At 36.3% G+C, this 57671-nt stretch carries 59 protein-coding genes (2 of these 59 only partly in view); 2 read left to right on the top strand and 57 right to left on the bottom strand.

Features of this window, described 5'->3' with window-relative positions; translation table 11 throughout:
• A protein-coding gene (locus KI338_RS04375) for an ATP-binding protein (protein ID WP_212919736.1) crosses the window boundary here: on the bottom strand, positions 1-305 show its start. It extends 796 nt beyond the left edge of the window; only the first 305 of its 1101 coding nucleotides appear in the window; the start codon lies at positions 303-305; the stop codon falls past the left edge of the window.
• A 254-nt stretch (positions 306-559) separates the two neighbouring features.
• On the opposite strand from KI338_RS04375, the gene KI338_RS04370 reads away from it, so the two are divergent.
• Positions 560-1039, top strand: a complete 480-nt coding sequence (locus KI338_RS04370; RefSeq protein ID WP_212919735.1) for a DUF2621 family protein — start codon at positions 560-562, stop codon at positions 1037-1039.
• Positions 1040-1050: 11 nt separating this feature from the next.
• Here the strand turns inward: KI338_RS04370 and KI338_RS04365 are convergent, their stop codons facing one another.
• From KI338_RS04365 to KI338_RS04320, 10 genes are all read right to left on the bottom strand, one after another.
• Complete coding sequence (locus KI338_RS04365) at positions 1051-1527, bottom strand: CcdC family protein (RefSeq protein ID WP_212919734.1); 477 nt, start codon at positions 1525-1527, stop codon at positions 1051-1053.
• A gap of 29 nt (positions 1528-1556) precedes the next feature.
• A complete protein-coding gene (locus tag KI338_RS04360) occupies positions 1557-1928 on the bottom strand; it encodes a response regulator (RefSeq protein WP_212920045.1) in 372 nt (123 codons plus the stop codon).
• Positions 1929-1963: 35 nt separating this feature from the next.
• Entirely contained in the window at positions 1964-2398 is a 435-nt protein-coding gene (locus KI338_RS04355) for a Na(+)/H(+) antiporter subunit B (protein WP_212919733.1), read from the bottom strand.
• Between the two features lie 53 nt (positions 2399-2451).
• Complete coding sequence (locus KI338_RS04350) at positions 2452-3156, bottom strand: cytochrome c biogenesis CcdA family protein (protein ID WP_212919732.1); 705 nt, start codon at positions 3154-3156, stop codon at positions 2452-2454.
• Positions 3157-3345: 189 nt separating this feature from the next.
• On the bottom strand, positions 3346-3567 hold the full coding sequence (locus tag KI338_RS04345) for a YneF family protein (protein WP_212919731.1): 222 nt from the start codon (positions 3565-3567) through the stop codon (positions 3346-3348).
• 52 nt (positions 3568-3619) lie between these two features.
• A complete protein-coding gene (gene sirA / locus KI338_RS04340; RefSeq protein ID WP_212919730.1) occupies positions 3620-4072 on the bottom strand; it encodes a sporulation inhibitor of replication protein SirA in 453 nt (150 codons plus the stop codon).
• Complete coding sequence (locus KI338_RS04335) at positions 4069-4218, bottom strand: hypothetical protein (RefSeq protein WP_212919729.1); 150 nt, start codon at positions 4216-4218, stop codon at positions 4069-4071. The genes sirA and KI338_RS04335 overlap by 4 nt, the downstream gene beginning before the upstream one ends.
• A gap of 152 nt (positions 4219-4370) precedes the next feature.
• Complete coding sequence (gene tkt / locus KI338_RS04330) at positions 4371-6371, bottom strand: transketolase (RefSeq protein WP_212919728.1); 2001 nt, start codon at positions 6369-6371, stop codon at positions 4371-4373.
• A 109-nt stretch (positions 6372-6480) separates the two neighbouring features.
• Positions 6481-6717 carry a DUF896 domain-containing protein gene (locus KI338_RS04325; protein ID WP_212919727.1) on the bottom strand — a complete coding sequence of 79 codons (237 nt, stop codon included), beginning with the start codon at positions 6715-6717 and terminating at the stop codon, positions 6481-6483.
• Between the two features lie 101 nt (positions 6718-6818).
• Positions 6819-7478 carry a YneB family resolvase-like protein gene (locus tag KI338_RS04320; protein WP_212919726.1) on the bottom strand — a complete coding sequence of 220 codons (660 nt, stop codon included), beginning with the start codon at positions 7476-7478 and terminating at the stop codon, positions 6819-6821.
• A gap of 270 nt (positions 7479-7748) precedes the next feature.
• On the opposite strand from KI338_RS04320, the gene lexA reads away from it, so the two are divergent.
• Positions 7749-8372, top strand: coding sequence for a transcriptional repressor LexA (gene lexA, locus KI338_RS04315; protein WP_212919725.1), 624 nt, complete (start codon positions 7749-7751; stop codon positions 8370-8372).
• Positions 8373-8612: 240 nt separating this feature from the next.
• Here the strand turns inward: lexA and KI338_RS04310 are convergent, their stop codons facing one another.
• The 46 genes from KI338_RS04310 to truB form a co-directional block, all read right to left on the bottom strand.
• Positions 8613-8987 carry a PH domain-containing protein gene (locus KI338_RS04310; RefSeq protein WP_212919724.1) on the bottom strand — a complete coding sequence of 125 codons (375 nt, stop codon included), beginning with the start codon at positions 8985-8987 and terminating at the stop codon, positions 8613-8615.
• 339 nt (positions 8988-9326) lie between these two features.
• Complete coding sequence (glnA, locus tag KI338_RS04305) at positions 9327-10658, bottom strand: type I glutamate--ammonia ligase (protein ID WP_212919723.1); 1332 nt, start codon at positions 10656-10658, stop codon at positions 9327-9329.
• 45 nt (positions 10659-10703) lie between these two features.
• Complete coding sequence (locus KI338_RS04300) at positions 10704-11102, bottom strand: MerR family transcriptional regulator (RefSeq protein ID WP_212919722.1); 399 nt, start codon at positions 11100-11102, stop codon at positions 10704-10706.
• A 145-nt stretch (positions 11103-11247) separates the two neighbouring features.
• Complete coding sequence (locus tag KI338_RS04295; RefSeq protein WP_212919721.1) at positions 11248-12483, bottom strand: methionine gamma-lyase family protein; 1236 nt, start codon at positions 12481-12483, stop codon at positions 11248-11250.
• Between the two features lie 3 nt (positions 12484-12486).
• Positions 12487-13728: a GTPase HflX gene (hflX, locus tag KI338_RS04290; RefSeq protein ID WP_212919720.1), complete on the bottom strand. Its 1242-nt coding sequence runs from the start codon at positions 13726-13728 to the stop codon at positions 12487-12489.
• Between the two features lie 52 nt (positions 13729-13780).
• Positions 13781-14716, bottom strand: coding sequence for a stage V sporulation protein K (spoVK, locus tag KI338_RS04285; RefSeq protein ID WP_212919719.1), 936 nt, complete (start codon positions 14714-14716; stop codon positions 13781-13783).
• Between the two features lie 167 nt (positions 14717-14883).
• Positions 14884-15108 carry an RNA chaperone Hfq gene (gene hfq, locus KI338_RS04280; RefSeq protein WP_212919718.1) on the bottom strand — a complete coding sequence of 75 codons (225 nt, stop codon included), beginning with the start codon at positions 15106-15108 and terminating at the stop codon, positions 14884-14886.
• Positions 15109-15149: 41 nt separating this feature from the next.
• Positions 15150-16082, bottom strand: a complete 933-nt coding sequence (gene miaA / locus KI338_RS04275) for a tRNA (adenosine(37)-N6)-dimethylallyltransferase MiaA (protein ID WP_212919717.1) — start codon at positions 16080-16082, stop codon at positions 15150-15152.
• Positions 16083-16103: 21 nt separating this feature from the next.
• On the bottom strand, positions 16104-16553 hold the full coding sequence (locus KI338_RS04270) for a Dps family protein (RefSeq protein WP_212919716.1): 450 nt from the start codon (positions 16551-16553) through the stop codon (positions 16104-16106).
• A 149-nt stretch (positions 16554-16702) separates the two neighbouring features.
• Positions 16703-18562 carry a DNA mismatch repair endonuclease MutL gene (mutL, locus tag KI338_RS04265; RefSeq protein ID WP_212919715.1) on the bottom strand — a complete coding sequence of 620 codons (1860 nt, stop codon included), beginning with the start codon at positions 18560-18562 and terminating at the stop codon, positions 16703-16705.
• Between the two features lie 15 nt (positions 18563-18577).
• On the bottom strand, positions 18578-21181 hold the full coding sequence (gene mutS / locus KI338_RS04260) for a DNA mismatch repair protein MutS (protein WP_212919714.1): 2604 nt from the start codon (positions 21179-21181) through the stop codon (positions 18578-18580).
• A 136-nt stretch (positions 21182-21317) separates the two neighbouring features.
• A complete protein-coding gene (gene cotE / locus KI338_RS04255; protein WP_212919713.1) occupies positions 21318-21896 on the bottom strand; it encodes an outer spore coat protein CotE in 579 nt (192 codons plus the stop codon).
• 289 nt (positions 21897-22185) lie between these two features.
• Positions 22186-22614, bottom strand: coding sequence for a YlbF/YmcA family competence regulator (locus tag KI338_RS04250; RefSeq protein WP_212919712.1), 429 nt, complete (start codon positions 22612-22614; stop codon positions 22186-22188).
• On the bottom strand, positions 22615-24183 hold the full coding sequence (miaB, locus tag KI338_RS04245) for a tRNA (N6-isopentenyl adenosine(37)-C2)-methylthiotransferase MiaB (RefSeq protein WP_212919711.1): 1569 nt from the start codon (positions 24181-24183) through the stop codon (positions 22615-22617). It abuts the gene before it with no gap.
• 217 nt (positions 24184-24400) lie between these two features.
• Positions 24401-24661 (bottom strand): stage V sporulation protein SpoVS, encoded by a 261-nt coding sequence (spoVS, locus tag KI338_RS04240; RefSeq protein ID WP_010093295.1) that lies wholly within the window; start codon positions 24659-24661, stop codon positions 24401-24403.
• Positions 24662-24782: 121 nt separating this feature from the next.
• A complete protein-coding gene (ymdB, locus tag KI338_RS04235; RefSeq protein ID WP_212919710.1) occupies positions 24783-25580 on the bottom strand; it encodes a 2',3'-cyclic-nucleotide 2'-phosphodiesterase in 798 nt (265 codons plus the stop codon).
• A gap of 152 nt (positions 25581-25732) precedes the next feature.
• Positions 25733-27301: a ribonuclease Y gene (gene rny, locus KI338_RS04230; RefSeq protein WP_373306325.1), complete on the bottom strand. Its 1569-nt coding sequence runs from the start codon at positions 27299-27301 to the stop codon at positions 25733-25735.
• A gap of 251 nt (positions 27302-27552) precedes the next feature.
• Entirely contained in the window at positions 27553-28599 is a 1047-nt protein-coding gene (gene recA / locus KI338_RS04225; RefSeq protein WP_212919708.1) for a recombinase RecA, read from the bottom strand.
• A gap of 177 nt (positions 28600-28776) precedes the next feature.
• Entirely contained in the window at positions 28777-30021 is a 1245-nt protein-coding gene (locus tag KI338_RS04220; RefSeq protein WP_280530721.1) for a competence/damage-inducible protein A, read from the bottom strand.
• Positions 30021-30599: a CDP-diacylglycerol--glycerol-3-phosphate 3-phosphatidyltransferase gene (gene pgsA / locus KI338_RS04215; RefSeq protein ID WP_212919707.1), complete on the bottom strand. Its 579-nt coding sequence runs from the start codon at positions 30597-30599 to the stop codon at positions 30021-30023. The genes KI338_RS04220 and pgsA overlap by 1 nt, the downstream gene beginning before the upstream one ends.
• Positions 30600-30682: 83 nt before the next feature.
• Positions 30683-31624, bottom strand: coding sequence for a helix-turn-helix domain-containing protein (locus KI338_RS04210; protein WP_212919706.1), 942 nt, complete (start codon positions 31622-31624; stop codon positions 30683-30685).
• A 17-nt stretch (positions 31625-31641) separates the two neighbouring features.
• Positions 31642-32433: a DUF3388 domain-containing protein gene (locus tag KI338_RS04205; protein WP_212919705.1), complete on the bottom strand. Its 792-nt coding sequence runs from the start codon at positions 32431-32433 to the stop codon at positions 31642-31644.
• 171 nt (positions 32434-32604) lie between these two features.
• Positions 32605-32865, bottom strand: coding sequence for a DUF3243 domain-containing protein (locus tag KI338_RS04200; protein WP_212919704.1), 261 nt, complete (start codon positions 32863-32865; stop codon positions 32605-32607).
• Positions 32866-32962: 97 nt separating this feature from the next.
• Positions 32963-33679, bottom strand: coding sequence for an elongation factor P 5-aminopentanone reductase (ymfI, locus tag KI338_RS04195; RefSeq protein WP_212919703.1), 717 nt, complete (start codon positions 33677-33679; stop codon positions 32963-32965).
• Positions 33680-33690: 11 nt separating this feature from the next.
• Entirely contained in the window at positions 33691-34974 is a 1284-nt protein-coding gene (gene yfmH, locus KI338_RS04190; RefSeq protein WP_212919702.1) for an EF-P 5-aminopentanol modification-associated protein YfmH, read from the bottom strand.
• On the bottom strand, positions 34967-36262 hold the full coding sequence (gene yfmF / locus KI338_RS04185; RefSeq protein WP_212919701.1) for an EF-P 5-aminopentanol modification-associated protein YfmF: 1296 nt from the start codon (positions 36260-36262) through the stop codon (positions 34967-34969). Before yfmF ends, yfmH begins: the two co-directional genes overlap by 8 nt.
• 183 nt (positions 36263-36445) lie before the next feature.
• A complete protein-coding gene (locus tag KI338_RS04180) occupies positions 36446-37399 on the bottom strand; it encodes an ABC transporter permease (RefSeq protein WP_212919700.1) in 954 nt (317 codons plus the stop codon).
• A complete protein-coding gene (locus KI338_RS04175; RefSeq protein ID WP_212919699.1) occupies positions 37400-38446 on the bottom strand; it encodes an ABC transporter permease in 1047 nt (348 codons plus the stop codon).
• Positions 38433-39974, bottom strand: coding sequence for an ABC transporter ATP-binding protein (nupO, locus tag KI338_RS04170; RefSeq protein WP_212919698.1), 1542 nt, complete (start codon positions 39972-39974; stop codon positions 38433-38435). The genes KI338_RS04175 and nupO overlap by 14 nt, the downstream gene beginning before the upstream one ends.
• A 185-nt stretch (positions 39975-40159) precedes the next feature.
• Entirely contained in the window at positions 40160-41263 is a 1104-nt protein-coding gene (locus KI338_RS04165; RefSeq protein ID WP_280530720.1) for a BMP family lipoprotein, read from the bottom strand.
• Between the two features lie 111 nt (positions 41264-41374).
• On the bottom strand, positions 41375-42100 hold the full coding sequence (locus tag KI338_RS04160; protein ID WP_212919696.1) for a GntR family transcriptional regulator: 726 nt from the start codon (positions 42098-42100) through the stop codon (positions 41375-41377).
• Positions 42101-42398: 298 nt separating this feature from the next.
• Positions 42399-44678 carry an FtsK/SpoIIIE family DNA translocase gene (locus KI338_RS04155; protein ID WP_212919695.1) on the bottom strand — a complete coding sequence of 760 codons (2280 nt, stop codon included), beginning with the start codon at positions 44676-44678 and terminating at the stop codon, positions 42399-42401.
• A gap of 119 nt (positions 44679-44797) precedes the next feature.
• Positions 44798-45004 carry a YlzJ-like family protein gene (locus KI338_RS04150; protein ID WP_212919694.1) on the bottom strand — a complete coding sequence of 69 codons (207 nt, stop codon included), beginning with the start codon at positions 45002-45004 and terminating at the stop codon, positions 44798-44800.
• Positions 45001-45747 carry a ClpP family protease gene (locus tag KI338_RS04145; RefSeq protein WP_212919693.1) on the bottom strand — a complete coding sequence of 249 codons (747 nt, stop codon included), beginning with the start codon at positions 45745-45747 and terminating at the stop codon, positions 45001-45003. Before KI338_RS04145 ends, KI338_RS04150 begins: the two co-directional genes overlap by 4 nt.
• Before the next feature lie 246 nt (positions 45748-45993).
• Positions 45994-46869 carry a 4-hydroxy-tetrahydrodipicolinate synthase gene (dapA, locus tag KI338_RS04140; RefSeq protein ID WP_212919692.1) on the bottom strand — a complete coding sequence of 292 codons (876 nt, stop codon included), beginning with the start codon at positions 46867-46869 and terminating at the stop codon, positions 45994-45996.
• Between the two features lie 6 nt (positions 46870-46875).
• Positions 46876-48129: an aspartate kinase gene (dapG, locus tag KI338_RS04135; protein ID WP_212919691.1), complete on the bottom strand. Its 1254-nt coding sequence runs from the start codon at positions 48127-48129 to the stop codon at positions 46876-46878.
• A 59-nt stretch (positions 48130-48188) separates the two neighbouring features.
• Positions 48189-49232, bottom strand: coding sequence for an aspartate-semialdehyde dehydrogenase (gene asd, locus KI338_RS04130; protein WP_212919690.1), 1044 nt, complete (start codon positions 49230-49232; stop codon positions 48189-48191).
• 74 nt (positions 49233-49306) lie between these two features.
• A complete protein-coding gene (gene dpaB / locus KI338_RS04125) occupies positions 49307-49897 on the bottom strand; it encodes a dipicolinate synthase subunit B (protein WP_212919689.1) in 591 nt (196 codons plus the stop codon).
• Between the two features lie 3 nt (positions 49898-49900).
• The gene (dpaA, locus tag KI338_RS04120; RefSeq protein WP_212919688.1) at positions 49901-50782 is read right to left on the bottom strand and encodes a dipicolinic acid synthetase subunit A; all 882 of its coding nucleotides are present in this window, start codon (positions 50780-50782) and stop codon (positions 49901-49903) included.
• A 166-nt stretch (positions 50783-50948) separates the two neighbouring features.
• Positions 50949-51182 carry a YlmC/YmxH family sporulation protein gene (locus KI338_RS04115; protein WP_212919687.1) on the bottom strand — a complete coding sequence of 78 codons (234 nt, stop codon included), beginning with the start codon at positions 51180-51182 and terminating at the stop codon, positions 50949-50951.
• A 74-nt stretch (positions 51183-51256) separates the two neighbouring features.
• On the bottom strand, positions 51257-52477 hold the full coding sequence (locus KI338_RS04110) for a M16 family metallopeptidase (protein ID WP_212919686.1): 1221 nt from the start codon (positions 52475-52477) through the stop codon (positions 51257-51259).
• Positions 52478-52501: 24 nt separating this feature from the next.
• On the bottom strand, positions 52502-53455 hold the full coding sequence (locus KI338_RS04105; protein WP_212919685.1) for a polysaccharide deacetylase family protein: 954 nt from the start codon (positions 53453-53455) through the stop codon (positions 52502-52504).
• A 132-nt stretch (positions 53456-53587) separates the two neighbouring features.
• The gene (locus KI338_RS04100; RefSeq protein ID WP_212919684.1) at positions 53588-55702 is read right to left on the bottom strand and encodes a polyribonucleotide nucleotidyltransferase; all 2115 of its coding nucleotides are present in this window, start codon (positions 55700-55702) and stop codon (positions 53588-53590) included.
• Positions 55703-55831: 129 nt separating this feature from the next.
• Positions 55832-56101: a 30S ribosomal protein S15 gene (rpsO, locus tag KI338_RS04095; protein ID WP_212919683.1), complete on the bottom strand. Its 270-nt coding sequence runs from the start codon at positions 56099-56101 to the stop codon at positions 55832-55834.
• Between the two features lie 143 nt (positions 56102-56244).
• Positions 56245-57186 carry a bifunctional riboflavin kinase/FAD synthetase gene (locus KI338_RS04090; protein WP_212919682.1) on the bottom strand — a complete coding sequence of 314 codons (942 nt, stop codon included), beginning with the start codon at positions 57184-57186 and terminating at the stop codon, positions 56245-56247.
• A 17-nt stretch (positions 57187-57203) separates the two neighbouring features.
• Positions 57204-57671, bottom strand: partial view of a tRNA pseudouridine(55) synthase TruB gene (truB, locus tag KI338_RS04085; protein WP_212919681.1) — the 3' portion only. The gene runs 426 nt beyond the window's last position; the window shows 468 of its 894 coding nt (coding positions 427-894); its start codon lies beyond the right edge, outside the window; it ends in the stop codon at positions 57204-57206.

Below are 57671 nucleotides of genomic sequence, written 5' to 3'. Positions count from 1 at the left end.
GTTTGATTTGTAAAAGATTCTCGAACAAATTCCTTCCTTACATAATTAGCATCCTCATCGACAAAAAGTTCCAAATATGAGCGTCCTACTAATTCATGTGGCTTATATCCGAGCACTCGCTCAATTGCATTTGAAAAGAATATTCCAATCCCATTCTCGTCCCAAACGGTAAAGAAATCACTGCTATTATTTTCAATCCAAACAATGATAAATTCGGGTAAACGTAGTAAATTAGATTGCTCTAAAGAGGGGCCATTTTTTGCCGAAGCTTGGCGCAATATGTAATTGTTTAATTCATTCTCCATGGAATTCGCCCCTTTACTGCAAATTGTAACAAATAAAATCTTTTTATTACTATATGTATGTCCAATTACAAATATGAAAGTTTGTTTATTATGTATTTTATATTATAATTATATTAGCATACATCATTACTAATCGTAACATGTTTATCTGAATTATTACTACTCTTCATATGTAAAATTACCGCAATGTTATCATTTATTCAACTAAAAAGATAAAAAAGTCGACACGCGAAGGACTAGAAAAGGTGATATATATGTCATTATTTGATAATTTTCTTATCGTATTTTGGGGTTTCTTTATGATTGGTATAATGGCGATTGGTGGCTATTTCATGTTCCGAAAGTTTTTAAAACAACTTCCTAGGCAGGATGGGAAATCGACGATGGACTGGGAAATCCACTATCTCGAGAAGACGAAACATATGTGGGAAGATAATGAAAAGAATTTACTAGAAGAATTAGTGTCCCCTGTTCCTGAGTTATTCCGAGATGTCGCTAGACAAAAAATTGCCAGTAAAATTGGTGAAGTTGCACTCCATAAGGGTTTGAATAAAATAAATCAGGAAGTATTAATTGAAGGCTATATTCTTGCGACACCAAAGCGTGATCATAAATTTTTACGAAAAAAATTAAAGCAGAAAGAAATAGATATTGAACCCTATGAGGAATTATTTTCACTTTCAAAAGATGATTATCGTTCGAATTGGCAGGCGCAGTATAAAAAGAACAGCTAAAAAAGGTGTCTTCATGTAGAAGACACCTTTAACTTTTTTTCAAGCTGTTTATATTTATAGAGCATGGCCAGTCTCCAAGAAACTATCATACCGAATGCTAGTAAAAAGAACATTCCGCTAGTCTCACCTAGGGAAACTGCACTTCCTATTATCAGTTTTAAAATAATACGAACAAATAACAATCCAAACAATATAAATATAAATGCTTTAGATGGAATAAGATAAATATTATTTTCTCGAATTTCAAATTTAGAATATCTTATTAAGAAAATCGAGAATACAACCCCTACAACAATTGATTCTACCACCTGTGGCCATTCGAGTTGGAATTGGGGGAACAAAAACATTGCTGCCCCAGTACTCATAAACAATGGTGGTAATATAATTGATTTAACCGATGCAGGTCTTCTTGAAGCCTTTAATCTCATAAAAATCATAAATGTAGCCATAAAAAAAGCCAAAACCGTTGTTGCAATAATCCAAAACATATTGACACACTCTTTCTGGTGTAATGAAGTTAGTTAACAGTATATGAGAGAATTCGACTTACTGTTTCTAAAACACGATGCTCGTCAAATGGTTTTACGATAAAATCCTTAGCTCCAAGTTCGATGGCCTCAACAACAACTTTTTGGTGCCCCATCGCCGAACATACAACAACCTGTGCTTTCGGATCCAACTTCTTAATTTCTTTCATAGCATCTATCCCATTCATAACTGGCATAGTAATGTCCATGATAACTAAATCAGGGTTTGTATTTTTATAAAGTGATACAGCCTCTTCCCCATTTTCTGCCTCACCTACAATTTCATGCATGTCCTTCGTAAGAATTGTTTGTAAAGTAGCTCGCATGAATTTCGCATCATCAACAATTAGAATTCTTGCCATTTTCACTCCGCTCCCCCATTACAAAAATCAACTACTTACACTTCTTTTTTATCGTTTGCTATGTTTACAATAATTGTTACTGTGACACCAACAACTGTGAGATATACCCCTAAATCAAATAAAGTTGCTGTAGCAAGCTCCACTTCTCCAAAAACAGGAAATTTAAAGTAACCATAAGTATGTGATAAAAATGGAACATCAAAAAGAAATGAACCCATACTAGTCAATAATGCTACCAAAAGGCCAATCGGTATCAACATACGGAAATTTATCGGTATTATCTTTTCTACGAATTTGATCCCATATGCCATGTATAGTAATACAATAGCAGCTGAAGTTACGAGCCCTCCAACAAATCCACCACCTGGGGAATTGTGACCTGCCATAAACAAATAGATGGAAAACCCTAATAGAAGAAAAGCGATTAAAGCTGTAGCGGTTTGCAATATTAAATTATTAGGTTTATCCATGAATTCACTTCCTTTTATCTATCTATTTGATACTATCATAATATAATTTGGTATTAAAATCCATAGAAACCGAACCAGCCCGCTAGAAAAGCAGTAAGTTTAGTCATCCAATCAAAAAATAGCGCAATACCTAAAGCAATCATAATATAGCCACCAATTTTAACTAATTTTTGGCTATTTCGTTTAATCCACCCTAGCTTCCCAATAAAGAAGGATAAGACAAGGAATGGAATTGAAAAACCAAGGATATAGGCAATCATCATCACCATACCTTTACTTGGTTCTGTTGCGGTTAAAGTAAAGACCACGCCTAAGATTGGGCCAGTACATGGAGTCCAACCTAATGAAAAAGCAAGTCCAATTAAAGTAGATCCTAAGTATCCTGATGGACGATTCTTAAATGTTATTTTCTTATCCTTCATTAAAAATTTAAAATTAAATATACCAACTATTACAAGTCCAAAGAAGATGATTAATAATGCTCCAACCTGTCTTATTATATCCTGGTATGCAATTAGAAACTGTGACAAGGCTGAGGTAAAAAATCCAAAAACAATAAAGATACTAGAAAAGCCTATTAAAAAGCAGATTGTATGCAATAGACTTTTTCGATTTAACATGGTGTTTTCTTCTTTTATTTCACTAACACTCATACCGGTTATGTATGATAGGAAGGCCGGATATAGTGGTAATACACATGGTGAAATAAAAGAAAGAAATCCTGCACCAAATGCAAGAAAAATATTAATTTCTGACATAGTATGCCTCCTGATTACATTCTTTCATCTTATTATAGCAGAAAGAAAACGATTACCAATGACAGGAATATGACAATTAGAGAAACAAATCAAGATTAGATAATATTAAAAAAACACCCCATACTCCATAGTACGGGGTGTTTGTGCAATGTATTCATAAGTATAGTAATTCATGATTCCTGTACAATACTATTTATCCATTTGATTATTCATTGCACGCATCATTTGATTGATTTTCTTCTGCGAAGGCTTTTGACCCATTTGCATCATTAGCGTACGAAGCATTTGCTCATTAATAGGTGGATTCTTTTTCAAGTAACTCATCATATACTTTCTTGCAATAAAAAATCCAAGAGCAACACCGGCTATTAAAGCTGCTAAAGCAATTAGTACAACCCAAATTGTGCCCATCTTTCCATTTTCCTCCTTCGTGTTGTCTCTTATCCAGTATAGTAAAACAGTTCTAAGAATACAATACCTCATCATTATTATACACAGAACTTGTCCTTACAGGCGAGATCCAACCATAATTTTCATAATGATTATCCACGATAAAAATATATGGATAGAACCGTCGTAAGGTAGCGAATAATAATTCCTCAGCATCCTGTAATGTTTCACAACGAAATTTTATATGTTTTTCATAAATATGTAAAGCAATATAGTAATGCCTATTACCTAGTTCAACAAATTCACTTCTTTTTTCCTTATATAAAGTGTTCTTAGGTTGTCTGATTAACTGTGACGTTAACGATTCTTTTGGGAAGCCTTTAGTAATAAAATTAAATTGCATCCTTAAGTCATTTCGAGATTGTTCATCATGATATTCCTGTAAAAAACGATATAATACATCACTTTTATAGTAATAATGTATGGCAAATTCTTCTTTGATCAAATAAACCATATACTCTTTCAATTCAACAACCCCTTCCCTTTTCTACTATAATATACGTAGTCTATTAAAAATAGTGTCATATCCTGTAAGGATTTCGCACTAGTTTTGTCGAAAAGGAAATAGCTTGCCTCTTTTGCCGTACTAAATACTGAAACTTCTTTTTTCAATCTGGACTGTCCCCTAAGAAAGGCAGGTATTAACTTTAACTTGCAATGCATTGAATACAGTGCAAAAATATTTTTTCCTTATGAGTAAACATAAAAATGCCAATTAATTCGGAGAAAAATTAATTGGCATTTTTGTATCCATTACATTCTGTTTATTTAGATAATGATTTTACTTGTTTAACAACATTATCAACAGTGAATCCATATTCTTCTATCAGCTTCTCACCATTTGCTGAAGCTCCAAACGTATCAATTCCCATTACCTTCCCGTCTAGTCCAACATAGCGTTCCCATCCGAGAGGTGAACCCATCTCAATAGCAACTCTAGATTTTACAGATTTTGGAAGAACTGTTTCTTTATAGCTTTCATCCTGTGCATCAAATAAATCCCAAGATGCCATACTTACAACACGAACATCGATATTATCTTTACGAAGTTCTTTTTGTGCCTCAACAGCAAGTTGAACCTCAGAGCCAGAAGCGATTAATATTGCGTCTGGTGTATCTTTTTCAGAATCACTTAATATATAAGCACCACGCTTAACACCTTCATATGCTTTTTCCTTCGTACCCACAAGTGTAGGTAAATCCTGTCTTGTTAAAACCAAAATAGTTGGCCGATCCGTTGATTCAACCGCTAATCTCCACGCTGCTTGTGTTTCATTACCATCTGCAGGTCTAATAACAGATAGGTTTGGTAATGCACGAAGCGAAGCAAGCTGTTCTATCGGCTCGTGTGTTGGTCCATCTTCCCCTACTGCAATGGAGTCGTGAGTAAACACATACGTTACAGGCATTTTCATAATAGCTGACAAACGGATAGCCGGACGTAAATAATCACTAAATACAAAGAATGTTCCTCCGAAAACCTTCAAGCCACCATGTAACGCCATTCCATTAAGTGCAGCACCCATGGCATGCTCACGCACACCAAACCATATATTTCTTCCAGCATAATTATTTCTTGAAAGATCATCCTCATCTTTGATGGTAGTTTTATTAGAACCTGCTAAGTCAGCACTACCTCCTAAGAAATACGGTACAGCTGTAGCAATAGCATTTAGCACTTCTCCAGATGAAGAACGTGTTGCTATAGATTTCCCAGGTTCATATACAGGTAAATTGTTTAACCAACCTTCAGGTAGCTCACCTTTCATTGCTAGCTCAAATTCTCTTGCTTCTTGCGGATACTTTTCCTTATAAGCAGCAAATAATCGGTTCCATTCCTCCTCTAGCTGTTCACCCTTTACCACAATTTTTTCTTTGAAGTCTGCATATACTTCCTCTGGTACATGAAAATCATCATGTCCCCATTGATAGAATTCTTTCGTTAAAACTACTTCATCCTTTCCAAGTGGTGAACCATGGGAAGCAGCTGATGCGGATTTATTTGGTGAACCATACCCAATGACCGTTTTAATTTCAATTAATGTAGGCTGTTCTGTATTTTCTTTTGCTGCTTTAATAGCTGAGCGGATTTGCGTAATATCATTACCATCTTCCACTCGAATAACCTGCCAGCCGTAAGCCTTAAAGCGCTCCTCAGTATTGTCAGAAAATGCCCGGTTTAATTCTCCGTCTAAAGAAATATCATTCGAATCATATAATGCAATTAGCTTACCTAATTTTAAATGACCTGCAAGAGATGCAGCTTCATGGGAAATTCCTTCCATTAAATCCCCATCACTAATTAAAGCATATGTATAGTGATCTACAATGTTCAGATTGTCCCTATTATATTTTGCTGCTAAATGAGCCTCAGCTAATGCCATACCAACAGACATCGCAATACCCTGCCCAAGTGGACCGGTGGTAGCCTCTACACCATCTGTATGGTGTACCTCGGGATGACCTGGCGTTCTTGAGCCCCATTGACGAAACTCCTTAATATCCTCTATCGTAACATCATACCCCGAAAGATGAAGCATTCCATATAATAGCATAGAACCATGACCTGCTGATAATACAAATCGATCCCTATTAAACCATTTTGAATTTTTGGGATTGTGATTCATAAAGTCCGTCCAAAGTGTATAGGTCATTGGTGCAGCTCCCATTGGTAGACCTGGATGCCCCGAATTAGCTTTTTCTATGGCATCAATAGCCAATGTACGGATTGTGTTAATCGATAATTGTTCAACATGATTTACCATGATGTAGCTCCTTTCTCTTGCAATCGATTTATTTTTTAACCATGTTTATCTTATACTGAAAATGGTTGGTAAACAAGTAATACTATAATCGTTCATATATTCTCCACGCTTAGTGATTTCTATTTCTTTCTTGCATATCACGTAACTTTTGAGGTGTTACATCATTTCCAGTGGGATCAATAACTGTTAAGGTTTTTAATTGGTTTTTAAAGGAGCTACGCACATTCTTCAAATATTCTCCACGAAGCTTCTCTTGTTCCACCTTTTCTTTCTCTGTTAAACCTTCTTCACTCTTTGCCTTTTTTGCAAGTTCATTTATTCTTAAAAGTTTTTCCTTTGATAACAAAATAAATTTCCTCCTTCATCTTTCCTGCTAAAACAGAACCCCAACACGGGTCAGAATTCACATAGAAAAAGCAAGAACATTGATCTGTCCTTGCTTAAATATTACCTGTTCGTTTTGTCGGAATCAATTAATTGATACTCCTGATATCTTCTATGTACGGTTGCCTTTGAAACCTCATACCCTAACCCTCTTAATGTTGCGGCAATCTCGCTAAAGGTCAATTCCTTCTCACGGAGTCGAACTATTTCTTCAATCGGCACTTCCTTCCTTTCTCTTCCTGGTGCAAATTGGTGATTGGAAAGATTTTTAGTAGGATTATATCCATTGGCAACAGCCCTTTTCATTCCTCGTTTAATTTTAGCATTATGTATTTTTCGTTGATACTCTTCAACAATTCCAACAATTTGCAAAATCATGGAGTCTGCTTCTGCGATTTCAAGTTTTCCTTCATGTATGGCTGTATAAATAGAAATATTATGCTTTAATAATTGATGAAATAATGCAATCTTCGTGTTTCCTCTTCCAAGTCTTGTTTCATCTTGAATCAATAGACAATCCGCACGACCAGCTTCAAAATCCTGCAGCAATTCAAAAATGCCTTCCCGTTCGATTTCGAATCCACTTGCTTGTTCCTCTATACATTTGACTACTTCGAAGTGATAACGTTCCGCTAAATCATAAAGCTCTTCTTTTTGTCGTTTTAGTGAGGTTTCCTGTGATTTCTTTTCTGTACTTACTCGGCAGTATATAATAGCTCTCAAATTAAAAAACTCCCATTATGCACTAATTAGTGAAAGGTATAAGAATCCTAATGTCACAGCAAAAGCAGCAATATAAAACAAATCTGTCTTGTTAACTTTTCCAAACATCTCTTCATCACCCTTTCCTATCATATAAGAACCTTTGTTCGCTAAATTTATTATAGCAGAACATACGCTCTTGTCAACACTTTTCTCGAACGAATGTTTGCGTTTTAATTTGATAGATGATAAACTAGCATTAATAAATAATATGAGCGAGGTGTTTAATAGATGACAAAAATGTCAAAAAGGCAACAGGCGATATTAGATTACATAAAAGATCAAGTTAGATTAAAGGGATACCCGCCATCTGTTCGAGAGATAGCAGAAGCTGTGGGACTTGCCTCCAGTTCCACTGTTCATGGCCATCTATCGCGTTTAGAGAGTAAAGGATATATTCGTAGAGACCCTACAAAGCCACGGGCGATTGAAATACTAGATTTAGAAGAGGAAAGTACTATTCCAAAAGATGAAGCTCGTTATGCACCGGTTATTGGAAAAGTAACAGCGGGAATACCGATTACCGCTGTGGAAAACATAGAAGAATATGTTCCAATCCCAAGTTCAACTGCTGGACCTGATGAAAACCTATTTGTTTTAGTTATTGATGGAGAGAGTATGATTGAGGCAGGTATATTAGATGGGGACATGGTTATTGTCAAACAACAAAATACAGCGCAGAATAGCGATATTGTCGTAGCGATGACAGAGGACAATGAAGCTACTGTCAAACGCTTCTTTAAAGAAAAAGATCATGTGCGCTTACAACCTGAAAATGCAACATTGGAACCATTAATCTATAATAATGTATCCATTCTAGGCAAGGTTGTTGGATTATACCGTCATATTCATTAGAACATTGAATTGAAAAGCCGATAAGCTAAGATTTCCCTTGGCTCATCGGCTTTTTTGAATTTTTCTTTTATTGATGCTACTTAACTCTACTTTTATTTTTCATCTCTTTTAAATGCTATGAGGTAATGGATTACCTAAAACGGAAAAGCATTTAAATTATAAGTCTTAGCCTTTTACAGTAGGAAAATAGAAATTAAATAACATATAAAACGAAAAAAGGCACTCCCAAAACGGATGCCCCTATAAATCATATTTGTACGATATTCCAGCTTTTTCAGTAGCTGCTTTAGCTGCATTTCTTATTTCTTCTTTAACTTCATGCGGATTTTTGACCTTTTTCAAGGTAATCCGAGGGTTGGATTCATTAGCACTAATAACTACAATGTCACCTACGTTTCTCACTTTATCTGTCAATGTCTGATTGACAGATATATCTTTTACTTTGAATAATTCGATATCATTTAAGGTTTTAGTCATCACGCCCTGTTTCCTAATCAGTATTCGCTCGTTAGTTAAAGTGTAATGCTCTTTCGGAATTTTAAGTACTCCTTCTTTATTCCCTTTGATTCCAAAATAATCAGTCTCAAACTCTAGCAAAGTTTTTTCCTCGCTCACACTTACCACTCCTTTTAATTAATAACTCCCTTAAGCCTAGAAAAAATAACAAAATTATTACAATATTACTCATAATTATAATATCGTATTTCGACTATAAATAAAATTACTAGTTTTGACATAAACGAACTTTATCCCAACTATGGGAACGTCTGTTCAGACGTTTATTCCAGCGTACCACTAAAAACAGAACAAAAAAATACTGCCCTATTAAAGACTACAAGGACAGTATTTTAAAATAATATTTTTTTCTAATTTCGGGGGTAAAATGGGGGTAATTAGCGTACAGTCGACCCAAAATCACCTACCACCCCAGACAAAAACATTAATATATCAATCTTAATACATCGTTAAGTATTGTTCTCTTTCCCAAGGATGAACGGTTGTTCTAAACATATTCCACTCAATTTCCTTCGCTTCAATAAAATGCTCAAACAGGTGTTCACCCATAGCATCTACGATAACAGCATTCTTTTTAAGCTCTGTTAATGCATTCATTAGTGTAGATGGTAAATCTTCAATATGATTTTCCAAGCGTTCTTCTTTCGTCATTACATATATATTTCGGTCTACTGCTGGCGGAGGAGTTAGTTTGTTCTCAATTCCATCAAGTCCTGCAGCAAGCAACACAGATAGTGCAAGATATGGGTTTGCAGATGGATCGACACTACGAACCTCAACACGAGTACTTAGGCCACGGGAATTCGGAATACGTAATAATGGACTTCTATTCATCGCTGACCAAGCCACATAACTAGGTGCCTCGTAACCAGGTACTAGTCGTTTATAGGAATTAACGGTCGGATTAGTAACAGCGGTAAAGCTAGTTGCATGCTTCATGATTCCTGCTATAAATTGATAAGCTGTATCACTAAGCTGTAGTTTTCCTTTCGGATCAAAAAACGTATTCTCACCATCTTTAAATAGGGACATATTTACATGCATGCCTGAACCATTCACGCCAAATAGAGGCTTTGGCATAAATGTAGCATGAAGATTATGCTTTCTAGCGATTGTCTTAACAACTAGCTTAAATGTTTGGATATCATCTGCGTGCTTAACTGCATCGGAATATTTAAAATCGATTTCATGTTGGCCAGGAGCCACCTCATGGTGTGATGCTTCAATTTCAAAGCCCATCTCTTCTAATTCTAAAACGATGTCACGACGGCAATTTTCTCCTAAGTCTGTTGGTGCAAGATCAAAATAACCACCATGGTCATTCAGTTCTAGCGAAGGATCACCATTCTCATCCAATTTAAACAAAAAGAATTCCGGTTCTGTTCCAATATTAAACGCATCATAACCTAACTCAGCCATTTTCTTAAGGTTGCGTTTAAGGTTATATCTTGGACAACCTTCAAAAGGAGTTCCATCTGGATTGTAAATGTCACAAATAAAACGTGCAACCTTCCCTTTTTCAGATGTCCACGGAAAGATAACAAAGGTATCTAGGTCAGGATATAAATACATATCTGATTCTTCAATTCGAACAAATCCTTCAATGGATGAACCATCAAACATCATTTTGTTATCAAGTGCCTTCTGTAATTGACTAAGAGGTATTTCTACATTTTTAATCGTCCCTAACATATCAGTAAATTGGAGGCGAATAAATCTAACATTCTCGTCTTTAATTTTTTGCTCAATTTCTTTTCGTGTGTAGCTCATAAAATCTCCTCCTACGTTTTTAGAGCTGTACCTACTCACCATTCCTTAGCGTTGCGTAAAAAACCGTGCTAATTCTCCTTGGCGGAGGCTTGCTCTTCCGAATCTTCCAGCATCATTAATTTCTCTTCTCAAGATTTCTCTAAGTTCTCGTTCAGATAGTTTGGGTTGCTTATTACTCACTTCTTGCTTTTCTTCTCTCTCTTCTTCGCCTGTAAGTAAAAGCTTAATTCCTGCAAGGTTCAAACCCTTATCCAAGTAGTTTTTAATCTCAAGAAGACGATCAACATCATTAAATGAAAACAATCGTTGATTTCCAGAAGTTCTTTCTGGAGTAACTAGCCCATGCTCTTCATAATAACGAATTTGTCTAGCGGTTAATTCTGTTAGCTTCATAACAATTCCAATCGCAAATAGAGGCATGGAACGACGATCCTTATCATTCATGACTAAGACCTCCCTTTAACATTCAAAATTATATTACGTGTAAGGTATTCTGTCAATAACATGTTAGATAACTTAACACAAGGATAAATTCTGTAAAACTTATGTAATAGAATAGTCAGCAGGAACCATTCCTACTGACTATTCATTATGCTTTCATTTTCTCTAACATTACCTGTGCAGCCTCTATAATCGCAATTTTTACATGTGCATAGGTTAATCCACCTTGGACAAATGCTGTGTATGGCTCTCTAATCGGCCCATCTGCAGACAGTTCAATACTTGAGCCTTGAATAAATGTTCCAGCTGCCATAATGACATCATCCTCATAGCCAGGCATTTCACTTGGATATGGAGTCACATATGAATTAACTGGAGAGTTCTTTTGTATTTCCTGACAGAAAGCAACCATTTGCTCTGCGGTTTGGAATGTTACAGACTGTATAAGATCCGTTCTATCCGATTGATAATCAGGTTTTGTCATAAAACCTAACAGTTCAAGAAATCGTGAGGTAAAAACAGCTCCCTTTAATGCCTCTCCTACAACATGTGGAGCAAGGAAAAACCCTTGGAACATTTCCTGCAGAACATTAAATGTAGCACCAACCTCTTTCCCTAAACCAGGTGCGGTTAAACGATAAGCACATAATGTAACCAGATTTTCTTTTCCAACAATATATCCACCAGCTCGGACAATGCCACCGCCTGGGTTTTTAATTAATGAACCTGCAATTATATCTGCTCCAACATGTAATGGCTCTCTTGCTTCCACAAATTCCCCATAGCAGTTATCAACAAATATTATAATATCGTTTCGAATACTTTTAACAAATGTTACCATTTCCTTAATGTCCTCTATTGAAAAGGACGGGCGATCTGCGTATCCTTTAGAGCGCTGAATAGCTACGACCTTGGTGTGCTGATTAATCTGCTCTTTCACCTTTGGATAATCTATTCTTCCCTCACTAGTTAGGGAAACCTCTTTATAGGAAATCTGGTATTCTCTTAGAGAGCCTGTATTCTCTCCTCTTGTCCCGATAACTTCCTCTAATGTGTCATATGGTTTGCCAGTAATGTACATTAATTCGTCACCTGGTCTAAGCAAGCCATATAAAACCGTTGTGATGGCATGCGTTCCAGATACTAACTGCGGCCGAACGATAGCGGACTCCCCGCCAAATACTTCAGCATATACAGATTCTAAGGTATCTCGTCCCATATCATCATAGCCATAGCCACTAGTCGAATTAAAGTGGCTATCACTAACTCGATTGTTTTTGAATGCTTCTAGTACCCTTTTCTGATTTTTCTCTACCGTGCGATTTATATTGGCATGAATAACTGCAATGTCTTGTTCTGCTTTTAATACTACTTCTTCCAACATCTCTTATGCTTTCTCCTTTACAGTGCCTTGTAGTGGATGATCCATCCGGATATATCCACTTACTACATATGTTTCTGTCTCATTATCAAATTTTTTCTCGGTAATTATTGTCTCATGCCCTAAACGATTTAGCAATTGGCCATTATCAGCTTTCACTCTAATCTGGTAGGATTCCCATTCTTTTATTAATACCTCTTCCACTTTTTCACGTAGCCCTAATAAATCTTCGTTATTATAAGCACTAATCATAATATAAGGATGATTCATTGGGATAAAATCCTTTTCGAGCAAATCCTTTTTATTGTATACAGTTAGCATTGGAATGGTACTACTATCTAACTCTTCTAATAGTCCTATAACGGTTCTCTGATGCTGCTCATGGTCAGGATGGGAGCTATCCACGACATGTAATATGAAATCAGCTTCCTTTACCTCTTCAAGCGTAGAACGAAACGCAGCAATAAGTGTTGTAGGTAAATGTTGAATAAATCCAACCGTGTCAGTAAGTAATGATTCAAAGCCAGACGGAAAATGAATTTTTCTTGTTAATGGATCTAGTGTAGCAAATAGTTTATTTTCTTCTAATGATTCACTATTTGTTAAACGATTAAACAAGGTCGATTTTCCTGCGTTTGTATAACCAACAATGGCGATTTGGAAAACGTCATTTGTTTTTCTCCGTTTACGATATTGATCACGCTGCTTTACAACTTGCTTTAATCTCCGTTTAATATCGTCAATTCTTCTGCTAATATGACGCCTATCTGTTTCAAGCTTTGTTTCCCCTGGACCTCTTGTTCCAATCCCTCCACCGAGTCGGGATAGCGCTACTCCTTGACCTCGTAATCTCGGAAGTAAATATTCCAGCTGAGCCAATTCTACCTGGAGCTTCCCTTCCTTTGTTCTAGCTCTACCAGCAAAGATATCTAAGATCAATTGACTTCGATCGATTACCCTAGCATCAAGAAATTGGCTTAAATTTCTTGATTGGCTAGCAGATAATTCATCATTCGCTATAATTAATTCAATATCTAGCTGGTCAATTATTTCCTTAATTTCTGCCATTTTACCTTCACCAATATAAAAAGCAGAATGTATTCGTTCCCTATTTTGCGTAACCACTTCCAGAACCTCTCCACCTGCCGTATCGGCTAGAGATATCAATTCTTGAAGGGAGGACTCAAATAAATCATCCTGCTGGTTTGGCTTCTTAACGGCAATGATTAGAATTTTTTCCTTCGACATGTATTACAACCTTTCCTAAGATGATTCTACAATAATTATTCGTATATTGACATTACCATATTGCGTCCATATCTTCTAACTTTAAATCATTACCAGTCAATAGTATTAGTTCGTCTGGAGATATACTGTCCTTGTATAGTAGACGTACCGCTTGCATTCGGATGGCATGTTCAATAACATTTCGGATAAATCTAGCATTGGAAAAATTTCTTCCAGGATTATTACGTTGCTTATATAAAAAGTTCCTCAGCTTCCATTCCGCATCCTTGGATAGTTTATACTCTCGATCAGAAGCCATTTGCCTTGCGATTTCCATCAATTGATCAACCTCATAGTCTGGAAAATCTAAAATAAATGGAAATCTGGATTTAAGTCCAGGATTAAGTGTTAAAAATCGGTCCATCTCATACGGATAACCAGCTAAAATTAAGACAAAGTCTCCTCCACTATCCTCCATATGTTTAACTAGGGTATCGATGGCTTCTTTACCAAAATCTCTTTCTCCACCTCTTGCAAGAGAATATGCCTCATCGATAAATAGAATTCCCCCCATTGCCTTTTGAATTAGTGAACGAGTTTTTTGGGCAGTTTGACCAATATATTCACCAACTAAATCAGCCCTCTCCGCTTCGATAAAATGTCCTTTTGACAAAAGATTCATATCAAAATATATTTTAGCCAGCTTTCTAGCTACAGTTGTTTTTCCTGTACCAGGATTCCCTTTAAACAACATATGCAAAACCTGCTTTGTATTGGTTAGACCCATCTGACTCCGTTTTTCATTAATAATAATTGTTGCATAGATCTCTTTAATTTTTCGCTTTAAGCTCTCCATCCCTACAAAGGAGGAAAGCTCTTGATCGATGTGAGCAAAGGGGGCTTTTCCATGATAATGTTGATTGTTATGTTCTTCCGTTTTCGTTACCTTATTATCATGTAATACAATATTTATTTGACCATTTTTTTGATGAATCTTTTGAGATGCCAACTTTATCACTCCTTAGTCAACATATTATACGTCTGGAAGTAATAAGTTGTGACAAATGCCTATATTCTTAACTTAGAAAAAGGTCTGTATCCCACCGTACAATAAATTGTAATGTACTGGAGGGAGAACAGACCTTTTATGCACTACTTAATTGGTTAAGCTATTACTTATTCTTTATCAAGATTTACATTTTTAGCTGGTGCAAATGTGGATATAGCATGCTTAAAGATGAGCTGTTGCTTTCCTTCAGACTCTAACAATACCGTAAAATTATCGAATGCCTTGATGATCCCTCTTAGCTGAAATCCGTTCGTTAAAAATACAGTGACTGAGATATGTTCTTTTCGCAATTGATTTAAGTATTGATCCTGGATATTTACCGTTTGTGCCATCACATTTCCTCCTCTTTTCTATCTATACTATATAATTCTACTTATCTTTTTAGAAATCCTGCTAAAGCTGTAAAAATCTCAGCAAATTTCTCATTTAATGTTAATGGTTCAAGTTTATACCAATTAACATCCATTTTATTCTTAAACCAAGTAAATTGCCTCTTAGCATATCGTCTTGAGTTCCGCTTTAATAACTCAAGACAGTCCTCTAAGCCTTTCTCACCCTTTACATAAGGGATTAATTCCTTATAACCGATTGCTTTCATTGATTGATAGTTTTCATAACCATTATCCAGCAAAATTCGAACCTCGTCTATTAACCCATTCGAAACCATTTCATCTATTCGGTTATTAATACGGTTATACAGAATGTCACGTTCCATTTCAAGCCCGATTAACATGCTATCATATGGACTTTCATTCGATTGTCTCTGCTGATATTCAGTCATGGTTAAACCGGTTTTTTCATATATTTCAAGTGCCCTAATCACTCTTCTAAAATTGTGAGGATGAATTTTCGCTGCTTGAATTGGATCAATTACTTCTAAACGACGAAACAATGGTTCAATTCCTAGGGTATTCATTTCAGCTTCTAGTTTTTGTGTTAGAACGTCATCCCTCTTTTCATCAGAAAAATTATAACCTTGAAGTACTGCTTGTATGTACAGACCGCTCCCTCCCACAATAATTGGAAGACGGTTTCTTGATGCAATTTCCTCTATATATTGTTGAACATAATACTGGAAATCTGCCACAGAAAAGCTCTCATCGGGGTTTTTAATATTAAGCATATGATGTGGAATACCTTGCATTTCTTCTTCTGTAATTTTAGCAGTGCCAATATCCATGCCCCGATAAACTTGCATGGAATCGCCACTAATTATTTCTCCATTAAACCTCTTTGCGATCTCTATACTTAGCATTGTTTTACCAACAGCTGTTGGTCCAACAATAGCTATCACTTTTTGTTTCATTCTCTTTCCCCTAAATATTACTTATTTATATGCACGATATGCGGAAAGCATCCAAATAAATTTTTCGTAGCTTCCTAGTAGTGTAATTAATAAATCCTTTGTTGGTTCATCCTGTCGCTCATCAGCAAGCTTGAAGCCTTGTTCCCGAATTTCCGAAGCTAATTGCTTATAATCCTCATGTAGCTGATCTATCATTTCATCTTCTTTATCGTCAGCATTCGCTTCTACTAGTGTGGCTTCTTTTAGGTATTTAGACATCGTTGCTAAAGGCTTCCCATCAATCATCAAAATTCTTTCTGCAACAGCATCAAGATCTTCGGCAAATTTTGTATACATCTCTTCAAACAATGCGTGGAGCTGATAAAAATGGCGACCTTGAACAAACCAATGATAGCGATGAAGTTTTACATACATGACAAATTGATTCGAGAGTAATTGATTCAAAAAATTTATTAAGCTTTGATTTTCCATGAGCACTCCACCTTTTCTAGATATCTAGCTATAGGCGCCAATGAAGCTTCCTGAACATGCTTCATTGCTCTTTGTCTCGAATAATTGTAGCAGTAGACACCCTAAGCTGTTCTTATTATCATTTGCGAAGTGCTCTGGTTTTATACCTATTACATCACTCGTTTGAACATTTTTTCCAGTTCGTACGTAGAAAAATGGATGATGATTGGTCGTCCATGAGGACATGTGAATGGATCAGTAGTTTTACGCAAGTCCTCTAATAATCGAAACATATCATCGTTATTCAAATAATGATTTGCTTTAATGGACCGTTTACAGGACATTAAAATAGCTGCTTCCTCACGTATCGATTCAATATCAATTTTTTCACCCTCCATGATTTGCTCAATCATTTCGCGGATAACCTCTTCCTCAAAACCCTTTGGAAACCAATTTGGATGTGCGCGGATAATATACGTTTGATTCCCAAAGCTTTCAAAAAATAAGCCAACCTTTTCTAGTGAATCTTTATAGTGTTCAATAAAAATGGATTCTTGTTTCGAGAATTCGAAGGTCAACGGAATAAGAAGCTCTTGAACTTCATTAGTCGTTTGACCTAACTTTTTCTTGAAAAATTCATATTTAATACGTTCCTGAGCAGCATGCTGATCAATCATGTAAAAACCATTTTCATTCTGGGCGAGGATGTAAGTACCCTGTAGTTGGCCGATTGGATACATCATTGGTACTCTTTCGTTATCAGTAACTATAGCTTCTTCATGAACAGAAGGAATATCATTTATATTTTTTGTATAATCTTCTATTAACATACTGTCAGCGGTATTCTGTATTTCTTTGGGAGCATCTTCTAACTGAATTCCAATTGTATTGTCATTAACCTGTGAATCTATAATAGGCTGCTGGTAATATGTGTTTGGAACGGACATAGTTTCTCTAGAAAACTGTTCGGACTTCCCAAAGTCCATTGTATGTTGAATGGATTGCTTCGGCTTTTCCATCCGCTTTCCTTCAATTTCTGGTATTAAACGAGTTTGTCGAAAACTTTCTCGTATCATTTCTTCAACTAATGCAAATAACTCTTTATCCTTACTAAATCGGGCTTCTAATTTCGTTGGATGTACATTCACATCAACTAATATTGGATCCATTTGAATGCTTAGAACCACAATAGGAGAACGTCCAATAGGTAGAAGCGTGTGATAACCTCTTAATATCGCCTGATTTAATGGTATACTCTTAATGTATCTTCCATTTAATATTATCGAAATATAAGATCTAGATGCCCGCGTAATTTCCGGCTTTGCAATATAACCATAAATCTTAAAGTCTAGTGTTTCTTTTTCAACCTTTAGCATTTTTCTCGCTACACCCATCCCATAAACCTGAGCAATCACCTGAAGTATATCTCCAGTTCCAGGTGTTTTAAACAATGGTTTTCCATTATGGGTCGCCTCAAATCGAACCTCTGGGTGTGATAATGCTAATCGATTTAAAAGGTCTGTTATATGGCCTAATTCAGTATGAATGGTTTTCATATATTTTAAACGAGCAGGCGTATTATAAAATAAATCAGAGACCGTGATTTCTGTACCTTTTCTAGCATCGCTTCTACCCCTTTCGGTAACAATGCCTCCTTCTAGTGACAAAAAGGTACCAGCCCCATCTCCTTGTGAAGTCTTAATTGTTAAACGGCTAACAGAAGCAATACTTGCCAATGCTTCACCACGAAAGCCTAATGTCTGCACGTGAAATAAATCTTGTTCGTTACGAATTTTGCTTGTAGCATGGCGGAGAAAGGCATTTTCGACATCTTCCTCTGCCATCCCTTCTCCATTATCCGTTATTTTAATTTCTTGTAATCCTGCTTCCTCTATATCGATTTTGATCCAGGTACTACCTGCATCAATACTATTCTCAACTAACTCTTTGACTACGGAAGCAGGTCTTTCGACTACCTCTCCCGCTGCTATTTTGTTCGCTAAGGCATCAGGCATTTGAAAAATTTTCATTAGAAAGAACCCTTTCTATTCTTGCAAGCTAGCTTTCACCTTTTGTTTTGCAAGTTTTTGTAGTTGATGAAGCTCATTCATCGCTTCAAGTGGTGTCATATCAAATAGGTCTAGTCCTGTTAATTGACGAATTAGTAATTCATCTGTTTTATCAATCGTTTTTGATTTCTTAGGCTCCACTTCTTCCTCTACAAAGAAAGATAGCTGATTGGTTTCTTCTACTTCAGTGTAGGAAGTCTGTGAATCATTGTTCTCCAGCTGGTTTAAAATAATGCTGGCGCGTTTAATTAATTTATCCGGAAGATTAGCGAGCTTAGCTACATGAATTCCATAGCTCTTATCTGCTGCACCATCTTTTATTTGGTGGAGAAATACAACATTCCCCTCATATTCCTCTGCTCGCACATGAATATTCCGTAATCTAGGCAGATTATCCTCTAGGGCTGTTAATTCATGATAATGAGTAGAGAATAATGTCTTTGCATGAATATGATCGTGAATATACTCGACAATCGCCTGTGCAAGGGCCATACCATCATACGTACTTGTACCTCGACCAATTTCATCCAGCAAAATTAAGCTTCTTTCGGTAGCATTTTCAATTGCATGATTTGCTTCTAACATCTCCACCATAAAGGTACTTTGTCCTGAAACCAGATCATCTGCAGCACCAATTCGCGTAAATATCTGATCAAAAATAATAAGCTCTGCCTCATCACAAGGCACAAAGCAACCAATTTGTCCCATAATAGCAATTAGGGCAAGCTGCCTCATATAGGTACTTTTACCAGACATATTAGGACCAGTGATTAGTAAAATACTTTTTTCATCATCAAGTACAATATCATTTGGTACAAACGTATCATTTTCCATTACTTGTTCAATAACAGGGTGACGACCGTTTTTAATTTGTAGCTTCTTCTCTACGAATGTTGGACGTTTATAGTTATTAGCCTCACTAACCGTAGCGAATGCTTGTAAAACGTCAATCTTACTAATCACATCTGCAAGATATTGAATTAGTGGTATTTGTTCCTTAATTTTCTCGCGGATTTCAGTAAAAAGCACGTATTCTAAATCAACACTTTTTTCCTCTGCTTCTAGAATTAACTGCTCCTTTTCCTTTAGCTCAGGAGTTATAAACCGTTCTGCGTTCGTTAACGTTTGCTTCCGTTCATATTTACCCTCTGGTAACAGGTGGAGATTTGCTTTTGTTACTTCGATATAGTATCCAAAAACTCGATTATATCCGATTTTTAAGGATTTAATATTGGTCTCCTGTTTTTCTTTTTTCTCGAGTTCAGCAATCCAACGTTTACCATTTCGTGAAGCATCTCGGTATTGATCCAATTGCTCATGGTAACCATCTTTGATAATAGATCCTTCCTTGATGGACATTGGTGGATCCTCCATAATACTCGTTTCCAATAGGTTAACCAATTCCTCTGGGTATTCGATTTGAGAAGCAAGTCCATTAATCTGTTTATGATCAAACTGATTCAATAATCCCTTGATATCGGGAAGTCGTTTTAAAGACTTTTTTAATTGAATCAGGTCCTTAGCGTTCACGTTGCCAAATGCTATTCTACCTGCAAGTCGCTCCATATCATATACAGATTTTAGACTTTCTCGTAAAGAATCCCGTTCTAGGAAGGCGTGGAAAAATCCTTCAACTACAGATAATCGCTCTTCGATTACCCGCTTATCTAATAGCGGTCGCTCCAACCATTTCTTTAATAGTCTAGATCCCATTGCAGTAACTGTTCTATCTAAAACCCATAATAAACTACCATGTTTACCCTTACGGAGTATTGATTCGGTTAATTCTAAATTACGCTTCGAATACATATCAAGAGATAGGTATTGATCAAGCTCAATTATTTCTGCTTGCTTTAAATGATCTAACGAACGCTTTTGCGTATATTGTACATAATTTAGTAGTCTACTAAACGATTTTACAAGCCTTTCGTCGTTCAAATTTTCACATAAATCTCGATATTCCCCATTAAATGTAACCTCATCCTGATAAGACAATGTTACCTGTAATCTGTCCTTTAACTGTCTTTGTAAATCCTCTGGTAGATTAGAAGAAATGACTATTTCTTTAATCGGTTGATTATACAATTCGTGAATGACCCGATCAAAGCCTAATGTAATATGGGCAACCCTACTCTCTCCTGTTGAAAGATCACAATAAACTACAACAAAAGAACCGTCTTTAAAATGCGAAAGACTAGCTATAAAATTATTATTCCGTTCGTTTAACATTGTACTATCCATGACAGTTCCAGGGGTTATGAGTTGAACAACTTCTCGCTTTACTACTCCTTTAGCTGTCTTCGGATCCTCTACCTGCTCACAAATGGCAACTTTATACCCCTTCTCAACTAATGTTCTGATGTAATTTGTAGCAGAGTGATACGGAACTCCGCACATTGGAATAGGTTCATCCTGTCCACCATCTCGCTTCGTTAAGACTATTTCTAATTCCCTAGATGCCTTAATAGCATCTTCAAAAAACATTTCATAGAAATCGCCCAGCCTAAAAAATAAAAAAGCATCTTGATGATCTGCTTTAATTTTCAAATATTGCTCCATCATTGGTGTATATTTTGCCATTACAAAATCCTCCAAAAGCCTACATTTTATTCTATTATTATAGCATAAAATGGATTAGAACCAATGAAATGATTTAGCTATTGAACCGATAGGACCTATAAAAAAAACTTACGAGGAACACCCCCTCGTAAGCTAATTAGTCTTTACTTCTACTGCTACTTTCAAGAAAGTCAGGATTTACATCAGCTAACTCATCTTCTGTGACGACATAATCCCAGCTTTCATCGTCATCATCAGCCATTTTATGGCCTTTTGGTTTTACCTTCACATAAACTTTTGTCTCACCAACGACTTGAACTAAAAACTCTCGCTCAATATCTACTAGAATTTTATTACCCTGATTAGAAATACGGCACTCAAGGCAATTTGGTTGCTGAAGCACTTTACAAATAACATCATAATCATCGTTAATGCAGTTCTCATCCAGAACTCCTAAAGGGATGTAATCACAATATGTTACTCTTTCAGTGACAACCTCCGTTTTTGTATTATCATTATAGGAATACCAAATGTTAATGTCGTAGCTCCCATTAACTTCAATGGTATCTTCTGATTTTTTCTTTGCATTATAGAGATGATTAATTACCCAGCATCCTAGAATACTGGTCGGTCTATGTGATGGCGTAACGGAATGAGTAGCTTGCGTGAACTTTTTACCTTTTCCAATAACCGCTTTTGTAATTACTTCTCGGTAATCTTTATCTAGAAAACTCATAATTACGTTTACCTCCTCTTTTTTCATAGTCATTTTATGCAAGACAAATACCTAAAGTGCATAACGTTTCTAGGAAAGGTTGAGGAGAAAAAATAATGCTGAGTGAGAAGCCGATAGGTAGCAGTTTTTTCAAAGGATTGGACCAAATTTTCCATTTAAAAATTTAATATTATTTATTCAATTGAGTCCTATTTGAGGTATAAATTTTGTTAATTGAAGAAGTAACTTTAGCCGATTTGCATTCACTTCATTCACATCATAAAAAGAGGCGAGAATTTTCTCGCCTCTTTTAATGGTCGCAGCCAATACTGTGTTTCTCACCTGAAGCTGTTTTACCGGTTAGAGGATCTCCACCAGTTGATTCTATTACACGGTTTGTCACTTCTCGAGCAATAGTAGTAGAAACTAATTGCAATACATCATTTACAACTATTTGTGTTTCTTTAAATTCCTGTACCACTGGAATTTCATCAATTTCCGTTTGCAAACGGTCAATTTCTTCTTCAATACGCTTTAAAGCTTCCCTTTTTTCATATGCTTGGAAATTAACTGCTTGCTTTTGTAAGGTTTTTATTTTTTGAATCGTTTTTTGCACCTTTTGATTCTCATTTAACTTTGCCTCTACTTGCTTAAAACGATCTATTTCCTCTGTATTAGCAAGCATTTCAGCTAGCTTTTTCGCTTCCGCAAGAACTTCTGAACGTGTATATTCCGCCATTTATTTCACCTCAACTGTATTTTCAACCATAATACCATTTAAAGACCATGTTTTAGCTTCGGTAATCTTAACATCAACAATTTTACCTATTGCAGACTTAGGTCCAACAAAGTTAACTAATTTATTCTTCTCCGTATAACCAGCAAGAATATTTGGATCTTTCTTACTTTCTCCTTCAACAAGGACTTTTACTATTTTATCCTTATAAGTCTTCATGGAGTCAGCAGATTGCTTGTTTACTAATTCATTTAAACGATAGAGACGCTGCTTCTTCACTTCCTCTGGTACATCATCCTTCTTCATCGCTGCAGGAGTACCTTCACGTGGTGAATAAATAAATGTATATGCAGCCTCAAAGCCTACCTCTTCTACTAAGGATAAAGTCTCCTCAAATTGTTCCTCTGTCTCATTAGGGAATCCTACAATAATATCTGTAGTTAATGTAGCATTTGGAATAGCTTTTCGGATTTTACGAACTAACTCCAAATAATCCTCACGCGTATATTTACGATTCATTCGTTTTAAAACTTCACTACTACCGGACTGTACTGGTAAATGAATATGGTCTAACAGATTTCCGCCTTTTGCTAACACTTCAATAAGGTGATCATCAAAATCTCTTGGATGTGAGGTCGTAAAGCGCACCCTCGGAATGTCAATTTTTCGTATGTCATCCATTAAATCTCCAAAACGATAATCAATGTCCTCAAAGTCTTTACCGTAGGCATTAACATTCTGTCCAAGTAGGGTTATTTCTTGATAACCCTGAGCAGCTAGTTGACGAATTTCTTGGATAATATCCTCTGGTCTACGACTTCTTTCCTTACCACGAGTCATTGGTACGATACAGTATGTACAGAATTTATCACATCCGTACATGATATTTACCCAAGCCTTAATTTTACCATTTCTAACCTTAGGAAGGTTCTCAATAATATCTCCTTCCTTAGACCATACTTCTACAACTTGGGCTTTACCAAACATAGCTTCTTTCACTAAATGTGGTAAGCGGTGAATATTATGGGTACCGAACACCAAGTCTATATGCTGGTGTTTTTTCATAATACGGTCTACCACAGATTCTTCTTGTGACATACAGCCACAGACTCCAAGAATTAAGTCGGGCTTCTCTACCTTCAGTGGTTTTAAATGACCAATTTCTCCAAATACTTTATTTTCTGCGTTTTCACGAATAGCACAAGTATTTAATAGGATAAGGTCTGCCTCATTCGTTTCTGAAGTTGCTTCATATCCCATTTCAGTTAATATTCCTGCCATTACCTCTGTATCATGCTCATTCATTTGACAGCCATATGTACGAATCAAAAACTTCTTTCCTTTTCCTATTTGCTGCATGTCCTCAGGAATGGAAAAATCATAATGAAATTGTACCTCTTCACGACGACGTTTTCTTGCTTTCTTTAAATCCGGTGGCTGATAACTAGTTTGAAAATATTTTGCAATCATTTCATCACTAGTCATATTCTTAATCCGTTCCATATTATCTTGAGCAGATGGGTTATCTACTCTATTTATCTGAGCTTGTTCAAGCCGTTGTTGTTCATTCACATTACATACTCCTTTCTAATCAGGAAAAAATCTTATGTATAGGTGTACATTATAACAGTATATAGCCTTTTAACCATTTTAACAATATTTGTGAATATACGACACAATATTTTCGGTTATTTATTTATAATCCTTTTTACCATATTTGTAGTAAAGCTATACTTTATAAAATAAAAAGTGCTACGCATTATCGCGTAACACTATCCCAAGATTTTTCCTATCGAGGTTCAACAATCAATTTTATCGCTGTTCGTTCTTCATTATCAATCATAATGTCGGTAAAGGCTGGTATACATATTAAATCTACACCACTTGGGGCAACAAATCCTCTAGCGATTGCAACTGCTTTTACGGCTTGGTTTAATGCTCCCGCACCGATTGCCTGTATTTCCGCTGTGCCACGTTCACGTAAAACATTCGCGAGTGCTCCTGCTACTGAATTAGGATTTGATTTTGCTGAGACTTTTAATATTTCCATTACTAGTACCTCCCTTATATCCTATTATAGTTCTATAGCTACTATATTCTTTTAGGCGTTTGCTTATAACCTTATTATGCATCAATAATTCGAAAAATTCAAATTTCCTTAAGGTATAATACTAGTTTATGAATGGATGGTCATCATTTATCATGATGCGTTCTATATTCGTTGCTTTACTACTAGCTTGATCTAATGTAACTAAGACAGCATTAAGCTGTGCTCTTCCAGTTTTATCGGGCTCAAATCTTACCGGTAGGCTTGTTAAAAATTTCTTAATAACTGAATCTCGCTCCACTCCAAGAATTCCATCGTACGGACCTGTCATACCCACATCTGTAATATATGCAGTTCCATTCGGTAAAATGCGATTATCTGCTGTTTGTGTATGGGTATGGGTTCCGACAACTGCACTAACACGCCCATCTACATACCAGCCCATTGCTTGTTTTTCGCTTGTTGCCTCAGCATGAAAATCCAAAAAGATGATATTTGTCCTTTTTTTGGCTTCTAAAATCAGTTCATCTACTTTTCTAAACGGGTCATCAATAGCAGGCAAGAAGGTTCTTCCTTGTAAATTTAAAACTGCAACCTCAGTTCCATTAATATTAATATAGGTTAATCCTTTTCCTGGTGTTCCTTCGGGAAAATTAGCGGGACGAATCAAATTTTTGGCATCATCAATAAACTCATAGATTTCCTTTTTGTCCCAAGTGTGGTTACCCATTGTGATGACCTGTGCACCCCATTCCATAAATTGTTTGTATATCTTCTCAGTAATCCCTTTTCCTGAGGCACTATTTTCACCATTAATGACAATAACCTGTGGCTTATATTTCTCTTTTAACTTAGGAAGGTATTCTTGTACCATATTCCTTCCAGGAGAACCAAAAACATCCCCAATAAATAAAATTTTCATTAATCTCATCCTAACATTCATTCTATAATTAGTTTTCCATATATTTCTATGAAAGTCAAAGCAGTAAAATATGATAATACAATATTGTTTATTCATGAACCGCGTAAAGAAACACAAAAGTGGAGGATGTTCATCCCCCACTTTTCACGTTTTTATTTCGCATATTCTACTGCTCTTGTTTCACGAATGACAGTCACTTTAATATGACCAGGGTAATCTAGCTCACTCTCAATACGTTTGCGAATATCACGAGCAATGCGTGCGGAATCAATATCATCTATTTCATCCGGCTTCACCATAATACGAATTTCTCTTCCTGCCTGGATTGCATACGATTTTTCAACACCTGAGAATGATTCAGATATTTCTTCAAGCTTTTCTAAACGCTTGATATAGTTCTCCAAGGTTTCACTTCTTGCACCAGGGCGCGCTGCAGATAAAGCGTCTGCTGCGGCAACTAGGACTGAAATGACGGAAGTTGGTTCTTCGTCACCGTGGTGTGATGCAATTGCATTAATTACTACCTCGTGTTCCTTGTATTTCATCGCTAGCTCTTTACCGATTTCAACGTGGCTACCTTCTACCTCATGATCAATGGCTTTACCAATATCATGTAGTAATCCGGCTCTTCTTGCTAATCTTTCGTCTTCACCTAACTCAGCAGCTAATAAGCCTGACAGGTACGCTACTTCTGTTGAATGCTTTAATACATTTTGACCATAGCTTGTACGATATTTTAAGCGACCAAGAATTTTAATCAAATCAGGATGTAGACCATGTACGCCAACCTCAAATGTTGTTTCTTCACCGACTTCTCGTATATACTCATCCACTTCACGTCTAGCTTTATCCACCATTTCTTCGATCCTTGCAGGGTGAATTCTACCATCTTGGACAAGTTTTTCTAATGCTATACGAGCTATCTCTCTTCGAATCGGGTCAAAACCAGATAGTATTACCGCTTCTGGTGTATCATCAATGATTAAATCGATTCCTGTTAATGTTTCTAATGTTCGAATGTTTCGACCTTCACGACCAATAATACGACCTTTCATTTCATCATTTGGAAGATTTACAACAGATACAGTTGTTTCAGCAACGTGGTCTGCAGCACAGCGTTGTAACGCCATAGATAAGATACTTTTCGCTTTCTTATCTGCTTCTTCTTTTGCACGATTTTCTGCCTCTTTTATCATAATGGCTGATTCATGTGCCAATTCTTTTTCAAGCCGCTCTAAAATAATTGTTCTTGCCTGATCAGTAGTATACCCAGAAATGCGCTCAAGCTCTGTCTGCTGCTCTTGTAGCGTTGTTTCCACTTTGCTTTCCATTTCTTCAATTTGTTGTTGTTTTTCTGCTAGTGATAGTTCTCGCTTTTCAAGCATGAGCTCTCGCTTGTCTAAAGTTTCACTTTTTCTATCCAGATTTTCTTCTCTTTGCATCAGGCGATTTTCTTGCTTTTGTACCTCAGAACGACGTTCACGTAATTCCTGCTCTGTCTGCTGGCGAAGCTTATGATTTTCGTCCTTCGCCTCAAGAAGCGCCTCTTTTTTGGCGGCATCTGCATTTCGATGTGCTTCTTCAACTATTTGCTTTGCTAATGTTTCCGCACTGGAAATTTTTGCTTCCGCAATAGATTTACGAATCAGATAACCAACAAACAAACCGACTATAAGGGAAATTACGACAAGCAAAATGGAGATGAGAAAGTTTTCTCCCACGTTTTCACCTCCTCTTGCTATAAAATTGTTTCGGCTCATTCATTTAAATTTGTCGGTGTGTACCATATTCAATGAATAAATTTGTCTTCGTATAATAAAATTATAAAATTATACATACTAATTTTATCTTTATGGAAAAATAATGTCAAGGAATCGACATAAAAAATATCTTTGCAATAAAAGAGGTCTATCACTCAAAATATACTACCTAAAACGGTTGTAATTTTGAATGATAGACCTTTTAGAGATTGTTATACATCTAGTGTTTCTTGTGTTGGTTCTTCTAGATCATCTTGTGGTATCTCTACTTCACCATCTAAATTGTAATGTTCACGAATAGCTTCTTCAATTTCAGCAGCCATATCTTTATTTTCAATTAGGAAAGCCTTAGCATTTTCTCTACCTTGTCCAAGCCTTTCTCCTTGATAGGAATACCATGCTCCACTCTTTTGAACAATATCAAGTTCAGCACCGATATCAATTATTTCTCCTTCTTTTGAAATACCTTCACCGTACATGATATCCACTTCTGCTTGTTTAAAAGGAGGCGCTACCTTGTTTTTCACAACCTTAATCTTCGCTCTGTTACCAACCATGTCATTGCCTATTTTTAAGGTTTCAGCACGGCGCACTTCCAGCCTTACTGATGAATAGAACTTCAATGCACGACCACCTGGAGTAGTTTCAGGGTTACCAAACATAACACCAATTTTTTCACGTACTTGGTTAATGAATATAGCCGTAGTTTTTGATTTGTTTATTGTTCCAGATAACTTTCTTAAAGCCTGGGACATTAGTCTCGCTTGTAATCCTACATGGGAATCTCCCATTTCTCCCTCAATTTCTGCTTTCGGTACTAGTGCTGCTACTGAGTCTATAACGATAACATCAACAGCTCCACTACGAACTAATGCTTCTGCGATTTCAAGTGCTTGTTCCCCAGTATCTGGTTGTGACAATAATAGTTCATCAATATTAACACCTAATGCTCTTGCATAGGTTGGGTCTAATGCATGCTCCGCATCAATAAATGCAGCTTGACCACCATTTTTTTGCACCTCTGCAATGGCATGTAATGCTACTGTTGTTTTACCCGAAGATTCTGGACCATATATTTCGATGATTCTTCCTTTAGGGTAACCACCTATTCCTAATGCAATATCTAATGCAAGCGACCCACTTGAGGTTGTTGCTAATTTTACATCTGCCTGTTCACCAAGTTTCATGATGGAACCTTTTCCGAACTGCTTCTCTATTTGCCTTAATGCCATCTCTAAAGCTTGTTTTCTATCACTCAACGAAACTACCTCCTTATATTAACTATATCTATCATACATGGTTTTTAATGTTTTGCCAAGTAAAATCCGAATAAATGTTCCCCTATTTTGTTAGGTAATTAGTTTTCTATTTTACTATTTTTATAATAAATTACTTGCTATTAGTGATTTTTACAGGAAAAAACCTACGTAATTATATCATTTTAAGAGATTATATAGAAGTTCATAACCCTTCAATACCGCACGATGTCTTATTCCCTCACGATCACCAGTAAGCTCATACTTATTCACGATATGTTTCCCGTCTTTGATATACACTGAAATATAGACAGTTCCAACCGGCTTCCCTTCGATTGAATCAGGTCCTGCAATACCAGTAAAGCTAATTCCAACAGATGCATGCAGTAATTCTGAAACTTTTTTAGCCATTTCTAGTGCACATTCACGACTGACAGTACCAAAGGTGTCAATTATTTCATTCTTTACTTTTAAGACATTTCTTTTTACGGACTCGTCGTAACACACGATTGATCCTTGGCAAACCTGTGACACTCCTGGAACAGAAATCAATTTTTCAATAAACTTTCCGCCTGTAAGACTTTCAGCAGAAGCAATTTTAAGGTTATTTTCTATTAGTCTGGAAACGATCGTCTGTTCAATTGTTTCATCATTTGTTCCAAAATAATATTCTCCTACCTTCGATAGAATTTCTTCCTTTGTCTGATTAAGAAGCAGCATAGCTTCTTCCTCTGACGATGCCTTAGCAGTTAACCGTAAAACAACACCATCGTTTTGTGCCAATGGAGCAATGGTTGGGTTGATCTGGCTATCTATAAGTTCTTTAAGCTCATGCTCGAGCTGTGATTCACCAATCCCAATAAATCGTAGAACTAGGGATTGAATAATATCCTTCTGTTTTAGTTTTTTACGCAAATATGGAATAACATCCTCAAGCATCATAGCCTTCATTTCACGAGGAACCCCGGGTAGGAATACCCATATCGTTCCCTCGTAATGAACAATCATTCCAGGAGCCATTCCCATGCTGTTTCTAATGACCTTTGCACCACTGAATATTCTTGCTTGCTTTCGATTGTTTGGGGTCATAGTAACGTTTAGTCTAGAAAAATATGCTTCTATTTTATCCATGGATTCTTGATGCTCATCTATACTTAATCCACTAAGTAATTGAAATGCTTCCCGAGTTAAATCGTCATCCGTAGGTCCAAGCCCACCAGTGACAATAACTATATCTGAGCGCTCTTGCGCTAACTGAAAGGTATTCTGAACACGGTTGAGATTATCACCAACTACTCCGTGATAATATACATTTATACCGTGAAAAGCCAAATGCTCAGATATCCACTGAGCATTTGTGTTTGCAATTTGACCCAAAAGAAGTTCTGTACCAACTGCAATGATTTCTGTTTTTATCGTTTTCATTATTTTGAATCCCTCATTACATGCCAATTTTTAGCAAAATAATCATAGCCAGAAAGAACCGTAAAGAATAGTGCGATATAAAGCATAATTGTACCAAACGGAATAGCTATAAACGAGAACGGGAAATTATGTAGTAATAAACATGCAATTGCGATCATTTGTGTTGCTGTTTTTAATTTACCCATTTTACCTGCCGCTAACACAATTCCTTCTCCTGCCGCTACTAGTCGTAAACCAGTGATAGCAAATTCTCTACTAATGATAATTATGACAATCCATGCTGGAGCAAGCCCCATTTCTACAAGTAATATAAGTGCAGCCGATACTAAAAGCTTATCTGCTAAAGGGTCTAAAAACTTCCCTAAATTGGTCACTAAATTATGTTTTCTAGCATAGTGACCATCAATCCAGTCTGTGGCGGAAGCAATAATAAATAGTACAGCACCAACAAAATGAGAAATTGGTAATGTTGTATTACCTATATCCCATTCTCCCCAATTAAATGGTACAGCCATTAATATAATAAAGATTGGTATTAATAAAATTCTAGAAAAGGTTATCTTATTCGGTAAATTCATTATCCGATTCCTCCCATTTGATTCGAAAGAAAGAAAGGGAATGTCCAAGGAGGGCCCTCCTTTACTAAGACATCCCCTTCTGCTTATTCATTTTCTTTAATTACATTTAACCAAATTTTTTGATGATCAGCACCTCTTTGACTTGGGTCAACAGGGTATTCTAGTGTTTCATCATTAATCGTTATCGTTAAATTTGGTGCAGAACCAACATTCAAATAGATTTGCTCCTGTCCAGTCATATCGACAGTAGTTTTTTCAGTTGGCTTAACAAACCCACTAAAAAACTTTTGCCCATTACCATTTTCGACATCAAGCCATACTTGGACATTAGCAGCTTCAAATTCGAAGGTTAATGAATCACCCACATTAGATAACTCAATGGTAGATGTTGGCTTAATACCAGTGCCAGCTTCTACCACTTCCATCGAAAGAGTCGAATTCTCATCAGTTTCAGCTGATGAATCCTCATCATTATTATCCGAATCTTCCGTTGCATCACCAGTATTCTCATCTGTATCCTGATCTTCTTCATTATTTGTATCGTCATTCGTATTTGTATTTTTATTCTCTGTTTCTCTCGTAATGTAATCATCTGAATTTGCATTAGGAGTAGTTTTATTTTCATCATTTGCTTTGGAGATTACAAACCACCAAACTACAAAGATTATACCAAAGATTAATATAATGACAAATAATGTAGGAATGATAGAAAAAATAGCTGAGTTTTTTGTTGGCATATTATCTTTTCGAGAACGATGGATTCTCGTATACTGAGTAGTTGTATCCTCACTAGGCGAAGGTATTTCTTCACTAAACTCAGCCATCAACTCGTTTGGGTCTAAACCAACAGCAATAGCATATTCCCTAATAAATGCTTTTGTATAAAACTTCCCTGGCAAAACAGAAAAATTTTCCTCTTCGATTGCCACGAGATATCTTTTTTGAATTTTAGTCGTTTCTTGTAAGCTATCTAACGATATTTCTTTAGCTTCTCTTGCATCTCTAAGTCTTGATCCAATACCCATATCTAACACCATCCAGTTTAATAATCGAACATAGAAAATCCACTACCCTGGTTAAATTGTGCTCTTTCCACTACATCATAAGTTATTTCTTCATTTTCGTCACTTCGGAGTTCGATAATATAATCAAAATCGTCGATATTATACTCAGTCGCCTGAACAAAAATATCTGGATGCTCCACCACTTTTATTGCGGGAAGTTGCATAATCTCCCGGATTAATTGCCAATGTCTCTCATTTGCCTTTTGTTTGGAAACAATCCCGTCAATAATGAAAATATTATCACTACTATATTCTCCCTCAATCAATTGATTGCGTACCGTTTGTTTGATGAGCGTACTTGATACAAATAACCACCGCTTATTTGCACACACACTGGCGGCAACAATGGATTCTGTTTTTCCAACTCTAGGCATACCTCGTATTCCAATTAATTTATGCCCATCTTGTTTGTAAAGCTCCGCCATAAAATCAACTAGTATCCCAAGCTCGTCTCGTATAAACCTAACTGTCTTTCTATCGTCCGCATCTCTATGTATATATTTGCCATGTCTAACAGCTAATCTATCACGTAATTTTGCTTTTCTTAGTTTTGTTAATCTTATTGTATCCATTGTATTTAAAATCAATTTTAAACGAGTAATCTGTTCGTTATTATCAGCTAGCAACAGCATTCCTCTTCGGCCATTTTCAACACCATTTATGGTTACAATATTTATTGATAACATACCTAGTAAAGAAGATATTTCACCTAGTAGTCCCGGGCGATTTATTCGTATTTCATATTCTAAATACCATTCTATCTTCCCCACTAAGCTCTCTCCTTTGTACATAAAATCAAATTTTAAAGTACGTATACATTTATAATAAATGATTTTCACATTTGTTTAAAGACATTCGTTGAAATTTATTTTCTAAAGTTTTCCTTTAGAAAGGAAAAGAAGCTACGACACACACGCAGCTCCTTTTTTCACTTGTTAGTCTTAGCCATTATTAGCTTCGTTTTGTACCAATTTCACCATTGAATTGGCAATTGCCTGCTGTTCTTCCTTAGAAGCAGCATTCCATAATTCACGCAAAACAGCTTCTTCACTATTTTTAGCATCAACACTTTTTGCAAGATAGTCTCCAACCTCATATGCAACTTGAGAAATCGTTTGTTGTGACATCCCCTGTGCTTGAGCTTGCTCTAATCTATTTGCTAAAAATTGCTTCCAAGAATCAAAATTTTCAAGAACAGACATTTTTCATTCCTCCTTCTCGTTATACAACTATAGTATTTGAAGTTATTTTTTGATTATACATGCTGTAAACGAGAAGTTAATATATATATATATCAGATCAATGCCATCCGCCTGTTACTCTTATTATTTCACCGTGAATGTAGTTTGATTTATCACTCAGTAAGAAGCTTACTGTATTAGCAACATCCTTAGGTAAACCGGGCCGATTTAGGGGAATTTCTTCTAGTAAAGCTTCCTTTTCATCGGCACTTAGTGGATTCATTTTTGTATCAATAAAACCAGGGCTAACAGCATTAACTAGTATTCCACTTGGACCAACTTCCTTTGCTAATGCTTTTACAAAACTATTTTGGGCACCTTTTACAGTGGAATATAAGACCTCATTGCTTGCTCCTACCTCTCCCCAAATAGAGGAGATAAAAATTATTTTTCCGTTTTTCCTCAGTAGCATATCTCCAAGAAGAGCCTTCGTAATTAATAGAGGAGCTCCTATATGAATAGAAAACATCTCTTCCATTACCTCATCTGGTGTTTCTTGAAACAAGCCATAATACGCAATTCCACTTGCGAAAATAATCGCATCTACTGGATACGCTATTTTTTCCAAAAAGTCACTAATATTAGCCATTTTACTTAGATCGGCCTTAATGAACCCTAATATTGATTCAGCTTTAGCATTCTCCAGTATAGTATCAATTGCATCTCTATTTTGATGATAATGAAGGATCAATTGGTGACCATCCAATATTAGCTGCTCTGTAATGGCGCTACCAATAGCTCCACTCGCACCAATAATTAAAATGTTTTTCCCCATCGCAGTTTCTCCTACTCCGCTACAATTTTACAAACGCCTAAACGCTCTTCATCAATCCAGTCCTGTAGATACTGATTGGCATCTTCAACAGATAGGTTTTGAATGGTTGGTATTAACTCAAAAAAATCAACCCCAACCGTATGATAATGAATATATTTGCCAGCAATATTTTCAAGCGAATTCATTGAACGTAGCAATTGGCCAATTTTCTTACGCTTCATACGCTCAAAATCCTCTGTCGGGATTTCCATTGTTTTAGTTGAAAGTAATAATTCTTTAATCTTCGCTGTAAATTGGTCGGGATTATCCGTATTTCCACCAATAATCGAATAACCAAAGTTTTTTTCTAAATTAGTCTCAAAATAGAAACTAGAATCAATTAGTTTCTCCTGATAGAGCTCATCATAGAATTGCCCACTCTTTGAGAAGAAGTATGTCATCATAATGTCCTGTAAAATATCTTTACGAATAAAGTCTTCTCCTTCAAGCTCTTGAATGGATTCCTTTATTCCCACTGTACATTTTGGAACAGATACAGGCATGGTAAGTTTGTATTCTTTATGGGCAACCTCTTCAGGCTCTTTCGGATAATCTCGTTGAATATCTTCTAGCTTAGCAAATTCTTTTGCCTGCTGATTTTCTTTCACTAATGATATCATTTGTTCTGGATCAAAATTTCCTGCTATAAATAAGGTCATATTTCCCGGATGATAAAAGGTGTTATAGCATGTATATAGATCATCCTTAGTAATTTCCGCAATAGAATCTACTGTTCCCGCAATGTCAATATTTACTGGCAAATTTTTAAATAAACTTCGTAACGTACCCATAAAGGACTGCCAATCAGGTTGGTCATCATACATTTTAATTTCTTGGCCAATGATTCCTTTTTCTTTTTCTACAGAGGCTTCGGAAAAATAGGGATCCTGTACAAAGTCAAGTAATGTTTTCACATTTTGATCGATATTGGTTGTAGCAGAAAAAAGATAAGCAGTTTTTGTAAATGAAGTATAGGCATTTGCCGATGCACCTTGCTTTCCGAAATCAGTAAACACATCACGATCTTCCTTTTCAAAGAGCTTGTGCTCTAAAAAATGGGCAATTCCGTCTGGAACAGTAATTAACTCCGTTTCCCCTATCGGTACAAAGCTCCTGTCGATAGCCCCATAATTCGTTGAAAAGATAGCATAAGTCTTAGACATGGCTGGTCTTGGTAATAAAAAGACAGTTAACCCACTATCTAATTTCTCGTGATAAATTGTCTCCTTAATATGACGATAATCTTTATTACTCATTCGCAGAAACTCCTTCACTTGTTAATAGATAGACCGTATCCTCTTGGATTTTCTTGCCAACCTCTATAACCTCGTCTATTGTAACGTTCTTTATTTGTTCAATTAATTGATCAGGTTTTAATTCTTTTTCCGCTATAACTTGTTGATACAGCATTTCGATAATACCTTGTGGATGATCTAATGTTTCTAAGAGCTGATTTACAATTAACTCTTTTGTCTCAGATAAATCGTCTTCCGTGATGTCTCCTTCTTTCATTGCTTTCATTTGTTCTTCTATAATATCTTTTGCCTTTTGATAATTTTCAGGAGCAATTCCACTAAATACAAGGAGCAGCCCCTTATGGCTTTCAATTCGGGATGATGCATAATAGGCTAAACTATTTTTCTCACGTACATTAATAAATAACTTTGAATTCGGAAATGCACCTAATATCCCATTGAATACCTGTAAAGCCGGATATTCTGCATCTTGATATCGAATATTGGTGCGGTAACCAATATGCAGTTTTGCTTGTTGGACATTTTGTTTATCCACCACTTCTCTCGGCTCTTTTCTCTTTGATGTACTCTCCTCTTCTACATCATTTTTAACAGAGGTGGTTCTTTTCTCTTGCTCAATAATTGGAGAGATAATTTTTTCCATTTTATTGGAGTCGAAATCACCTAATACATATACATCTATTTGGTCCTCTTGAAGAAGCTCGATGTAATATGTGTATAAATCTTCTGGAGTAATCTGATCTAAATCTTCTTCATAACCATGGACATGAAGCTGAAATAGCTCTCCATCGCACATTTCATCAATTAATCGCATATTGGCATATCTCATCTTATCATCTATAACAGACTTTATCTTCTGTCTAAGCGTTTCACGCTCTCTATTAAATATCGATTCGTTAAATGCTTGATCCTTTGTATTAGGTTTAAAAATCACCTCATTTAAAAGCTTAACCGCGTCCTCAACAATACTTGATTCATTTGGTATGAATTTTTCATTTGCAACTTCTAATCGAAAACTTAGAATATGATGGTTTCCTTTTTTTCCTCCATCAATCGATAACACTGCACCATATAAATCATCTAAAGCGATTTGCAGTTCTTTTCTACTAGGATACTTGCTCGGACCTTGCTGTAGTACATAAGGCAATAATGCTCGTTTCGTAATTGATTCTCTATTAAGTCTCGCTTTAAATTTTACTACAATATTAACCGTCTTAAATTTTTCGTTTGGAATCAAATGTAACGTAATGCCGTTCTGATTTTTCACTTCTTCATTTATCGTCACCATACTATTTCCTCCAATTATCGATATACATTTGTGGGCTACCCTTTAGTTTGTACGTATTTTCTCAAATCCATTAATTTTTTATTATCCATAGTTTACCATTAATCGTTTTTAGTAGCTATTGACAACGATAAAAAAGGCCTGCCTCTTCTGTATGATATACAGAAAGGACAGACCTTGTTTTGTTTATCTACTACCTTTAACGTAAGGTATACCATTTGCACGTGGTGCATCTGCGCGACCAATAAATCCTGCTAAAGCAAGAATTGTTAATACATATGGAGCAATTAGTAAATAGATTTGTGGAATATCCTCTAACAAAGGAATTCCAGTGCTTACGACACTTAAGCTCTGTGCAAAACCAAAGAACAATGCTGCTCCCATTGCACCAAGCGGATGCCATTTCCCGAAAATAACTGCTGCCAATGACATAAAACCTTGTCCAACAATCGTTGAGTGAGAAAAGTTAGAGACGATGGTTAAAGCAAAGACAGATCCACCTAAACCTCCTAAAGCGCCTGAAATTAACACGGCAATATAACGCATCTTATATACGTTAATTCCATTAGTATCTGCTGCCATAGGATGTTCACCAACAGCACGTAGGCGTAATCCAAAAGCTGTTTTATATAGAACAAACCATGCAATAAATGCAACGATAATGGCAACATATGAGGTAATATAAATACCCTCGAAAAAGATAGGTCCTATTATCGGAATATCCGATAGTATTGGAATGTTCGTTGAGTTAAACGGCTCGGCAACCATATCTGTTTGACCTTTTCCGTACCAAACCTTCGTTAAATAAACTCCAACACCAAGAGCGAGCATATTGATTGCAACACCACTTACTGTCTGGTCAGCTCTAAACGATACAGACGCTACTGCGTGTATAGCCGAGAATAATGCTCCGACAATAGTAGCAACGATAATTGAAATCCATGGGGTAAAATTCCCAAACACATCAGCAAATGTAAGGTTAAAAATAATTCCAACAAATGCCCCTATTACCATTAAACCTTCTAATCCAATGTTAATAACACCAGACCGTTCACTAAATACTCCTCCCAATGCAGTAAAGATAAGGGGTGCTGAAAAGAATAATACAGTAGGCACGATGGATGCTAAAATATCAAGCACTTATTTCCCCTCCTTTTTAAAGCGAGTTAATGTCCAGCGAATAATGTAGCTTGACGCTACGAAGAATATTATGATAGCAATGATAATATCAACTAACTCAGTCGGAACACCGGCACTTGGCATTTCTCCTGCACCTTCTTTTAATACTCCAAACAGGATAGCAGCAAGGACAACTCCTAAAGGATTGTTTGCTCCCAGTAATGCAACAGCTATTCCATCAAAACCAAGGTTCGTAAAGCCAGAAATAACTGAAACTGTTCCATATGTTCCTAATCCTTCCATTACACCTGCCAGTCCAGCAAAGACACCCGATATTACCATGGAAAGGACAATATTTTTGCTAACATTCATACCAGCATATTTGGATGCATGGCGATTAAAGCCAACTGCCTTTAATTCATACCCAACTGTAGTACGGTTGATAACAAACCACATCACAGCTGCAGCAAATAAGGCTATTAAAATACCATAGTGTAGTCTAGAATAGAAGGTAATACTTTGTAACCATTCTGATCCTAAAGATGCAGATGAAGCAATCTTTTCTGTAGTTGTCTTATGTTCTGTTAAAACAGAACGAACAATTTCATTTGATACAAATAAGGCTATATAATTCATCATTATAGTGACAATTACTTCATGTACACCCAATTTTGCTTTTAGTATTCCTGGAATAAATCCCCAAATTCCCCCAGCTAATGCACCTGCAATGATAGCAAGTGGTAAGTGAATGATCATTGGAGCCTCGATAGCTATTCCAACCCATACTGCGGCAAGCCAACCAACTATTACCTGCCCCTCAGCACCGATATTAAATAAACCTGTACGGAAAGCAAAAGCAATTGCAAGTCCAGTTAAAATTAATGGTGTAATTCTTCTAATTGTTTCTCCAATGGTGAATGCATCATAAAACGCTCCGTTCCATAGGGCAGTATATCCTTCAATAGGGTTGTGACCAGAAACAAGCATTATAAGGGCACCAACAAGTAATCCAAGTAAAACAGATATAATTGGTACAAGGATACCGAATAGACGATTATTTGATGTCATTTGAATCACCTGCCCCATTTATAGTACTACCCGCCATTAGCAATCCTAGTTCTTGCTCATTCGTCTCTGTCGGCGTAAGATTTGCAACAATTTTCCCATCAAACATTACGGCAATTCGGTCACTAACGTTCATTATCTCGTCCAATTCAAACGAAACTAGTAATATAGCTTTTCCTTTGTCTCGTTCTTCTATTAACTTTTTATGAATAAACTCTATTGCTCCAACATCTAAACCACGAGTAGGCTGGGCAGCAATTAAGAGATCAGGTGAACGGTCAATTTCTCGTCCAATTATTGCTTTTTGCTGGTTTCCTCCTGATAATGCCCTAGCAGGGGTATATTCACTTGGTGTTCGTACATCATACTCTTCAATTAATTCTTTCGCCTTTTTATAAATTTCTTTGTAATTTAGTACAGATACTTTTGAAAAAGGCTTTTGATAGTATGTCTGTAATACCATATTGGCACCAATTGGATAATCCAGAACAAGTCCATATTTATGGCGATCCTGGGGGATATGTCCTAATCCGCTCTTAGTAACATTTCTTGGACTAAGATTTGTAATATTTTTGTCGTTAAGCATAATTTTTCCAGAACGAGACTTACGAAGTCCAGTAATTGCTTCTATTAGTTCAGATTGACCATTCCCATCAACACCCGCTATCCCTACAATCTCTCCTGCACGGACATCAAGATTTAATCCTTTTACTAAATCTATTTTTCTTACATCCTGAACAAATAAATCTTCAATATGTAAAACAACCTCTTTTGGTTCAGCCGGTTTTTTATCTGTTTTGAAATTAACTTCTCTGCCGACCATGAGAGAGGCAAGCTCGTCTGGGTTAGTATCCTTCACCACTACTGTTCCAATACCTTTACCCTTACGAATTACCGTACAACGGTCACATACCTCCATGATTTCTTTTAATTTATGCGTTATTAGAATAATAGATTTTCCTTCCTTCACTAATGAACGCATTATATCCATAAGCTCATTAATTTCCTGAGGAGTTAGTACTGCTGTCGGTTCATCAAAAATCAATACCTCGGCGCCACGGTATAAGGTTTTTAAAATTTCCACTCGTTGCTGCATACCAACAGAAATATCTCTGATTTTAGCTGATGGATCTACCTTTAAGCCGTAGCGATCAGAAATTTCACGAATCTCTTTTTCTGCTTCTTTAATATTTACACTACCAAACTTACCCTTTGGTTCGCTTCCAAGAATAATATTTTGTGTTACGGTAAACGGTTCTACTAGCATAAAATGTTGGTGAACCATCCCTATTCCAAGATTATTCGCTACATTAGGATTGGTAATCTTTACTTTTTCCCCGTTAACACGAATTTCACCAGCTTCTGGTTGATATAAACCAAATAAAACGTTCATTAATGTGGATTTTCCAGCACCATTCTCACCTAAAAGGGCATGAATCTCCCCTTTTTTTAATTGGACTGTAATGTTATCGTTTGCAACAATACCCGGAAACTCTTTTCGGATATTCAGCATTTCAATTACATATTCCACTGATGTCACCTCTCTTTTATTCTCTATTCCATTCATGGGTTATTTTTAATAATTGAATGATTATATTTTAGTATAAAATCACCAAATGAAAAAGACGAACCTAGTTTCATCAGTCTTCATTTGAGGATTTTAATGAAAAGATTAGAAAAGACCCTCATAAGGTCTTTTCTAATCTATTATATTTCTTATAGCCCTTCTTCAAACGTTTTTAATTCCTCACGGGTAGTAGGAACCTTTACTTCACCCTTCAGAATTTTATCTTTCCATTCATTAACAGTGTTAATAATTTCTTCAGTCATAGCTTCTTGATTTGTAGTAGCAAAGCCGATTCCATCTTCTTCAATACCAAATTCTAATTTTTCTCCACCAGGAAACTCATTTTTCATTGACATTGTAGACACGTTTTCTACAGCTACATCTACACGTTTAATCATGGATGTAAGTGTTACGTTTTGGTCTCCTACTTTACCTTCTTCGTGTTGGTCACGGTCTACACCAATTACCCAAATTTCACGATCTGCATCATTTTGTTTTAGGTCTTTTGCTTGGTTAAATACACCATTACCTGTTGCACCTGATGCATGATAGATAACATCAATACCGTTATTATACATGTTTGTAGCGATTAATTTACCCTTAGCAGGATCGCCAAAGCTTTCTGCATATTGTACATCAACTTCGATATTAGGATTTACTGATTTTGCACCTGCAATAAATCCCGCTTCAAATTTATTAATTAGAGGAGAATCAATACCTCCAACAAATCCTAATTTGTTTGTCTTGGTTTTTAGAGCAGCAGCTACACCAACTAAAAATGATCCTTCATGCTCTTTGAAAGTAATACTTACTACGTTAGGTAGTTCAATAACGTCATCAACGATTGCAAAGTGTAAATCAGAATTTTGCTCTGCAATTGTAGTTAAATCTTCTTTAAGTTCGAAACCAATTCCATAGATAAGATCATATTTATTACGTACTAAACGAGTTAAGTTCGGAATATAATCTTCTTTTGCATTTGATTGTTCGTAAGTATAGCCTTCTCCTTCAGTTAAACCATTTTGTTCACCAAATACTTTTAACCCTTCCCATGCGGATTGGTTAAATGATTTATCATCCACTCCACCAAGGTCTGTTACCATACCAACTTTAAAATCATTAGAATCTTCATTTTTAGCAGTGTCTCCAGAGTTATTGTTGTTACCTTTTTCTTTGTTATCTCCACCACCACAGGCAGCTAAAAATAATCCTAAACTTAGAATCAATACAACTAGTAAGCCTAATTTTTTCATGGACAAAGCCCCCTAAATAAATTTTTTTAAAAAATAGTAATGTTATTATGTAACCACATTAAATTCCTCGACAGTAAAAAATCACCTCCTAAAATGCGTGTTTCCATCCTTCTATATACGTTTCCGGAAGACATGAAAACTAAACACATCTGAACGAAAGTAGTTAAGAGAATAAAGAACTGGTTCGTCATTATCCGTATAATGCATTTGTTTTAACAATAACAAGGATTGTTCGAAATCACAGTTTAATATTCCATAAATCTTTTCATGATAAGTTACTGGTTCTATATAGGTGATAGCATAGCTAATTCTTTTTCCCGTATGTTGTTCAATTACCTTAAACAAGGAATCCTCTGTATGGGCAGCTTCAATAGGAATTAGGTCTTTTGGCACCTTATCAATACAATATACGACTGGTAATCCGTCCGCAGTACGGACACGTTCAAGTTTTGCCAATTCTCTTACTTCTAAAGGCATAAATTTAGACTTTTCTTCCTCAGTTGGTTCGATAATATCCGTTAGGAAGAACTGTGAACCTGGTTTTTTACCAGCCTGCTCAATCATATAAGTCACACTTGTTAGCTCTTCAATACCAGAAGATACAATAGGTTTAGGATTTACAAATGTCCCCACCCCATGCTTTCGAATAACAACATTGTCTTCTTCTAAAAGCCGAAGTGCTTCACGTAAAGTAGCCCTTGATACACCTAATTGCTTTGATAATTCAAATTCAGATGGAAGCTTTTCATTTGCTTTATATTTACCGCTTTCAATATCTTGTTTTATTCTATCGATTACCTGTAAATATAAATGCCTCGAGTCCACTTTTATAGACATAAGAGCCCCCCTGCTTTTTACCTAGAAAAAATTCAAGGTAAAGGAATTACGACAAACTCTGACAACCATACCTTGAATAATATATCATTATTTTATAAACAAATAAATAGTTTTATTTAAAATTTCGAGTCTTACCACATTTTTATTCTTTTTTTCTAACAAAATAGCCAACAAACTAATAGTTAAATAGACAAAGCATGGAAAAAAGTAGAGTTTTAACACTAGTTTACAAAAAAAAGCAGGGGAAACACTTATTCATTCCAATGTAACCCCGCCTTAAAATTACACAAATGGTGCATTATGACGATTTTTCTTCTGTTTGAGTTATTAAAACTGCTCGAGGTTTACTTCCTTCGTACGGTCCAACAATTCCTCTTAATTCCATTGCATCGATAAGTCTTGCTGCTCTTGTATAACCAATTCTAAATCTTCTTTGTAGCATCGAAACACTTGCACTTTGCATTTCCATTACAAGCTGAACTGCATCATCAAACAATTCATCATCTACCTCTTCAACAACTTCATTCGTATCCTCAGGTATCATTTCTTCTTGGTAGCTTGCTTTTTGTTGCTCAATACAATGATCAACCACCCTTTCAACTTCATCATCAGATAAGAATGCTCCTTGTACACGAGTAGGCTTCGAAGAACCAACTGGAAGAAATAACATGTCCCCTCTTCCTAACAATCTCTCTGCCCCACCGGAGTCTAAAATTGTACGTGAATCTGTTGATGAGGACACACTAAAGGCAATTCGCGATGGAATATTCGCTTTAATAACCCCAGTAATAACATCCACAGAAGGACGCTGTGTTGCAATAATTAAATGAATTCCAGCAGCTCTAGCCATTTGCGCCAGTCTTGTTATAGAATCCTCAACATCGCTTGAGGCAACCATCATTAAATCTGCCAATTCATCTACTATAACAACGATATAAGGTAAATTTGGATGTTCATTTTCGTTATTTGAAGAATGATTATATTTTCGAACATATTCATTATAGCCTTCAATGTTACGTGTTCCCGTTTCAGAGAATAGCTCATAGCGTCGCTCCATCTCAGCGACTACTTTTTTAAGTGCACGAGAAGCCTTCTTTGGATCTGTTACAACAGGTGCAAGTAAATGTGGAATACCGTTATATACATTTAATTCTACTTTTTTCGGATCAATCATCATCATTTTAACTTCATGGGGTTTTGCCCGCATTAATATGGTTGTGATAATCCCGTTGACACAAACACTTTTCCCACTTCCAGTAGCACCAGCAATTAACAGATGGGGCATTTTATTTAATTCTGCTAAAACTGCATCACCTGAGATATCTTTTCCTAAAGCGACAAGGAGTTTAGAAGATTGATTACTAGATGTACTATCTAATACTTCCCGTAGTGAAACCATGGCTATCTCCTGATTTGGAACCTCTATTCCAACAGCTGATTTTCCTGGAATAGGTGCCTCTATACGAATATCCTTGGCTGCAAGTGCTAGGGCTAGATCATCATGTAAATTAACTATTTTACTTACCTTAACGCCTGCCTCTGGATAAACCTCATATTTCGTGACTGCCGGACCAACATTTACCTTCGTAACACGTGCTTTCACACCAAAACTGTGAAAGGTTTTTTCTAGCTTGCGAACTACCGCTTGTATCTGTGCTTTATCATGCTGTTGAGCATTATTTATCGGCTCTGATAATAGATTTGGTGATGGTAGAATATATTCTGGGTTTTCGGCTTCTACCATCGGCATTGCCTGCTCTAAATCTATTTCATCATCTTCAGCTTCTTCTAACGCTTCTTCTGGAGTTGAAGGCTCTTCAATAGATGACATCCTTTGCTGCTGCTCGAAAGCATAGGTTACCGCCGGATAATCCTCTTCTTTATTTACTGTAAGTGGCTCTGGCTCAATCAATACCTCAACAGTATCAGTAGTAGCTCTCTTTGCTTTCTTCTTTTCCTGCCCAGCAATTTTTTTTCTTGTCTTTTTCCATAAAGACTTTACATCATTGATTAGTTTGATTGAGAAATCACCTAATGAAAATTCTGTTAAAAACATTACACCAATTAACACAGAAAATATAGCAACGATCTTTGCTCCTACAGATGAAAATAAATAGTAGCAGAACGCAAAAATCATAGCACCAATCATTCCTCCACCTGTTTGTCCAGTTGATGCTTGCCCTGCAACATAATCAAAAAAAGTATTCCAAGTCGCTTTCATAATAGAGGTGTCAGAAGCAACCTTAAGAATATTTTCATAGACCTGTATATGGGTATATAAAAGTATTCCAGCAATTACAATATAAAGTCCTATCATTTTTTTATGTAAGAAGTTCGGCGTACGCCTTTTTACTACTAGGAACAAACCAGTTGCTAATAGGAACAGGGAAGCAATAAAATACCAAATTCCCAAAAAGAATTTAAAAATATGCTCCAAGCCTCCTGGGATTGCTCCACCACTAATAGCACTAGCACCACTACCAAAGATTGCTAGAAAAATAAACAATAAACCAATAAGTTCCAATTTGACTTGTTTTTTTAATGCGCTTTTCTTCTTTTTTCTTCTTTTTTTAGCCATTTTCTCACCTCTTAAAACTTGCGCGGCAACTAGTAATAAACCCCTGCCTTTCATTTGGCAAGGGGTATAATGTTCCATCATATATAGTATATCATAGTGTTGTCCATATGACATTCTCATTATGGAATAATTGTTCCAGGAGTAAACTTTTCATTTAAATAATCCTGAGGATCTGTTGAGAGTAATTGCACTAATTGATACTCACCATTTGTGTTTTTTTCGACAAACACTGTTTTGCCTTCATAGTTGACACACTTTCGATTTGTATAAGCCGCTTCGTCAATTGGATAAATATCTGATTCTGACAATGGCGTATAATGGATCATTGAATGACCTCCTGTTGTTCGTTTCCTTTACCTTCGTTGATTAATTCATTTAACTTTGTCATCGCTTCTTTTACTCCCCCAACCTCATCAATCAATCCATATTCTACCGCATCTTCTCCAACTACATTTGTTCCAATATCTCTCGTTAAATTACCTTTTGCAAACATTAGGTCTTTAAACTTTTCTTCTTTAATATGGGAATGGTTGACTACAAAGTTAATTACCCGCTCTTGCATCTTATCTAAGTATTCAAATGTTTGTGGCACACTAATCACCAGACCTGTTAACCGTACAGGATGGATAGTCATAGTTGCAGTAGGAACTATAAACGAGTAATTCGTCGATACTGCTATCGGAACCCCAATGGAATGACCGCCACCAAGCACAATAGATACTGTTGGCTTCGAAAGTGATGCAATCATCTCTGATAGTGCAAGTCCAGCCTCTACATCACCACCAACCGTGTTTAATAATAGTATTACGCCTTCTATTTTAGGATTTTGTTCAATAGCAATTAATTGAGGTAGTATATGCTCATATTTAGTTGTTTTATTCTGTGGAGGTAATTGGATATGACCTTCAATTTGGCCAATAATAGATAACACATGTATGTTAGAGTCTGGTGCTTGTGGGATGTTTGTTTGCCCAAGTGCTTGAATTTTTTGAACGATTGACGATGGTGATTGTTGTTCCTCACCTTGTTCCTGTTCCTGTCCATCTTTCTTCTCGGTGTCTTTTTCCATTATTCGTACACTCCTTTTAAAAACTTACTGTCTACGGTTCAGAACTCCTATTACCACTAGGGAAGGAAGCCTTTGTATCCTTGTCCTCAAATAGGCTATAGCTATAGTATGGGCTAATAGAGCAAATACATTCTTTAGAAATTTGCCAACAACTAAGTTAAACCAATAGTGATAAGCTTATTTCCCACTTATTAATTAATTCGTTTGGAAAAAGAAAAAGCAGTCAAGTGACTGCTTCAGTTATTTTTATAGATGAAATTCAGTAATGATCTTCATTAATTTTAGCTCTTCCTCTTCTGTTAATGGAACAAGTGGTAGGCGTACCCCACCAGCACGAATTTCCTTCTGTATTAAAGCTGCTTTTACTGGAGTTGGTGATGGCTGAGCAAATAGGCTGTTCATTAACGGAAGTAATTTACGGTGAATGAAAGCAGCTCGCTTCGTGTCTCCTTTCTGGAATGCGTGGATCATTTCCTGCATTTCATTCCCAATAATATGGGAGGCAACAGAGATAATACCATTACCACCAATTGCTAGCATCGGTAAAGTTAACCCATCATCCCCACTATACACACGAAAGTCTTCACTAGTATTCTCTATAATTGTAGCTGCCAAATCTAGATCTCCACTTGCCTCTTTAACAGAAACTATATTATCAATTTTGCTTAACGCAATAATCGTTTCTGCAGACATTTTCACTACTGATCTCCCGGGAATGTTATAGAGCATTACTGGAAGTTTTGTTTCACTGGCAATGGTCTTAAAATGCTCATATAACCCCAATTGATTTGGTTTATTATAATATGGTGCTACAAGCATAACCGCATCGACACCACAATTTTCCGCTTCTTTCGTTAATTCAATAGAGCTTCTCGTACTATTCCCCCCTGTACCAGCGATAACTGGTACACGATTATCGACAATTTTAACTACATGAGAAAATAATTCAATCTTTTCCTTTGTTGTGAGTGTTGGTGATTCACCAGTTGTTCCAGCAACTACTAACCCTTCAGTTCCATTATTTAAAAGATAATTTACTAATTTTGTTGTTTCATAAAAATTGATCTCTCCATTAGCATCGAATGGAGTAACCATTGCTGTTAACAAGTTTCCAAAATCCATTTTTACTCACCTTTCTGTTAAAAAATCATGCAAAATTGTCGACTGATTACTTAAATCAAATTCTTCATGCAATGCATTCACCGCAGTAAACAAGTCTTTACTTGGAATCAACACCCATATTGTTGTATGACTATCAGCGGACTGTAGTATTTGTACTCCTTTACTAGTCAAAGCATGAACTATCCGCGAGGCAACTCCTGGTACCCCAGTCATTCCAGCTCCTACGACAGATACCTTCGTACAATCGTCTAATATGGATGGATTGAAACCCTTAGACTTTAAAATAGTAATTGCACGCTTGGCTTGTTGATTTGGAACCGTATAGATAACACCTGTAGGCGAAATATTGATAAAGTCAATGGATATCCCAGCATCTGCCATTGCTTTAAACACCTCAGATTGCAATCGATATGCTTCTTTTTCCTTTGTCTGTACCTTGATTTGGGTAATATTTGCTAAATGTGCTATTCCAGTTACTACACGGTCAGAAATATCGACCCCAACTTTTCCATTCCTAGTATTCGTAACTAAGGTTCCACCGTTTTCCTCATAAGTAGAACGCACTCTAATCGGTACCTTGGCATGCATAGCAATTTCTACTGCACGTGGATGGATGACCTTTGCTCCTTGATATGCTAAATTACAAATTTCTCTATACGACACAATATCCAATGCACGAGCATTTTTTACTACCCTTGGGTCTGCTGTCATAATTCCATTAACATCGGTAAATATTTCAATACTTTTCGCTGCTAGAGCTGCACCAAGGGCAGCTGCTGTTGTATCACTTCCGCCTCTACCAAGGGTAGTCAACTCCCCTTGTAAATTTTTCCCTTGGAAGCCGGCAACGACAACGACGTCATGTTTTTTTAACTCTGTTAGAATACGTGATGGTTCTACTTCTTTTATTTTAGCTTGATTAAAATCTGCATTCGTCTTAATACCCGCTTGTGCTCCAGTTAAAGCGATGGATGAGATACCACTCTTTCTTAGTTCATTGGATAGAACAACAGAAGCGATTATTTCTCCACAAACCATTAACATATCGAGCTCTCGATTAGTAATGGAATGCTCTGGATAATCAACTAATTCTAAAAGAGAATCGGTTGCATAGGGATCTGGACTCCTACCTAATGCAGATACGACTACTACCAGTTTAAAGTCATTATTTAGTGCGTTTTCTATATGACGAAGAACATGTTTTCTACTTTGATTACTTTGTACAGAAGTTCCACCAAATTTTTGAACTAATATCTGCACAATTTCACACACCTCTAACTAAATACAATTTTATCAACATACTGCCTGTTAAACAGTAATTAATTGGATAACAGTCCTTTTTCAATGAGCTTTTCAGCTATTTGAACAGTGTTCCACGCTGCTCCCTTAAGCAAGTTATCAGATACAATCCACAGATGAATGCCATTTTGCTGATCTAAATCTTTTCGTACCCGACCAACAAATACTTCCTTCTTACCAGATGCAGCAATTGGTGTAGGATAATTCTGAATGCTTGGGTTATCTTGTAAAATGATACCTTCTGCATTTTCTAAAACCTTCCATATATCCACTGTGGTTATTCCATCTTGCTCTACTTCAATATATACACTTTCTGCGTGAGAAGTGAAAAAAGGTAATCGAACACAGGTAGCTGCAACGGAAAGTTCTTCCGCATGCATGATTTTTTTTGTTTCGTTTATCATTTTCATCTCTTCTAATGTATAACCATTGTCTTGGAATAAATCAATTTGAGGCAATGCGTTAAAGGCTATTGGATAGTGATGCTTATCACCTTTAACTGGTAATATTTCAGCAGTTATTTCTTCATTATTTATAAATTGTTTAGCTTGTTTTCGTAATTCCTCTACTGCCTGATTTCCTGCTCCTGATACTGCTTGATATGTTGATACAATAACCCGCTTTAAGCCAAACGCATCTTTTATAGGCTTTAAAGCTGTCACCATTTGAATTGTAGAGCAATTTGGATTAGCTATGATACCTTGATGTAATTGTAAATCATCTTCATTTACTTCTGGTACAACAAGTGGTACTTTCTCATCCATTCGAAACGCACTCGTATTATCTACAACCACTGCACCACATCTTACTGCTTCAGGGGCAAAGCGTTTAGAAACCGTTCCCCCTGCAGAAAATAATGCTAGATCGATATCTTGAAAGCTATCATCAGTAGCCTCTTCTATCGTTATCATCTCTCCATTAAATTTTACCTTCGTTCCAGCTGATCGTTTTGAGGATAGAAGCTTTAATTGTTTAATTGGAAAATCTCTTTCTTCTAGTAACTTCACAATTTTTTCGCCTACAGCACCTGTTGCACCAACAACTGCTACATTATACTTCTCCATAGGATACTATCTCCTTCCTCTGATACAACTTTATAAATATTGGCAAAACTATTAGTTTTTTATTTTATCACACATTAATCCAAATGTGGTATTAATATTGGCTGTAGCTGTTTTCCCTCTAATGCTGAAATAATTGTCTCCGGTAATAAGTCCATATTAGCAACGAGTGAATTTGGCTTTTTATATGGATCATCCTGACCATACGGGACGAAATATATAAATTTACTTGCCATTAATCGCATTAAATTTATGCCATTTAATCCTAACGCATCATTTGTGGAAATACCTAACACAACTGGACTTTGATTCCTCATTGTAGCTTTTGCCGCCATTAACGGAGGCGAATCTGTTTGGGCATTTGCTAATTTACTTAAGGAATTACCTGTTAATGGAGCAATAACCATACAGTCTAGTGGGTAGGTCGGCCCAAGCGGCTCTGCCTCTGGCATAGTGGAAATTACTTTCTTTCCTGTTATGGATTCTATTCTGGCAATATGATCCTTTGCCTTTCCAAATTTCGTGTCAATATTCATTACTGTATACGTAACGACTGGGACGACCTCTGCACCAAGTTCCATTAATTTTTCCATCGGACCGAACACTTCACTATACGTACAATGTGAACCAGTCACCCCAAAACCAATCCGTTTACCTTGTAATTCCATTCCTTATAGCTCCTTTTCCTTTGTTAAAATTTGAATAATAACATCTGCCAAAATCTTTCCTGCTGTCTTTGGAGCAACAATACCTGGTAGACTACGTGCCAATATCGCTTCAATTCCTCTTTGTTTCGCAAATTCAAAATCCGTTCCACCCGGTTTTGATGCAAGATCGATAATGACTGCATTGGAGGGAAGATTTTGGATAGAGTCCTTTTTAATCACCATTGCAGGTATGGTGTTGATTAATAAATCACATTCACTCGTATATTCGGCTAGTTTTTCTAATTCAATTGGGGTAAGCCCCATTTCGGTAATTCGTGCCAAGTCCTTTGAACTCCTAGTGGCAACTGAAACATTGGCTCCTAGTGCAGCAAACTTATTCGCAACAGTATGACCGACTCTACCAAATCCAGTAACAATCACACGTGATGAATGAATCGTGTAATCGGTATTTTCAATAGCCATCATAATCGTTCCCTCTGCTGTAGGAATAGAATTATAGATTGCTACATCATCCCGATCAAATAATGGAACTAATGTTGTGTTTGTTTTATGGGTTATCATAGATAAATGCTCATTGGTTATCCCGGTAAAGACCACAGCAGATTCCTTTAACCTGGATAACCAATCTTCTGTGATTCGAATGTCTTGATCTGAGAATACAGTCTCAACGGATCCTTCCTCATCCATACCTGTAATTGGCAATATCACGACATCTAAGTCTTCCACATCTATTTCGTGGAAATCTGTCTGCTTTAAGCCTGTAAAGCCTTGCTCAAGTTTATCGTAACCGACTAATATTAATTCATTATTTTCAACTCGTTGTAGCTGTCTAATTAATTCTAAATATCTTGCATCTCCACCTATTACAGCAATTGTTAGTTTCATTACCTAGAACACCCTCCAACCTTTGATAAAAAAAGTAGTAACGAAAGAATTGTCTTATGGTATAGCATTTTCTTTATAGCTTATGTGTTTCTAGGCGGATAGTGAATATTAGTTTGAAAAAGGATGAAAAAAGGCTAGTATCTAGTTGATACTAACCTTTCATAAATTATTCAGCTTCGATCATAATCATATCCTCGCCAATCTTTTTAATGGAGCTCCAATGAATTTTTGCAACTGCACCTTCTTTTTTAAGTCCAAACCATTTGTAGTTCGGTAAAATAAATGAGCGTATTTGTCCTGTGTCCTCGTCTATTTCTAAGTCTGTTTGGCCAAGCATACCTAACCGCTTACCATGGGTTATATTGACGATTTCTTTGTTACTAATTTCATTATACCGCATACACAGCACTCCCTTGTTACTTATACTACATATATATGCAAGAAAAAAGAACCTATGTTAGTAAGGTTCTTTCATTAGTTCTTTAAAGGAGCTATTTGAGCAGTACAAGGTTCCTGATTAAATGTATGTTCAATTATTTGGTTAATGGATCTATGTGTCACATTATCAATTTCTTGAATCGTTTCATCTAATGATTTATGTTTCCTTAACAATAATTCATTTTTTCCATTTCGACTCATTCGACTATTCGTGCTTTCCAGGCTAAGCATGATACTACCCTTTAATTGTTCTTTACTATTTTTTAATTCTTTATCTGTAATTCCTTCTTTAATTAATCCTGTTACAGTATTCTCTATCGTCTCTTTTAATAGCGGGAGCTGTTCATTTCCTGTTCCAGCGTATATAGTTAATAAACCATTATCTTGAAATGATGAATGGTAGGAAAATACGGAATATGCAAGTCCTCTCTTTTCTCTTACCTCTTGGAAAAGTCTAGAACTCATACTTCCACCTAACACATTATTTAATATAATTAAACTATAAACGTCTTCTGCTCCAATTGGTAATCCATTATAGCCAATACAGAGATGAGCCTGTTCTGTTTCCTTATGACGCTCAATTTGATTAGCTAAAAAGCTCGGCTCTTTAATAGCTGATCGTTGAATTGTAGAACCATATGTACCGAAATAGCGATCAATACGGTCAATAAAATCGTCTTCCACGTTACCCGCAACTGAAATAACGACATTTTCAGGAAGATAATGTGTATGAATATAATCACGTAATTGATTGGGAGTAAAGGATTTTAAATGCTCTTCCGTCCCTAAAATTGGGTATCCTAATGGATGATTGCCATATGCAGCTCTAGCTAAAAGATCATGTACGATATCATCAGGTGTATCCTCATACATTTTTATTTCTTCAAGGACTACCTTCTTTTCCCGTTCCATTTCCTCTTCATCAAATGCAGAATTGAAGAACATATCTGCTAAAATTTCTAATGCATGATCCTTATGCGTATCCAATACTTTAGCATAGAAACAAGTATATTCTTTTGATGTGAAAGCATTCACTTGACCACCTATTGAATCAAAGGCTTCAGCTATATCAGCTGCTGTTCTATTCTTGGTACCTTTAAAAAACATATGCTCGATAAAATGAGAAATGCCATTATTCACTTCGGTTTCATTTCTTGAACCTGTTAAAACCCATATACCAATTGTTACGGATCGCACAGCTGGTATATTCTCTAATACTATTCGAACTCCATTTTTGCTAATATGTTTCTGAATCAACGTTTTTCCTCCTGTTACACCATATTATCTGCTTTCAGATAATAGCTTATCAATAGTTCCAATTTGATAACCTTTTTCTTTTATTTGGGCAATTAGACTAGGTAATCCTCTTGCAACGGAAGGGGTTGGGTGCATTAAAACCGTTGCTCCGGGATGAATTTTCTCCATTACGCGATTAAGCATAACATTTACGGTTGGATTCTTCCAATCAATTGTATCAACTGTCCATAAAATTGTTTCCATTTTCAGTTCATCTGCTACTCTTATAACCGTTTCAGAAAAACTGCCACTTGGCGGTGCGAACCACTTTGGTGTTTCTCCAGTTATTGCATAGAGTACATCATTGGTATCTTTTATTTGGTTATAAATCTGTTCCCTATTTAGCTTCGCCATGTCTGGATGATTATACGCATGATTACCAATAGTATGTCCTTGTTCTTGTATCATTTTCACATATTCCACATTTTGCTTTGCCCATGTACCCTCAATAAAAAAGGTTGCCTTAACCTTATGCTTCTTTAATGTATCCAATATGTCTGGAATATGCTCCGTCCCCCAAGAAACATTTATTAAAAAAGATACCATTTGTTTTTCTGGATGGCCCCTATAAATTGGCGCTGGTCCTAAATCTTCCAAAGAAACTTTAGGCGGAACTTTATCAAAGACAAGTAGTTCTTCATTAAACCCTTTATTTTTCTTCATTCTTTTATAAGACTCTTCCACATTTACTTTTTGACCATTCCTACCAGGAGTCTTTTTCCAAACACGATCAATATAAGCATCTTCTGGCTCATCTAGATAACCTGTGCTTTTTTCTTTAATTTCTCTATATAACGGATCTTCCTTCATATTCACCATGGTCATTTGTGAAAAAACCGCTTGATCATTTGTTTTAAATGGATTTATTTCAATGTTAAAGGAAATAGCAACGATAATAATAAAAACAATGATATGTATATAATTTCGATATTTATGCATCCTATCACTCCTTCCTTCCAAGTATATGAGAAAGGAGGACAAGATATGAAAATTCATTCGTAAACGTGAATGTAAAAGAAATAGTTAGCAAGAAAAGTAAAAAGAAACTGGATATCCAGCTTCTTGTTATTGTTATAGTGTTGATTTTTCTGCTTTTTCTTTTTGTTCAATTAATACAGCTTTTCGTGAAAGATTAACTCTTCCTTGATTATCGATATCTTTAACCTTAACCATAATTTGATCGCCAATTTTCACGACATCTTCCACTTTATTCGTACGCTCTTCCGCTAACTCGGAGATATGAACTAAGCCATCTTTACCTTTAAAGATTTCCACAAAGGCACCGAATTTTTCAATACGTTTAACCGTACCTAAATATACTTGTCCAACTTCAACCTCGCGAACGATATCTTCAATAATTTGTTTAGCCTTCTCATTCATTTCTGAATTTGTCGATGAAATAAAGACACTACCATCTTGTTCGATATCAATTTTAACCCCAGTTTCATCAATAATCTTATTGATTTGCTTACCACTTGGCCCAATTACATCACGAATTTTGTCTGGGTTAATCGTCATTGTCAAAATTTTTGGCGCATATTCTGAAAGTTCTTCTCTCGGTTTATTGATGGTTTCCATCATATGCTCAAGAATTTGCATTCTTCCTTTTTTAGCTTGTGTTAATGCCTCTTCAAGGATTTCACGAGAAAGTCCTTCGATTTTAATATCCATTTGAAGTGCTGTAACACCTTTGGATGTTCCGGCAACCTTAAAGTCCATATCACCTAGTGCATCTTCCATACCCTGTATATCCGTTAAGATAGTATAGTCATCACCAGACTTCACTAGTCCCATTGCGATACCTGCTACCGGAGCTTTGATTGGAACTCCAGCGTCCATCATTGCAAGCGTACTTGCACAGATACTAGCTTGTGATGTCGAACCATTTGACTCCAACACCTCTGATACAAGACGGATTGTATATGGAAAATCCTTCTCAGAAGGTACCACTTTTTCAAGTGCTCGTTCACCTAGTGCACCATGTCCAATTTCACGACGACCCGGCCCTCTCATAGGGCCTGTTTCACCAACACTATATTGTGGAAAATTGTAATGATGCATAAAGCGTTTGGATTCTTCTAAGTCTAAACCATCTAATATTTGTACATCGCCAAGAGCACCTAATGTACAAACACTTAATGCTTGCGTTTGTCCTCTTGTAAATAGACCTGAACCATGGGCTCTAGGTAGAATTCCAATACGTGAGGATAGTGGACGAATTTCATCAATCTTACGACCATCAGGACGAATCTTTTCCTTCGTAATAAGTCGACGAACTTCCTCTTTAACCATTTTATCTAGGATAGAGCTTACTTGTGAAATGACCTCTTTCTCTTCTTCCTCATAACCTGCTAAAATCTCTGCCTTTACGTCACTAATCGCTTCTTCTCTTGCATGCTTTTCTTGTACTTGGATGGCAGCAAGTAGCTTCTCGTGTGCTTCTGCTTCTACCTTAGCCTTTAAATCCTCATCCAGTTCAAATAATACAACCTCAGATTTCACAGGGTTTATAGCTTGGATTATCTCCTCTTGGAAGGCTACTAAGCGCTTAATTTCTTCATGACCAAACATGATTGCCTCTAACATGACTTCCTCAGGCACTTCATTCGCTCCTGCTTCAACCATATTAATAGCATCTTTTGTACCCGCAACCGTTAATTCAATATCACTATGTGCCTCTTCCTCTACTGTTGGATTAATGACAAATTTACCATCAACTCTTCCAACATGAACACCTGCAATCGGTTGTTCGAACGGTATATTAGAAATAGATAAGGCAATAGATGATCCAATCATCGCTGCAATTTCAGTAGAACAATCCTGATCGACACTCATTACGGTACTAATAACTTGGACCTCATTACGATATCCATCAGGGAAAAGTGGTCGAATTGGTCGATCGATTAGTCTAGATGCAAGTATTGCTTTTTCACTTGGTCTTCCTTCACGTTTTATAAATCCACCTGGGATTTTACCAACCGCATATAATCTCTCTTCATAGTTAACGGTTAATGGAAAAAAAGGTAAGTCTTTCGGTTCTTTAGAAGCTGTGGCAACTGCTAGTACGGATGAATCCCCGTAGTGTACCATGCAGGCACCACTTGCTTGCTTCGCTAATTCTCCGATTTCGACGGTAAAGGGTTTACCAGAAATCTCAGTGGAGAACACTTGTTTTTCATTAGACATGTTGTGTAGTACTCCTTTCATTAAAAACATTCTTTTTTCTATTTTATAGCTATCAAACAGGAAAGTAAATTCTATGTATGATAAGTTTTAAAAAACGAGAAAAAAGCAGGATTTCTCCTGCTTTTTACACTATCTACGTAATCCAAGTCTTTGAATTAACTCACGATAACGTGTAATGTCTTTATTACGTAAGTAGTTTAGTAAGTTACGACGCTTACCAACCATTTTTAAAAGACCACGACGTGAATGATGATCCTTCTTATGAACACGTAAATGCTCATTTAGTGTATTGATTTCTTCCGTAAGTACAGCAATTTGTACCTCTGGTGAACCAGTATCATTTTCATGAACCTTGTATTCGTTGATAATTTCGTTTTTACGTTCTTTTGTAATAGCCATTAATGGCCACCTCCTAAAATATTATATTATCCCCTGTCCCCTAGCAATCGTCGGAGTTACGATTTGCCAAGAGAAGGTTGTAACTTTTTTAGTTTACATCTTTTCCTTGGTAATATCAAGTTTTCCAACAAAAAATTTATAAATTATGATAGCTCAGCCAAAACCTTGCGAATTTCCTTTTCATCTTCTTGCATTCTTTCGATTAATGCCTCAACACTATCAAATTTTTCCTCATTACGAATGAATTTATACCATTCTACAACAACATCTTTACCATAAATATCTTGATTAAAATCAAAAATATAAACTTCAAGCGACAAATCTAACCGTCCCTCCGTAAAGGTAGGATTTGTTCCAAGGCTTGCCATTCCCCCATAAACCTGCCCATCAACATGAAAACAAACTGCATATATTCCTGGCTTCGGTAGATGAGCTTCTTCATTATAATTAATGTTTGCAGTAGGATAACCAAGCTCTCGTCCACGTTGATCGCCATGTATCACTTTACCACTTGTGCTCAGAGCCCTACCTAGTAAGACATTTGCTTGTTCTATATCTCCAGAATCAAGAAGGCTACGAATCTTGGTAGAACTTATTTTCTCATTATTAAGTGTAACCTTATCAACCATCGTGTACGAAAATACACCACGGGAATGCTCTCCAATGACCTCCATATTTCCTTGTCCTTTATGACCATAGGTGAAATCGAAGCCAGCAACAACATGCTTAATATTTAATCCAATAATGAAATGATCAATGAAGTCTTGAGGACTTTGAGATGATAATTCTTTATTAAATGTAATAATATATAAAATATCGACATTTAAGCTATCCAAAATTTCTTGTTTTTCATGAAGAGGGGTTATATATTTCACATCATGATTATTCTTAAGGACAACGGATGGATGAGGATAAAATGTTATAACCGCACTTGCCATAGCCTTCTGCTTTGCTTCGTTTACTGCATGTTTAATAACAGTTTGATGTCCTCGATGTAGACCATCAAAAAAACCTATTGCCGCTACTGTTTCAGGTACCTCTTCCCTTTTTAAGTTATGTGGGTATGTTAGATAAATTGTTTTCATTTTTCTCACCTACACTTCTAATCGCCAAAAACGCGAATTGGTTTGATTTGTTCTTCGTTTTCTGGGTGAATTTGATAGATAGCTATTAATTCATCTCCACACATTACTTTAACAGGAGATGTGCGAAAACTATTTTCTGGCTTTTTAAGTTTTTGTCCGTAAAGAACCTTCTTCTTTGTTTCTTCATCAACATGGTATGTATCTAAATGTTTAAGTCCTGCTGTGATTGGTAGCAGTAAACTCTCACCGTTTCCCTCTTTGCAAGCTGCTTCAATAGTTGAAAAATCAACTGTATCACGTCGGCTAATGTCTCCGGTCTCCTCACGAACTAAATAAGACATATGGGCAGGAAATCCCAGTGACTTGCCAATATCAACACATAAGGTTCGGACATAAGTGCCCTTTGAACAGGTCACCTTAAATCGAATGGTTGATTCCACCGCATCACTTGATAAAAATATCATTTCATGTATGGTAACTGTTCG

This window comes from Ornithinibacillus bavariensis, assembly GCF_018333235.1.
GTDB classification, from domain to species: Bacteria; Bacillota; Bacilli; order Bacillales; family Amphibacillaceae; genus Ornithinibacillus; species Ornithinibacillus bavariensis.
The sequence above is the reverse complement of the archived record's forward strand: the minus strand, read 5'-3'. Positions and strand labels throughout refer to the sequence as shown.

Coding starts and splice junctions, on each gene's coding strand:
- KI338_RS04165 (WP_280530720.1), bottom strand. CDS start 41,263: ATGAAAAAATTAGGCTTACTAGTTGTATTGATTCTAAGTTTAGGATTA.
- KI338_RS04210 (WP_212919706.1), bottom strand. CDS start 31,624: ATGGGTATTGGATCAAGACTTAGAGATGCAAGAGAAGCTAAAGAAATA.
- KI338_RS04250 (WP_212919712.1), bottom strand. CDS start 22,614: ATGGCGGAATATACACGTTCAGAAGTTCTTGCGGAAGCGAAAAAGCTA.
- miaA (WP_212919717.1), bottom strand. CDS start 16,082: ATGAAACAAAAAGTGATAGCTATTGTTGGACCAACAGCTGTTGGTAAA.
- pgsA (WP_212919707.1), bottom strand. CDS start 30,599: ATGAATTTACCGAATAAGATAACCTTTTCTAGAATTTTATTAATACCA.
- ymfI (WP_212919703.1), bottom strand. CDS start 33,679: ATGGGGAAAAACATTTTAATTATTGGTGCGAGTGGAGCTATTGGTAGC.
- KI338_RS04115 (WP_212919687.1), bottom strand. CDS start 51,182: ATGCGGTATAATGAAATTAGTAACAAAGAAATCGTCAATATAACCCAT.
- rpsO (WP_212919683.1), bottom strand. CDS start 56,101: ATGGCTATTACAAAAGAACGTAAAAACGAAATTATCAACGAATACAAG.
- yfmH (WP_212919702.1), bottom strand. CDS start 34,974: ATGAGTAATAAAGATTATCGTCATATTAAGGAGACAATTTATCACGAG.
- dpaB (WP_212919689.1), bottom strand. CDS start 49,897: ATGGAATTACAAGGTAAACGGATTGGTTTTGGGGTGACTGGTTCACAT.
- KI338_RS04090 (WP_212919682.1), bottom strand. CDS start 57,186: ATGAAAACAATTTATCTAACATACCCACATAACTTAAAAAGGGAAGAG.
- lexA (WP_212919725.1), top strand. CDS start 7,749: ATGACAAAAATGTCAAAAAGGCAACAGGCGATATTAGATTACATAAAA.
- KI338_RS04360 (WP_212920045.1), bottom strand. CDS start 1,928: ATGGCAAGAATTCTAATTGTTGATGATGCGAAATTCATGCGAGCTACT.
- KI338_RS04100 (WP_212919684.1), bottom strand. CDS start 55,702: ATGTCTAATGAAAAACAAGTGTTCTCCACTGAGATTTCTGGTAAACCC.
- dpaA (WP_212919688.1), bottom strand. CDS start 50,782: ATGAAACTAACAATTGCTGTAATAGGTGGAGATGCAAGATATTTAGAA.
- KI338_RS04220 (WP_280530721.1), bottom strand. CDS start 30,021: ATGAAAACGATAAAAACAGAAATCATTGCAGTTGGTACAGAACTTCTT.
- KI338_RS04145 (WP_212919693.1), bottom strand. CDS start 45,747: ATGGAAAAAGACACCGAGAAGAAAGATGGACAGGAACAGGAACAAGGT.
- cotE (WP_212919713.1), bottom strand. CDS start 21,896: ATGAGTTTTCTAGATAAAGATTACCGAGAAGTAATTACAAAAGCGGTT.
- tkt (WP_212919728.1), bottom strand. CDS start 6,371: ATGGTAAATCATGTTGAACAATTATCGATTAACACAATCCGTACATTG.
- KI338_RS04350 (WP_212919732.1), bottom strand. CDS start 3,156: ATGTCAGAAATTAATATTTTTCTTGCATTTGGTGCAGGATTTCTTTCT.
- hflX (WP_212919720.1), bottom strand. CDS start 13,728: ATGTCGAAGGAAAAAATTCTAATCATTGCCGTTAAGAAGCCAAACCAG.
- KI338_RS04155 (WP_212919695.1), bottom strand. CDS start 44,678: ATGGCTAAAAAAAGAAGAAAAAAGAAGAAAAGCGCATTAAAAAAACAA.
- spoVS (WP_010093295.1), bottom strand. CDS start 24,661: ATGGAAATATTAAAAGTCTCAGCAAAATCAAATCCTAATTCAGTAGCA.
- KI338_RS04270 (WP_212919716.1), bottom strand. CDS start 16,553: ATGGAAAATCAAAGCTTAATAAATTTTTTGAATCAATTACTCTCGAAT.
- dapA (WP_212919692.1), bottom strand. CDS start 46,869: ATGGATTTTGGAAACTTGTTAACAGCAATGGTTACTCCATTCGATGCT.
- KI338_RS04150 (WP_212919694.1), bottom strand. CDS start 45,004: ATGATCCATTATACGCCATTGTCAGAATCAGATATTTATCCAATTGAC.
- mutS (WP_212919714.1), bottom strand. CDS start 21,181: ATGGCAAAATATACACCAATGATGGAGCAATATTTGAAAATTAAAGCA.
- yfmF (WP_212919701.1), bottom strand. CDS start 36,262: ATGGTGACGATAAATGAAGAAGTGAAAAATCAGAACGGCATTACGTTA.
- KI338_RS04105 (WP_212919685.1), bottom strand. CDS start 53,455: ATGCATAAATATCGAAATTATATACATATCATTGTTTTTATTATTATC.
- KI338_RS04295 (WP_212919721.1), bottom strand. CDS start 12,483: ATGTTGGAAGAAGTAGTATTAAAAGCAGAACAAGACATTGCAGTTATT.
- KI338_RS04370 (WP_212919735.1), top strand. CDS start 560: ATGTCATTATTTGATAATTTTCTTATCGTATTTTGGGGTTTCTTTATG.
- KI338_RS04160 (WP_212919696.1), bottom strand. CDS start 42,100: ATGTCTATAAAAGTGGACTCGAGGCATTTATATTTACAGGTAATCGAT.
- KI338_RS04355 (WP_212919733.1), bottom strand. CDS start 2,398: ATGGATAAACCTAATAATTTAATATTGCAAACCGCTACAGCTTTAATC.
- KI338_RS04200 (WP_212919704.1), bottom strand. CDS start 32,865: ATGTCTGTTCTTGAAAATTTTGATTCTTGGAAGCAATTTTTAGCAAAT.
- hfq (WP_212919718.1), bottom strand. CDS start 15,108: ATGGCACAAACGGTAAATATCCAGGATCAATACTTAAATCAATTGCGA.
- KI338_RS04300 (WP_212919722.1), bottom strand. CDS start 11,102: ATGAATGATAAGGATCGTCGTTCCATGCCTCTATTTGCGATTGGAATT.
- KI338_RS04365 (WP_212919734.1), bottom strand. CDS start 1,527: ATGTTTTGGATTATTGCAACAACGGTTTTGGCTTTTTTTATGGCTACA.
- KI338_RS04345 (WP_212919731.1), bottom strand. CDS start 3,567: ATGGGCACAATTTGGGTTGTACTAATTGCTTTAGCAGCTTTAATAGCC.
- KI338_RS04175 (WP_212919699.1), bottom strand. CDS start 38,446: ATGACATCAAATAATCGTCTATTCGGTATCCTTGTACCAATTATATCT.
- mutL (WP_212919715.1), bottom strand. CDS start 18,562: ATGAAAATTTTTCAAATGCCTGATGCCTTAGCGAACAAAATAGCAGCG.
- ymdB (WP_212919710.1), bottom strand. CDS start 25,580: ATGAAAATTTTATTTATTGGGGATGTTTTTGGTTCTCCTGGAAGGAAT.
- asd (WP_212919690.1), bottom strand. CDS start 49,232: ATGGAGAAGTATAATGTAGCAGTTGTTGGTGCAACAGGTGCTGTAGGC.
- glnA (WP_212919723.1), bottom strand. CDS start 10,658: ATGAGCTACACACGAAAAGAAATTGAGCAAAAAATTAAAGACGAGAAT.